We start from the raw sequence: 56981 nt of genomic DNA, 5'->3' as shown, positions 1-56981 counted from the left end.
TGCCACGTGCCGGTGGCGGCGTTCGCGCGCCGCGAGGGCGATGCGCTGGTGCTGTCCGGGCTGGTGGGTTCGGCGACGGACGGCCAGACCCTGCGCGCCGAAGGCCACGGTACGGTGGCCGATCCCGATGCGCTCGGGCGCCGGGTCGCCGCGCAGCTGCTGGAGCAGGGCGCGGGCGCGTTCCTCGCCTGAGCGGCGTGCGTGCCTACTTGAAGCGATAGACCACGTTCATGGTGGTCAGCGTATCGGTCTTCTTGATGTCGGGCGCCACGTCGCTGTTGTGGCGCGCCTGCCAGCCGGCTTTCAGGGCCAGGTGCGAGTTCATGGTCACCGACACGCCCAGGTCGTTCTGCGCGAACGTGTTGTATTCGCCCGATTCCACCAGCAGCTTGTTGACGATCTCGGTGTTCTCGCTCAACGCATAGCGCAGGTCGATCAGCCCGCGGCCGATCAGGCTGGCTTCGGTGCGGCCGTCGAGGGTGTCGTAGGCGCGGCGATAGCCGGGCCCCACCTGCAGGTCCAGGTGCGCGCGCTCGTTCTCGATCACCCGGTTGCCGTAGCTCAGGCTGAGCGACTGCTGGCGGCTGTAGGTGCCGAAATCGTCCTCCTCGTGGCGCAGGGAGGTGTTCAGCGTGCCGCGGTCGTCCATCAGGTAGGCGCTGTTGGCCGTGACGGTGTAGCGGTTGGCGGTGGTGCGCGTATCGCGCACCTGGCTGCCGTCCTCCTGGGTCCGCAGGTACTCCGAGCGCGAATGCAGGCCGAACAGGCTGGCGCTGTGCCGCCAGGCGCCGCCGTCGGTATAGGTCAGGTCCAGGCGTCCGTTGAAACTTTCGGTATTGCTGTTGCCGCTGGCCGCGGCGAAGCCCAGCTCGCCGCCGCCGGTGAACGTGGGGGCGGGCGGCGTGGGCTCGGGAACGGGGTCAGGCACCGGGCGCACGGCCATGGCCACCACCGGCAAGGCGGTACTGCCTTCCTTGCCGAAACCCTTGCCTGTGTGCGGCGCCTCCTCCTTGTCGTTGCGGGGCAGCAGCACTTCGGTTGCCTGGGCGGGGCCCAAGCCTGCCGCCAGCAAGGCGGACGCGAGCAGGGAAGCGGTGATCAGGCGGGGCATGGCAGGTCTCGGGCGGGATGTAAGCGGTTACATGGTAGACAGCGGCCGTGGGAGCGACAACCCAAGTGCTTGTTCCGATTCAGGTTTGCGCCATGCATTCTGCCACGGCCAGGCGCGTGGTCCAGGATCGTCGTCACGGTCGGCAGGCTCATGCGGCCCGCGGCAACGCCCCGGCAGGCGTGGTGGGCGTTGCGGTATCGCGGGATCGGGCTTTCCGGGCGGGGAACAAGGTCAGCGCCTGGGGTCCGTGCGTTGAGGGCGTCACGGCGGCGTGGACACGCCGTGGCGCCGGGCACCGCACGGGCCCCAGGCGCCGTCGGCGCAGCGCCCCCTGTATCGCTTCCAACGGCGGGCAGGCGATGAAAACGGCCATGCCTCGGCGATAATCCGGACACGCCCCCTGCCGTGCCCCCCATGGACAAGATCGAACGCATCACCGCGCTGCACCGCATCCTGAAGGCGGCCCGCTATCCGGTCACGGTGAAGCGGCTGCAGGAGGAACTGGGCTGTTCGCGGGCCACGGTCTACCGCGACCTGGCCTATCTGCGCGACGCGCTGATGGCGCCCATCGAGGGCGATGGCGAGGCCGGCTTCCGCTACCACGCCGCGGAAAGCGAGCGTTTCGAACTGCCCGGCCTGTGGTTGAGTTCGGAAGAGCTCTACGCGCTGCTGGCCGCGCAGCAGCTGCTGGTGCGCACGGGCGGCGGAGTGCTGTCCGGCGCGCTGGCGCCGCTGCAGAAGCGTATCGAGGGCCTGCTGGCGGACCATGCCGGCGTGTCGCAGTGGCCGGTCGAGCGGGTGCGCGTCATCCCGCACCGCGGCCGCAAGCTCGACGAAGCCAGCTTCCGCACGGTCGCGTCGGCCGTGCTGGAACGCAGGCAGTTGCAGTTCGAATACCGCGCGCGCTCCACCGACGAGCGCACGCGCCGCACGGTATCGCCGCAGCGCATCACCCACTATCGCGACAACTGGTACCTGGACGCGTGGGACCACGAGCGCAATGCCCTGCGCAGCTTCGCCGTGGACCGCATCGGAAACGCACGGCTGGGCGAGGAGCCTGCGCGCGACCTGCCCAACGAGGAGCTCAACCAGCACCTGGCGTCGAGTTACGGCATCTTCTCCGGCGAGCCCAAGGGCTGGGCGACGATCGTCTTCAGCGCCAAGGCCGCGCGCTGGGTCGCCGACGAACAGTGGCATTCCAAACAGCAGGGCCGCCACCTGCCCGATGGCCGCTACGAGCTGAAGATCCCCTACAGCGTCTCCCGCGAGCTGCTGATGGACATCCTGCACTACGGCGCCGACGCGGAGATCGTCGAGCCGGCGGTGCTGCGCGAACAGGCGAAGGCGCTGCTGGAACTGGCGCTGTCGAACTACGAGAAGAAGTAGCGTCGTCGGCGTTGCGGGCGCGAGGTGAGTCGCGAGGCCTCGCGGATCGCCTCGGCTGCCATCGCGACTGACGTCGCCCGCACAGGCTCCCCCCTGTGCCGACGGCCTGTCACGGCCCCTTCGGTTCCCCGAAGCCCGGCCTGCCCACCTGTTCCGGCACCTGCGGTACGCGCACCAGCTGGCGGGCATTGATCCCATGGTCGCGCGCCCGCTTCACCAGGGCCTCGTACCGGGCGTCGTCCATCAGCGGGTCGCGGGCCAGGATCCAGCCCATGTCGCGGCCCGGATAGTCCGCCAGCGCCCAGGAGTAATCCGGCGCCACATCGACGATGCGCCACTTGGCGGGCACCACGCCGACGAACCACAAGGTCCACTCGCGATTGCCCGACCCGTCCTTCACCGACGCGCGGGCTTCGCGCACCTGCTCGGGCTGGTCGAAGGCTTCGCGATAGTGGTAGGCCACGCCGACCTTGTCGCTGTCGCGGAAACGGTATTCGTAACGCGCGGCCACATGGCCGCGCTCGGCGAAGTAGGGGATGTGCGCCACCACGTGCCAGGTGCCCATGAAGCGGGGCAGGTCCAGGGCGTCGGCCTCGCGGCGCGCCTCGCCACGGCTGGCGCAGCCGGCGGCCAGGGCCAACACCAGGGCCATCAGGATGCAACGGGTCGCGCGGGGGAAAAACACCATGGACATGTGGGACTCCTTGCTCCCCGTCATACGGACACGCTAGTCATCAGGATGCGACGGCGATGTTAACCGGGGATGTCGCAATCCGTGAGATGCGCGTGCGCGAGTGTGACGCCGTACCGACATCAATCCACGGGAGTCCTCCGCCATGTCCGTCGCATCCTTCGATCTTTCGCTCTCCGCCTCCCAGGACCGTCCCGACGCCGGCCTCGACCGTGCGCTGCGCAGGGTCGTGCTGGCGGGCCTGGCGCTGGTGGTGCTGGTGCCGCTGGCCCGGGCCAGCACCGAGGTCCTCGGATGGCTGCCGCTGTGGCTGGTGGGCATGCCGCTGACGGCCTGGTGGGCGCTGCACAGGTTCCGCCTGCCGACGGCGTTGCGCCGGCTCCGCCCGGCCGCCCGCCGTCGGGCGCCTCAGGCCCGGCGGTTGCGCGCCCGCCACGGGCGCCTGGCCCGGGCTGCCTGACCTTCGGCAGGGGGTGGCCTCCGGGCCTTGTGCTAGCGTGGCATGTTCATGAACTGCACCTCCGGAGCCACCCTCGATGCCCAGACTGACCCACGCCTGCCTGGCCGCCGGCCTCGCCGTTGCGGGCGCCCTGTCCGCCCCTGTCCACGCGAAGGAGGCTGACGTGTCCAACGACCCGCATGCGTGGCTGGAAGAGGTCGAAGGCCAGAAACAGCTCGACTGGGTGAGGGGCGTGAACGCCAGGGCCGAGGCCGAGATCGCGGCCACGCCGGCGTTCAAGCAACTGGAAGCGGACATCCGCGCCATCCTGGATTCCGACGCCAAGATCCCCGGCGTGCAGAAGATCGGCGACTACTACTACAACTTCTGGAAGGACAAGCAGCATGAGCGCGGCGTCTGGCGCCGCACCACGCTGGCCGAGTACCGCAAGGCGCAGCCGCAGTGGGAGACCGTGCTGGACCTGGACGCGCTGAACAAGGCCGAGGGCAAGAACTGGGTCTGGCACGGTGCGGATTGCCGCAAACCGGACTACACCCGCTGCCTGATCGCGCTGTCGCGCGGCGGCGCCGACGCGGACGAGACCCGCGAGTTCGATCTGGTCAACAAGAAGTTCCTTCCCGATGGCTTCTACCGCCCGGAAGCCAAGGGCGGCCTGGGCTGGAAGGACGCCGACACCGTCTACGTCTACACCGACTTCGGCAACGGCACCATGACCAGCTCCGGCTATCCGCGCATCGCCAAGGAATGGAAGCGCGGCACGCCGCTGGACAGCGCCACCGTCGTCTACGAAGGCAAGCCGGACGACATGTACATCGCCGCGTTCCACGACGACACGCCGGGCTTCCAGCGCGATTTCGTCAGCCGCACGCTGGCCTTCTACAACGACGAACTGTACCTGCGCCGTGCCGACGGCACGCTGGCCAGGATCGACGCGCCCAACTCGGCCAACAAGGGCGTGCACAAGCAATGGCTGACCCTGGAACTGCGCGAGCCGTGGACGGTCGGCGGCAAGACCTATGCCGCCGGCAGCCTGCTGGCGGCCAGGTTCGACGACTTCATGGCCGGCAAGCGCGAGTTCGACGTGCTGTTCGCGCCGAGCGACAAGACCTCGCTGGCAGGCTTCACCTGGACGAAGAGCCATCTGGTGCTCAACGTGCTGGAGGACGTGAAGAACCGCCTCAGCGTGCTGACGCCGTCGGCCTCGGGCTGGACGACCAGCGCCTTCACCGGCGCGCCGTCCTTCGGCACCGTCGGGGTCAGCGACGTGGACAGCGACGACAGCGATGCGGTGTGGCTGACCGTCACCGATTACCTGACCCCGACCACGCTGTCGCTGGCCGAAATCGGCCAGCCGCCCGAGCAGCTGAAATCGATGCCCGCCTTCTTCGATGCCTCGGGCAAGAAGATCGAGCAGCACTTCGCCACGTCCCGGGACGGCACCAAGGTACCGTACTTCCTGGTCCGCCCCGAAGGCCTGAAGTACGACGGCAGCACGCCGACCCTGCTGTACGGCTACGGCGGCTTCGAGATCTCGCTGACCCCAGGCTACTCCGGCGGCGTCGGCAAGGGCTGGCTGGAGAAGGGTGGCGTCTATGCCGTCGCCAATATCCGCGGCGGCGGCGAGTACGGCCCGCGCTGGCACCAGGCCGCGCTGAAGGCCAACCGTCACAAGGCGTACGAAGACTTCGCCGCAGTGGCGCAGGACCTGATCGCCCGCAAGATCACCTCGCCCAAGCGCCTGGGCATCCAGGGCGGCAGCAACGGCGGCCTGCTGACCGGCAACATGCTGACCCAGTATCCGGAGCTGTTCGGTGCGGTGGTCGTGCAGGTCCCGCTGCTGGACATGAAGCGCTACAGCCACCTGCTGGCGGGCGCGTCGTGGATGGCCGAGTACGGCAATCCCGATACCGCCGACTGGGAATTCATCCAGACCTTCTCGCCGTACCACCTGTTCGATGCGAAGAAGGACTACCCGCCCACGCTGTTCATGACCTCCACCCGCGACGACCGCGTCCACCCGGGCCACGCCCGCAAGATGGCCGCCAAGATGCTGGAAGCGGGCAAGGACGTGCGCTATTACGAGAACATCGAAGGTGGCCACGGCGGCGCGGCCAACAACGCCCAGGCCGCGCACATGAGCGCGCTGGCCTACACCTTCCTCTGGCAGCAGCTGTCCAAGTGAACGTCCGGCGCCCCTCTCCGGAGGGGCGTCGCCATTGCATCCCGCGTCCCCGGACCCCATCCATGAAGCCGACCTCCCTCCTGCTTGCCGCCACCGTCCTGATGAGCACCCCGATCACCTCCGCCCTGGCCGCCAGCGCCACCCCGCCCGACGTGGCCAAGAAGCCGCACGTGGTGAAGGCGCCGCATGGCGCCGAACGCAACGACGAGTACTACTGGCTGCGCGACGACAAGCGCGAGAACAAGGAGATGCTGGCCTACCTCAACGCCGAGAACGCCTACACCGATGCGGTGATGGCGCCGCTGAAGCCGCTGGAGGACAAGCTGTACGACGAAGTGGTCGCCCGCATCAAGCAGGACGACGCCAGCGTGCCCTACCGCGAGCGCGGCTGGTGGTATTACGCCCGCTTCGTCACCGGCAAGGACTATCCGGTGCATGCGCGGCGCAAGGACGGCCCGGGCGTGGATGCCGTGTCGATCCAGGCCGCCAACGCCGCGGGCGACTTCGCCGGCGAGCAGGTGCTGCTGGACGTCAACGCATTGGGCGAAGGCAAGGACTACTACAACGTCGGCGACTACGAGGTCAGCCAGGACAACCGCCTGCTGGCCTATGCCGACGACACCAACGGCCGCCGCCAGTACACCATCCGCTTCAAGAATCTGGACACCGGCGAAATCCTGCCCGACACGGTCACCAACGCCGAGCCGAACCTGGTGTGGTCCGACGACGGCCGCACCCTGTTCTACGTGGACAAGGATCCGGAGACCCTGCTCAGCAAGCGGGTGAAGGCGCACGTGCTGGGCACGCCGTCCAGCCAGGACGCGCTGGTCTATGAAGAAGAAGACGACAGCTTCTACATGGGCATCGGCCGCAGCCGCGACGACAGGTTCATCTGCATCAGTGTCGAGAGCACCGTGTCCTCGGAGATGCGCTGCACGCCGGCCGCCAGCCCGGGCGTGTTCACCGTGCTGGCCCCGCGCGAGCGCGACGTGGAATACCAGGCCGACCACCTGGGCGATCGCTGGGTGATCCGCACCAACGCCGATGGCGCCACCAACTTCAAGATCGTCACCGCACCGACCGACTCGGTCTCGCGCAAGGACTGGAAGGACTGGGTGGCGCACCGCGACGACGTGTTCGTCGAGGGCTTCGAACTGTTCGACGGCTTCAGCGTGGTGGCCGAGCGCGCCAATGCGCTGGAAAGCCTGCGCGTGATCAAGGCCGACGGCAGCAGCGACTACGTCAAGGCCGACGAGCCGGCGTACTCGATGGGGCTGTCCGCCAACCCGGAGACCGGCACCGACTGGCTGCGCTACAGCTACACCTCGATGACCACGCCGGCCACCACCTACGAGCTCAACACCAAGACCGGCGAACGCCGCCTGCTGAAGCAGCAGCCGGTGCCCGGCTACGATGCGTCCAAGTACGTCACCGAGCGCGTGTGGGCGCCCGCCCGCGACGGCAAGACGAAGATCCCGGTGACGCTGGTGTACCGCAAGGACGTTGCCCGTGATGGCAAGGCGCCGATGCTGCAGTACGCCTACGGCAGCTACGGCGCGTCGATGGACCCCAACTTCAGCATCACCAACGTCAGCCTGCTGGACCGCGGCGTGGTGTACGCGCTGGCCCACATCCGCGGTGGCCAGGAAATGGGCCGCGCGTGGTACGACGACGGCAAGCTCTACAACAAGATCAACACCTTCACCGACTTCATCGACGTCACCGACTACCTGGTGAAGGAAGGCTACGCGGCCAGGGACCGCGTGGCGGCGATGGGCGGCAGCGCCGGCGGCCTGCTGATGGGCGCGGTGTCGAACATGGCGCCGGAGAAGTACAGGGTCATCCTGACCCTGGTGCCGTTCGTCGACGTGGCCACCACGATGCTGGACCCCAGCATCCCGCTGACCACCAACGAATACGACGAGTGGGGCAACCCGGAAGAGAAGGGCTACTACGACTACATCCTCAAGTATTCGCCCTACGACAACCTGCAGGCCAAGGCCTACCCGGCGATGTTCGTCGGCACCGGCCTGTGGGATTCGCAGGTGCAGTACTGGGAGCCGGCCAAGTACGTCGCCCGCCTGCGCGACCTCAACACCGGCACCGGTCCGGTGGTGTTCCGCACCAACATGGAAGCCGGCCACGGCGGCAAGTCGGGGCGTTTCCGCCAGTACCGCGAACGCGCCGAGATGTTCGCCTTCATGCTGGACCAGTTGGGCGTCGCTTCGAAGTAGGCGCAATGCGTTGCGGGACAGGAAGAAAGCCGGGGAAACCCGGCTTTCTCCGTTTCCGGTGCCGCGGCGGGGGAGCGGGCTCCCGTGACGCTGGCCCCTGCCGATGACCGTGGGGCGAGTTCTTCGACGGAGGTGGGCCATGGCGGGGTGCGGTGATCCGCGTCGGACATCGGGTATTCGCGCCATCGGCCGCCGATTTGCGGTACAAGGTCGCCGTGCACCCTACGCCGCCGCCGCGCGAACTTCCCGAGCCCAGGCCGGCCCGCTTCCGCTGGGCCTGGTGGCTGCTGGCCTACGCCAGCCTGGGGGTGGGCATCGTGGGCGTGTTCGTCCCGGGGCTGCCGACCACCGTGTTCATCCTGGTTGCCGCCTACGCCGCGTCGCGCGGTTCCGAGCGGCTGCACCGCCACCTGGTCACGCATCCGCGCTTCGGTCCGATGATCCACGACTGGCATCTGCACCGCGCCGTGTCGCGACACGCGAAATGGGCGGCCACGGGGACGATGCTGGTCAGCGCGCTGATCCTGGTGGCGGTGATGCTGTGGACCGGTTCGCACCGCTGGTGGATGTTCGCCTTGCCGATCGCCTGCATGGCCGCGGTGGGCGCCTGGCTGTGGATGCGTCCGGAGCCGCCGCGCAGCGGCTGAGCGGGCGCCGCGTTCATCGCGCTGTGGCTATACTCTGGCCATGAACCGGAACGCCCGTCTCTTCTTCGCCGCCGCCCTGATGGCGGCCCTGTCCGCCTGCGGTGCCAAGGGCCCGCTGTTCATGCCGGAGAAGCCGGTCGAAGAGGCGCCCGCGACGCCCGCCGACGCCGCGCCACCGGCGACCGACACCCTGCCCGCCGAGCCGCCGATCGATCCCGCCACGGTGCCCGCCACCGACGGGAATGGCTGAGTCCCCGGACGCGCGGACCGCGGCGATGCGTTTCACCAAGATGCATGGGGCCGGCAACGATTTCGTCGTGCTGGACCTGCGCGGCGGCCTGCCGCCACCGGATGCCGCACTGGCCGCGGCGCTGGCCGATCGCCACCGCGGCGTGGGCTGCGACCAGATCCTGACCATCGAAGCCCCGCGCAGCGTCGATGCGGTGGCGGCCTATCGCATCTGGAACTCGGACGGTTCGCCCTCGCAGCAATGCGGCAACGGCGCGCGCTGCGTGGCGGCGTGGCTGGTGAGGGACGGCGCGGCGAAGGCAAGCACGTTCCAGCTCGACAGTCCGCTGGCGACGCATGCGGTGGAACGCCTGGGTGAGGACCGCTATGCCATCGCCATGGGCGTACCGGAGTTCGTGCCCGCGCGCATCCCGCTGCAGGGCTTCGACACGCCGCGCGCGGAGTACGACGCCGACGTGGACGAGGGCGTCAGGTTGCGGTTCGGCGCCGTATCGATGGGCAACCCGCATGCCGTGATCGAAGTGCCGTCCGTGGACGCCGCGCCCGTGCAGCACTACGGTCCGCTGCTGCAGCGCTCGCCGCACTTCCCGGAATCGGTCAATGTCGGCTTCGCCGAGGTGGTCGCGCGCGGGCGCGTGCGCCTGCGCGTGTACGAACGGGGCGTGGGCGAGACGCTGGCCTGCGGCAGCGGCGCGTGCGCGGCGGCCGCCGTGCTGATGCGGCGCGGCCGGGTGGACCGCGATGTGGCCATCGCGCTGCCGGGCGGCGAACTGCGCATCCGCTGGCCGTCCGACGACGCGCCGGTCATCATGTGCGGGCCGGCGGCATTCGTATTCGAAGGGGAATGGACAGCATGAGCGATACGCAAGAGAAGCTGGGCGCGCACGAAGTGGCGGCCTGGCTGCGGCGACACCCGACGTTCCTGAAGCAGTTCCCCGACCTGGCCCTGAGCCTGGTGGTGCCGCGCGACGAAGGCCCCACGGCCTCGCTGGCCAGCTACCAGCTCGAGGTCCTGCGCGACAAGAACCGCGAACTGTCCAAGCGGCTGGGCGACCTGTTCGCCAATGCGCAGGAGAACGAACGCCTGGCGGTGCGCACGCACCAGCTGGCGCTCACCCTGATGAAGCAGGGCAGTGCCGCGGATACGGTGCGCGCGATGGCGGCCTCGCTGGCCGAGGATTTCAACGGCGACCGCGTCAGCATCGTCCTGCTGCAGCCGGTCCCCGGATTGGAGGAGAACGACTGGTTGCAGGTGGTGCCGGCCGACAACCCGCACATGGTTCCGTTCCGCGACTGCCTGCGCGATGGCGAGCCGATCTGCGGCCGCCTGCAGCCGGAGAAGCACGTGCTGCTGTATGGCGCGCGCGCGGACGAGGTCGCCTCGTCGGCGCTGCTGCCGTTGCCCGGCATCGGACTGGTGGCCGTGGGCAGCCGCGACGGCAACCGCTTCTATCCGGGCATGGGTACGCTGTTCCTGCGCATGATGGGCGAGACGCTGGCGACGGCGCTGAAACGTTTCGATGGCTGAGGCGGGGCGCCCGCCTCATGCCGTCGTTCCGGCGAAAGCCGGCATCGACTTCGCGCTTGCTTCTTCGATGCGGGCGCTGCAGCAAAGCGGATACCCGCTTTCGCGGGAATGACGGAGGAGGGAGGGAAGGGCCATGTCCGTCAGCGACTTCCTCGCTTACCTCGAAGTCGAGCGCCGCGTCTCCGCGCACACGCTGGACGCATATCGCCGCGATCTGGCCGCGCTGACGCAGTGGGCGCAGGCACAGGGCATCATCCAGCTTGCGGACGTGCAGTCCGGACAACTGCGCGGCTTCGTCGCCGCCGAGCATCGTCGCGGACTGTCGCCCAAGAGCCTGCAGCGCCGCCTGTCGGCCTGTCGCAGTTTCTACCAGTGGCTGCTCAAGCATGGCCGCATCGCAGCCAGTCCCGCGGCTGCGCTGCGTGCGCCCAAGGCCCCGCGCAAGCTGCCCCAGGTACTGGATGCCGACGAGGCCGTCCGGCTGGTGGAAGTACCCACGGACGCGCCGCTGGGCAAGCGCGATCGCGCGCTGCTGGAGCTGTTCTATTCCTCGGGCCTGCGCCTGAGCGAACTGTGCGCGCTGCGCTGGCGCGATCTGGACCTGGCCGGCGGCCTGGTCACGGTGCTGGGCAAGGGCAGCAAGGAGCGCAAGGTGCCGGTGGGCTCGCATGCGCGCAACGCCCTGTCCGAATGGCGGCAGGAGCGGCCGTCGGGCAATGACGGCTTCGTGTTTCCCGGGCGCGGCGACGGTGCGATCTCGCAGCGGGCGGTGCAAATCCGCATCAAACAGCTGGCGCAGCGGCAGGGACTGTTCAAGCACGTGCATCCGCACATGCTGCGGCACAGCTTCGCCAGCCACATCCTCGAGTCCTCGGGCGACCTGCGCGGCGTGCAGGAACTGCTGGGCCACGCGGACATCGCCACCACCCAGATCTACACGCACCTGGACTTCCAGCACCTGGCCAAGGTCTACGACGCGGCGCACCCGCGGGCCAAGCGAAAACAGGCACGCCGTAGGCTGGGATGAAGCCACGCGCAATCCCAGCATCGGGATGCCGGGGAAGGGAGGCGTGCTGGGATTCCGCTGCGCTGCATCCCAGCCTACGGACCCACGACGCGGCGCACCCGCGTGCCAAGCGAAAAAAATGGGCACGCCGTAGGCTGGGATGAAGCAACGCGTAATCCCAGCATCGGGATGCCGGGGAAGGGAAGCGTGCTGGGATTCCGCTGCGCTGCATCCCAGCCTACGGACCGACGACGCGGCACATACGCGAGCCAAGCGAAGAACAGGCAAGCCGTAGGCTGGGATGAAGCAACGCGTAATCCCAGCATGGGGACATCGGGGGAGAAGCGTGCTGGGATTCCGCTGCGCTGCATCCCAGCCTACGTCCCCACGACGCGGCGCACCCGCGGGCCAAGCGGAAAGGCAAGGAGTGAGTGGGGGAGGAGTGAGGAGTGAGTAAAAGCGGAGCAGGTTCACGCTTGCCGCTCGCTCCTCACTCCTCACTCCTCTCCACTCGTTTCCCGCTCTTGAACTCGCCTCCCCCATCCCCACCTCTGGGGGAACACCCCGGAGGCCTCCATGGACCCCAGCCAGAATCCCAACGTCTTCCACGCCACCACCATCCTGTCCGTGCGGCGCAACGGCCGCGTCGCCGTCGCTGGTGATGGCCAGGTGACGCTGGGCCACACCGTCATGAAGGGCAATGCGCGCAAGGTGCGACGGCTCGGCCGGGATGGCCAGGTGCTGGCCGGCTTCGCGGGGGCGGCCGCCGATGCGTTCACCCTGTTCGAACTGTTCGAAGCCAAGCTGGAGAAGCACGGCCAGCTGACCCGCGCCGCCGTGGAGCTGGCCAAGGACTGGCGCACCGAGCGCCGCTTGGGCAAGCTGGAGGCGCTGCTCGCCGTCGCCGACCGGGAGACCTCGCTGATCATCAGCGGCACCGGCGATGTGATCGAGCCTGAAGACGGCATCATCGCCATCGGCTCCGGCGGCTCCTATGCGCTGTCCGCCGCGCGCGCGCTGCTGGCGCACACCGGACTGGACGCGAAGTCCATCGCCGTCGAATCGCTGAACATCGCCGGCGACATCTGCATCTACACCAACCGCAACGTGGTCGTTGAAGAGCTCTAGGAACGAGTGGCGAGGAGTGGGGCGTGAGCGAAAGCGCGCGCTGCCCTCGTCTCGTTGCCGCACCGTACCTCACTTCTCACTTCTCTCCGCTCAATTCCCAGTCCGTTTCCCATGCCCACATCCCACGCCTCCGCCCCCACCATGACCCCGCGCGAGATCGTGCAGGAACTGGACCGCCACATCGTCGGCCAGCAGGCCGCCAAGCGTGCGGTCGCCATCGCGCTGCGCAACCGCTGGCGCCGCATGCAGCTCGACGACGGCCTGCGCAACGAAGTGATGCCGAAGAACATCCTGCTGATCGGCCCGACCGGCGTCGGCAAGACCGAGATCGCGCGCCGCCTGGCCACGCTGGCCAACGCGCCGTTCGTGAAGGTGGAGGCCACGCGCTTCACCGAGGTCGGCTACGTGGGCAAGGACGTCGAGCAGATCGTCCGTGATCTGGCCGACACCGCGGTGAAGATGTACCGCGAGCAGGCCAAGGCGCGCATGCGTACGCAGGCCGAGGAGCGTGCGGAAGACCGCATCCTCGACGCGCTGCTGCCGCGCCGCGACGGCGCGGGCGGCGGATTCGGGTTCGGCGCCAACACCACCACCGTCGACATCGGCGCGGAGCCGTCGTCGAGGGAATCCGAGACCCGCCAGAAGCTGCGCCGCCAGCTGCGCAGCGGGGAGCTGGACGAGCGCGAGATCGAACTGGAGCTGTCGGCCAACGTCGGCGTGGACATCATGACGCCTCCCGGCATGGAGGAGATGGGCCAGCAGCTGCGGCAGATGTTCTCCAGCCTGGGCGGGCAGAAGACGCACAAGCGCACGGCGACCATCAAGGCCGCGCGCCCGCAGCTGATCGAGGAGGAGGCCGCCAAGCTGGTCAACGAGGACGACATCCGCGCCGCCGCCATCGAGGCCTGCGAGCAGCATGGCATCGTCTTCATCGACGAGATCGACAAGGTCGCCAAGCGCAGCGGCAACATGAGCGGCGCCGACGTCAGCCGCGAAGGCGTGCAGCGCGACCTGCTGCCGCTGGTGGAGGGCAGCAACGTGTCGACCAAGTACGGCACGGTGAAGACCGACCACATCCTGTTCATCGCGTCCGGCGCGTTCCACCTGGCCAAGCCCAGCGACCTGATCCCCGAACTGCAGGGCCGCTTCCCGATCCGCGTGGAGCTGTCCGCGCTGAGCAAGGAGGACTTCATCCGCATCCTCACCGAGCCCAGGGCCGCACTGACCCGGCAGTACGTGGAGCTGATGAAGACCGAAGGCGTGACGCTGCGGTTCGCCGACGATGCCGTGGATCGCCTTGCCGAGATTGCCGCGCTGGTCAACGAGCGGCAGGAGAACATCGGTGCGCGCAGGCTTCATACGGTGCTGGAGCGCCTGCTGGACACGCTCAGCTACGAGGCGCCCGACCGCGACGGCCAGAGCGTCACCATCGACCGTGCCTATGTCGACGCGCACCTGGGCGAACTGGTGCAGGATCCGGATCTCAGCCGCTACATCCTGTGACCCGTGGAGCCCGCCGCCAGGCGGGTTCTTCCTTCATGGGGCATGGGGACGCCGGGGCGCCGGTTACAATGGCGGTCCGTTCCCGTTCTGCCCGAGCCATCGCCCATGAGCACGCTGCCGCCCTGCCCGCAATGCCAGTCCGAGTACACCTACGAGGACGGCGCGCTGCTGGTCTGCCCGGAATGCGGGCACGAGTGGTCGGCCCAGGCGCCTGTCGCCGCCGATGACGGCCCGCGCGTGGTCAAGGACGCCAACGGCAACGTGCTGCAGGATGGCGACAGCGTCACCGTCATCAAGGATCTGAAGATCAAGGGCTCGTCGCTGGTGGTCAAGGTGGGCACCAAGGTCCGCAACATCCGCCTGGTCGAAGGCGACCACGACATCGACTGCAAGATCGACGGCATCGGCGCGATGGGCCTGAAGTCGGAGTTCGTGCGCAAGGCCTGATCCGCGGGGCCGGGGCTCAGTCCTCGCCGATATCCTCGTTCCACACTTCGGGGTTGGCGCGGATGTAGTCGCCCAGCATCGTGATGCATTCCTGGCTCTGCAGGTCGATCACGTCGACGCCGGAGTCGCGCAGCCAGTCCAGCCCGCCCCGGAAGTTCACCGATTCGCCCACCACCACGGTCCCGATGTTGAACTGGCGCACCAGCCCGCTGCAGTACCAGCAGGGCGCCAGCGTGGTGACCATGATCGTGTCGCGGTAACGACGTTGCCGGCCGGCCTTGCGGAAGGCATCGGTTTCGCCGTGCACGGACGGATCGCCTTCCTGCACGCGGCGATTGTGGCCGCAGCCCAGCAGGCGTCCGTCCTGGTGGTAGAGCGCCGCGCCGATGGGGATGCCGCCTTCGGCCAGGCCCCGGCGCGCTTCGGCGATGGCGGTTTCAAGCAGGGCGCGATAGTCGGGATGGTCGCTCATGGGGCGGTCTTCCAGGGCTTGCAGCGTGACGCCGCTCAAGGAAACAAGCATCCCATAGGGTCGAGTGTGATGTCACTCACGGCGCGGCGGGCGCGGGCCCACTACAACGCACCAGGGGCGCGCTGCGCATCGGCGATGCGATGGAGTGGAACGTGGGCATGGAGATGAGAGCGAAGCGGCTTCGGGCGTTGGCGTTGTTCGCCTGCGCGATGCCGGGGTTGGCGGGCACCGGCGCCCTCCGGGCACAGACCATCGAGCAGGGCACGCTGCAGCTGGAATGGGGCGACTCCGCGCGACCGGCGCCGGGGCGCGTGCGGTTGGCGCCCCGCTTCAATGCGCACCTGGTGAAGGACGACGGTTCGCGCATTGCGCTGGATCCTGCCCAGGCGCGGCGCGCGGCCGGCGACCTGTATGTGCTCGCCAACCGGCGCGTGGCCGTGGCCTTCGCCGCAGCGGGCGCCGCCAAGTCGACCAGGCGGACGATCGAAGCCATCGTGCCGGCCGAGCGGACAACGCAGTCGGCGCCCGTGCATGCGGCCGGCGCGCGCGTGATGGCGGCCGCCCCGGTGGGCGGCACCACGCGCTGGGTCACGCTGATGTGCAAGTTCAGCGACATCGGGGCCGAGCAGAAGACCCAGACGTTCTTCCAGTCGCAGTATGGGGAGGGCGTGGGCCAGCTGGGCCACTACTGGCGCGAGGTGTCCTACAACAAGATCAACCTGGCCGGCAGCAGCGCCCATGGCTGGTTCACCCTGCCGCAGCCACGCAGCCATTACGTCACCCAGGAGAACGGGGAGGACAAGGCCGACCTGAAGCAGCTGTTCGCCGACTGCGGTGCCGCAGCCGATGCCACGGTCGACTTCAGCAGCGTGCAGGGCGTGAACATGATGTTCAATGGCGACCTGGACGGGTATGCATGGGGGGGCGGCATGTGCGCACCCCTCGAAGGGCAGAGCAACTTCTGCACGCGTGCCACCTGGAATCCACCCTGGTCGTTCAGCAACCTGGCCCCGCTCGCGCACGAGATGGGGCACGGCTACGGGTTGCCGCACTCGGACAATTCCGACGGCGACAGCGACACGTACGACAATCCCTGGGATGTGATGAGCGATGCCTGGTACAACGCCGTGTCCGACGGTACCTATGGCGCCCGGCCCAAGCACATCAACATCTTCCAGCGGCACCGGCTCAGCTGGGTGGACGGCGCGCGCCAGCGGGTCATCGTGCTGGGCGACCTGGCCACGCGCGAGATCGCACTGGACTACGCGCACCTGGCCGGATCCGGCAATGTGCAGATGCTGGTGCTGTCGCTCTCGCCGCAGGCCGACCCCTACGCCACCGTGGTGTACACGCTGGAAGCGCGCAAGCGGGAAGGCGCCTACGAGGGCGCGCTGGCCGGCGACGCGGTGATCATCCACAAGGTGCAGGCGTCGGGTGCGGCCTACAGCGTCGACGCCGACGTGCCGCCTGCGAATCGTGCGAACAACGAGGGCTCCATGTTCAAGGTCGGCGAGCGCTGGCTGACCCCCGAGGGCTCGTACGCGGTCACCGTGAAGGCGCAGACGGCGAGCGGATTCGTGGTGACGGTCGGGCCGCCGCGCACGATGAGCAGCCCGCTGCCGGCGCTGGTGCGGCCAGCGCCGGTGTCTGCGTCTTCGCCTTCGCCGACACGCCCGGTGCCGACCATTCCCGTGAGCGCGCGTCCGCCACGGCTGCGATGCGACGGCATGCGGGGCGCGGCATCGGCGCGGTGCGCCGTGCGCGAGCGCTGACGCGTAGGGATTTCCCCGATGGCGTGCGGGGCTGACCCTATCCCCTGCGCGGGACCTGCGCCTGCCGGGAGACGTGACGCAGTCCGCCACGAATCCTGACCTGCATCGCAGTTCGGAACATCCGCGCCGCGAATGCGGCATTGGACGCGCGAATCCACTCAAGACGCGTGCGTGCCGGCCGACACGAGGGGCATGGCGGCGTCATCTCGACCCGCCACCGTGAGTGGGGTCGTGCGTGGTCGAGCAACGAACGGTCGGTGCGTGGCGCATGGACGTCCGGATGTTCATCGCCGGGTGTCTGGCCGTGCTGGCGTGCACCGTCCCGGCCCCGCCGTCGAAGGCGGAGACCGTGGTCCAGGGCATCCTGCAACTGCAGTGGGCGGATCCTCCGCGCGCGCTGCCGGGGCGTGTGCAGAAGCCGGCGCAACTGGATGCCTGGCTGGAAACCGGACCGGGCCGGCGCATCGCGCTGGACGTGGACCAGGCCCGTCGCGCGGCCGGCGACCTGTATGCGCTGGCGAATCGGCGCGTGGCGGTGTCTTACGGTGCGCGGGCCAGCGTGGCCTCGTCTTCGAAGGTGATGGCCGCTTCGCAGCCCGTGCAGGTCATCCAGGCCATCGTGCCCACCGATCGGCTGCCCCAGCGCGCGCGGGCTGCCGGTGCGGACGGACGCGTGATGGCCTCCGCGCCGGTGCTGGGCGCCACGCGCTGGGTCACCCTGATGTGCAAGTTCGCTGACATCGTGACCGAACAGAAGCCGCGCGACTACTTCCAGGCGCAGTACGGCAATGCCCCTGGCCAGCTGGGTCACTATTGGTCTGAAGTGTCCTACGGCCAGGTCAGCCTGACCGGCAGTTCCGCGCACGGCTGGTACACCTTGCCGCAGCCGCGCGCCGCGTACATGACCACGGTCAACGGCAAGCAGAAGGCGCAGCTGTCGACGCTGTTTGCCGACTGCGCGGCCGCGGCCGATGCCGAGGTCGACTTCAGCAGCATCCAGGGCGTCAACCTGATGTTCAATGGCGAACTGGACGGCAATGCCTGGGGGGGCGGCGCCTGCGCCACGCTCGATGGTGCCTACGCCTGCACGCGGGCGACATGGAGCCCGCCGTGGTCGTTCATCAACCTGGCGCCGCTGGCGCACGAGATGGGGCATGGCTACGGGCTGCCGCACTCCGACAACAGCGATGGCGACGGCGACACCTACGACAATCCCTGGGACCTGATGAGCGACGCCTGGCGCAATGCCGCCAGCGACGCAGCGCTGGGCACGCTGCCCAAGCACCTCAACATGTACCAGCGCGAACGCCTGGGCTGGCTGCCTGCGGCGCGCAAGCGCGTGGTCGCGGCCGACAACGACCAGACGCAGGAGTTCGTTCTCGACGCCGGCAGCCTGGCGGGCAGCGCGCAGGTGCAGCTGGTGGTGCTGGCGATGCCGGCACAGGCCGATCCCTACAAGACCGTCATCTACACGCTGGAGGCGCGGCGACGCACCGGAACGTACGAGGCCAAGCTTGCCGGCGATGCGGTGATCATCCACAAGCTGGAGGACTACGGCATCGCCTACAGCATCGACCGGGATGTTCCGGCCGCCACCCTCTCCAACAACGAAGGTTCGATGCTGAAGGTGGGCGGACGCTGGAACACGCCCGACCAGCGGCACTGGGTGGAAGTGGTGTCCGCCACCGCCAATGGCTTCGTGGTGCGCGTGGGGCCGCGGCCGCGCTGGATGAGTTCGCCGGCCCCGGCCCTGGAGCGGCCGGCGACGGCCGTGGCATCCTCGCCTCCCGCGACGGCGCCGCGCGTGCCGGCGCCGCGGACGGCGGCAAGGCCCGGTGGCTGCCGCGTACTGCCCGAGATCCTGCGCGTGCACGCGCTGTGCACGCTGATGGAGCGCTGACCGCCGGCATGACGGCCTTGACGGCGGGCATGCGGCCGGGCCGCCGGGAGTGCGATAATCCGGCCATGAGCGAATCCCCCTACGACCGCGGCACCACCCACTTCGGTTTCCGCGACGTCGCCGCCAAGGACAAGCAGAAGCTGGTCGGCGAGGTCTTCACTTCGGTGGCCGGCAAGTACGACCTGATGAACGACCTGATGAGCCTGGGCATCCATCGGGTCTGGAAGCGCTACTTCGTGGGCACCTGCCAGGTCAAGCGCGGCGACCGCGTGCTCGACCTGGCCGGCGGCACCGGCGACATCGCCGCGCTGCTGAAGGACCGCGTGGGCGATGCCGGGCAGATCGTGCTGGGCGACATCAACGCCGGCATGCTGTCGGTGGGCCGCGACCGCATGACCGACCGCGGGCTGGTGCAGGGGCTGGAATACGTGCAGTGCAACGCCGAGGCGCTGCCCTTCCCGGATGCCAGCTTCGACCTGGTCACCATCGCCTTCGGTCTGCGCAACGTCACCGACAAGGACGCCGCGCTGCGCGAGATGCATCGCGTGCTGAAGGTGGGCGGACAGGCGCGCGTGCTGGAGTTCTCGGAAGTGACCGTGGACTGGTTCAAGCCGGTCTACGACTTCCACTCCTTCAAGGTGTTGCCCAAACTGGGCCAGTTGTTCGCGCAGGATGCCGGCAGCTACCAGTATCTGGCCGAGAGCATCCGCAAACACCCGCCGCAGGCCGAACTGCAGGGGATGATGGACGCCGCCGGCTTTGCCCGGACCAGCTTCCGCAACCTGTCCGCGGGCATCGTGGCCATCCATACCGGCTACAAGGTCTGAAGAGGGCGCCCAGACCCTTGTAGGAGCGCCCCATGGGCGCGATGCTTTTCACCACCATCGGCAACAGCATCGCGGGCATGGCCCGCTCCTACAGAAGCCTGGCCCGCGGGCATCATGGCCTTCCATGCGTGCTGCGAGGTCCGAAGAGGGCGCCCAGGCCGTTGTAGGAGCGCCCCATGGGCGCGATGCTTTTCACCACCATCGGCAACAGCATCGCGGGCATGGCCCGCTCCTACAGAAGCCTGGCCCGCGGGCATCATGGCCTTCCATGCGTGCTGCGAGGTCCGAAGAGGGCGCCCAGGCCGTTGTAGGAGCGCCCCATGGGCGCGATGCTTTTCACCACCATCGGCAACAGCATCGCGGGCATGGCCCACTCCTACAGAAGCCTGGCCCGCGGGCATCATGGCCCTCCATGCCGGCTGCGAGGTCCGAAGAGGGCGCCCAGACCGTTGTAGGAGCGCCCCATGGGCGCGATGCTTTTTCATCACCACCGGCAGGAGCATCGCGGGCATGGCCCGCTCCTACAGAAGCCTGTCCCGGGCATCGTGGTCTTCCATGCGTGCTGCGAGGTCCGAAGAGGGCGCCGAGACCGTTGTAGGAGCGCCCCATGGGCGCGATGCTTTTCACCACCATCGGCAAGCGCATCGCGGGCATGGCCCGCTCTTACGGGGGGAACACGGAACGGGCGCCCGGGGGGCGCGGGCAAGGCAGCGCTCGCGCGGCGCGGTAAACTTGGGACTTCCCCCGATCGCTGGAAGTCCCCTGATGCGTTCACTGGCTTTGCTTTTGTCCTGCGCCGCCGTGCTGGCGGCCGGGTGTTCCAAGGAACCCGAACCCACCCCGGTGGCCGCGCCCAAGCAACCCGCCGCCGCACAGGTCGTCGACCACGACGAGCATTCCTACGCCGAGCCGCAGAAGGTCGCCATCGCCGACCTGGCGCTGGACATCGCCGTCGACTTCGACGCCAGGACCATCGGCGGCACCGCCACCTACACGCTGGACTGGAAGGACAAGGCCGCCACCCAGCTGGTGCTGGACACGCGCGACCTGACCATCTCCAAGGTGGAAGGCGAGGCCAATGGCACCTGGTCGCCGCTGCAGTACGCGCTGGCCGCCAAGGACCCGGTGCTGGGCAGCAAGCTGACCATCGAAACGCCCGCGCGCAACGCCAGGGTGCGGGTCACCTACACCAGTTCGCCCGAGGCCTCGGGCCTGCAGTGGCTGACGCCGGAGATGACCGAAGGCAAGCAGCTGCCCTTCATGTTCAGCCAGTCGCAGCAGATCCACGCGCGCAGCTGGGTGCCGCTGCAGGACACGCCGCAGGTGCGCTACACCTACAGCGCGCACGTGACCTCGCGCCCGGACGTGATGGTGCTGATGAGCGCCGACAACGACCCGGCCGCCGCGCGCGACGGCGAATACAGCTTCAAGATGCCGCAGAAGATCCCGTCGTACCTGATGGCGATCGCCGCCGGCGACCTGGTGTTCAAGCCGATCTCCGCGCGCAGCGGCGTGTGGGCCGAGCCGGCGATGGTCGACAAGGCCACCCAGGAGTTCGAAGACACCGAGAAGATGATCGCCACCACCGAGCAGCTGTACGGCCCCTACCGCTGGGACCGTTACGACATGCTGGTGCTGCCGCCGTCGTTCCCGTATGGCGGCATGGAGAACCCGCGCCTGAGCTTCATCACGCCCACCGTGATCGTCGGCGACAAGACGCTGGTCTCGCTGATCGCGCACGAGCTGGCGCACAGCTGGTCGGGCAACCTGGTGACGTTCTCCAGCGCCAAGCATGGCTGGCTCAATGAGGGCTTCACCAGCTACGTGGAGAACCGCATCGTCGAATCCCTGTATGGCAAGGAACAGTCCAGCATGGAGTACGCGATCGCGCGCAACGCGTTGAAGAAGGAAATCGCCACCATGCCGGAGGCCACCCAGGCCCTGGCGGTGAAGCCGGGCACCCGGCTGGATGCCGACGACGCGCTGAGCGCGGTGTCCTACGACAAGGGCGCGTGGTTCCTGCAGATGCTGGAGGAACGCTTCGGCCGGCAGGAGTTCGACGCCTTCCTGCGCGGTTACTTCGACCACTTCGCCTTCCAGAGCATCACCACCGAGCAGTTCCTGGCGTACGCGAAGAAGAACCTGTTCGACAAGCATCCCAACCTGGTCAGCGATGCCGAGCTGCAGGAATGGATCTACGCGCCGGGCATCCCGGCGGGTGCGCCGCAGGTGCAGTCGCGCGGCTTCTCCAACACCGACACCGCGCGCATCGCCTGGCAGGGCAGCGGGCAGCTGCCCAATCCGCAGCTGACCGATGCCTGGATCACCCAGCAGTGGGTGCATTTCATCGAAGGCATGGGCGACAAGCTGACCGTCGAACAGATCAAGCAGTTGGATGACGCCTACCACTTCACCGGCACCGCCAATGGCGAGATCGCCATGCGCTGGTATCCGCTGACGATCCGCAGCGGCTACGTGGACGCGCGGCCGGAGATCGCGAAGTTCATCGAGCGCGTCGGCCGCCGCAAGCTGATCATGCCGATCTACGAGGAACTGGTGAAGACGCCGGACGGCCTGGCCTTCGCGCAGGAAACCTTCGCCCGCGCCAGGCCCGGCTACCACCCCATCACGACCGGCTCGGTCGAGGCCGTGCTGGCCAAGGCCTCGGCGGGCCAGTAAGGCGTGGCGGTCCGCCCGGTCCGCGCAAGGACGGTCGCCCTGGTGGCGGCCGTGCTTGTCTGCGCGATGGCCGCGTGGATCTGGCGCCAGCCGATGGCGCCGGTGCGCGCCGGCATGGCGCTGCATGGATGGTGGATCGGCCTGTCGGAGCAACGCGTGGTGGTGGGCGACCATCGCTGGGCCTACGACCAGCGCGAGGCCGCCGATCCGGCGGCGCCCACCGTGGTGATGGTGCACGGCTTCACCGGCAGCAAGGAGAACTGGTACCCGCTGGCCGAGCGGCTGGGCGGCCACTACCGGCTGGTGATACCCGACCTGCCGGGCTGGGGCGAAAGCCAGCGCATCGAGGGCGCCGACTATGGCTTCGGCGCGCAGGCCGACCGCCTGGCGCAGTTCCTGCAGCGCATCCGGCGCGAGGGCAGCCCCATCGTCCTGCTGGGCCATTCGATGGGGGGCGGCATCGCTGCGGTCGCGGCGGCCCGGCATCCGCAGCGGGTCGCCCGCGTGGGCCTGATCGATGCCGCCGGCGTACGCTTTCGCGACAACCGTTTCGGCAGGGAAGTGCTGGCGGGGAAGAATCCTTTCGCGGTGGACGACGCGGCCTCGCTGCAGCGCTACCTGGATACCGTCTTCCACGACCGCAGCGTGCAGCCCGCCATCCCCTGGCCCGCTTCGCGGGCGGTGATCGACTGGCGCATCGCGCAGGCGCCGTTCGAGCAGCAGGTGCTGGACCGTATCGGTCGCGGCGGGGAGCGCTTCCTGCCCGGCGAGATGGCCGCCTCGATCCGGCAGCCGGCGCTGCTGCTGTGGTGCCGGCAGGACCGCGTGATCGATCCCAGCGCGATGGCGCTGTATGCCCGGCAGATGCCGCAGGCGATCCAGGTTTCACTGGATGGATGCGGCCATATGTCCATCATGGAAAAACCCGACGACGTGGCGGCTGCAGTCGCCCTGTTGATCCAGAGAGGCACATCCCGATGAAGCACACGATCAAGCCCCTTCTGCTGGCCGTCGCCTGCGCCCTGGCCGTCGCCGCCTGTGGCGACCGCGAGGCCGAACGCGCGGCGCAGGCCGCCGCCCAGGCCGCCGCCATGGAGCAGCAGGCCGACGAAGTGGCGAAGAAGTACGACAGCGCGCTGGCCTCCAACGACTGGGACATGGCGCGCATCCACGGCGTCGCACTGCTCGACCAGTACCCGGACAGCGCCGCCGCCAGGCGCATCGGGCCCGGGCTGCAGGAGGTCAAGGCCAAGGCCGAGGCCGCGCGCGAGCAGCGCCGGATGGAATCGCTGTGGGACTACTCGCAGGTATCCGCCGATGGCGGCACCCAGCGCTCGGCGGCGATCCTCAGCAAGGATCCGGTGGACGTGGACGGCAGTGGCGCCAAGCCGGTGCAGCTGGTGTTCCGCGACCATCCCAAGTGGAAGCGCAGCAGCTACCTGGTGCTGCAGGCCAGCGATTTCGCCAGGGCGTGCTACAGCCGCTGCAGCGTCAGCGTGGTCGCCGACGGCGGTACGGCCAGGAAGATGTCGGCCAACCGGCCCGACACGGACGAGGCCACCGCGATGTTCATCGACGACCACAAGGCGCTCTGGCGCCTGGCGCGCAAGACCCGGGTGCTGGAGATCGAATTCCCGGTGAAGGACGGCAGCACGCGCAAGGCCGTGTTCGAGACGGGCGGACTGGATGGCAGCCAGATGCCGGGGTGGGACTGATCCAGGCGACAGGCCGGTTCACGCCGAGGCGATGACCCGGTTCCGCCCCATCGCCTTGGCGCGATAGAGCGCGTTGTCGGCCTGCTGCAGCAGGTCCTCGATACGGCCCGGGTCGCCGCGGGACGACACCGCGACGCCGACGCTGACGGTCACCTCCAGCGTGCGGCCGTCGTCGAGCGGCACGGGTTCGCTGGCGACCAGGCGTAGCCGCTCGCCGACGGCGAGTGCGGCTTCGGCATCCACGCCCGGCAGCAGCACCGCGAATTCCTCTCCGCCGAACCGGCCGAACAGGCCGTCCTCGCGCAGGTGCGTGCGCATGCGCTGCGCGAACGCCGCCAGCACGGCATCGCCGGCCGCGTGGCCGTGGCGGTCGTTGACCGACTTGAAGTGGTCCAGGTCCAGCATCATCGCCGCGACCGGGGCGTCGTCCCGGCGGCTCGGGTCGATCCGCTGCCGGCCGCGGCGCAGGAACGCGCTGCGGTTGAGCACGCCGGTCAATGCGTCGTGGTCGGCGGCATGGTTGAGCGTGGCCAGCAGGTGGTTGCGCGCGGCGTTCACGCTGGCCACCGTCAGCGGCGCCACCGCCAGCAACGCCATGCCGATGCGCAGTGAAATCACCGGATGCGCGCTCTGGTCCGGCAGCTGCAGGTCGATGATGCCGTGGGCGATGGCGATCAGCGTCCACATGCACAGCAGTGCCGTGACCACCGCGGTGGTGAACAGCCGGTAGGCCAGTGCGCACCACAGCAGCGCCGGTACCGGGAACGCGATGGCGCCCGGCCCGCCGATGGCCACGCCCAGCAGTGCCGCCAGCACCAGCGCCAGCAGCGGCGCCGGCAGCAGGGGGCGCTGGCGGATGCGCCCCGGCCAGTGCCGCAGTTCGCGCAAGGCCCGGGCGGGCGACGGCGCCAGCAGCACCACGGGTAGCAGGGTCACGTAACTGACCAGCTCGGCGGAGAACCAGAAGCCGCTGGCGGCCAGGAACCCCATCCGCATCAACGCATGCGAGGTCAGGCTGCCGACCAGGCTGGCGCAGACCGCCGCGGCGGCCGATGCCGCCAGGACCCACAGCATCGACAGCGGGTGCAGCAGGCGGCGGTCTTCCTCGCGCAGGTGCCGGAACACCAGGTGGCCTGCCAGCACGCCGGCCAGATTGGCGGCCGTCAGCCGCAGCGTGGTGGGGAGCGAGGTGCCCGTCAGCAGGTCCGCCGCGACATAACCCAGCGCAGCCGCGGCCCAGCCGACCGGCGAGGCCAGGGCGGGGCGGCGTGCGAACAGGCCCAGCAGCAGGGCATTGCTGGGCCAGAACGTGGCCAGTTGGGCTTCGGGACGGGTCAGGATGCCCAGTCCGCTGGCCAGGAACACCACGCCGGCCACCAGCATGGCCTGCAGGACGAGCCGGCGGGCGGTCGCAGCGGCAGGCACGCGCACGTCCTGCGGAGTGGATTGCCGATGCTGCACGACCATGCTGCCCCTGCCCGTTGCAACTGCTCGGGGCGGCGCCTCCCGGCCCGGTCCCCGGGGGCTACCTTACGTCACGACGAGGACCGGGGTACGCCCGTCCAACAGCGGCCGGCGAGGATGTCGCCGTCGATTCTCACCACCCGCTCAAAGCGCGTAGCCGAACTGCTGCTTGAACTGCTCGTTGAACTCGTCGAAATCGAAGCGCTGGTTCTGCGTGCCCGGATGTTCGACCTTCAGCGCGCCCATCAGGTTGCCCATGCGGCCGATGGTCAGCCAGTCGTAGCCCTTCTCGATGCCGTAGATCAGGCCGGCGCGGAAGGCGTCGCCGCAACCGGTGGGATCGGTCACGCGGCGCTCGTGCGCCGGCGGGATGTCGAAGGTCTTCTCCGGCGTGTGGATCTGCGAGCCGTGCGGGCCGCGCGTGGTGATGTAGGCCTTCACCCGCTTGACGATGTCGGCCTCGCTCCAGCCGGTGCGCTCCTGCAGCAGGTTCGACTCGTAGTCGTTGACCGTCACGTAGTCGGTCAGTTCGATGAAGTGGCGCAGCTCCTCGCCGTTGAACAGCGGCATGGCCTGGCCCGGGTCGAAGATGAAGGGGATGCCCGCCTCGGCGAACTCGGCCGCGTTCTGCAACATGCCCTCGCGCCCGTCGGGGCTGACGATGCCGAAGGTGACGCCGGGCACGTCCTTCACGTGGTTCTCGTAGCTGCGCATCATCGCGCCCGGGTGGAAGGCGGTGATCTGGTTGTTGTCGTGGTCGGTGGTGATGAAGGCCTGCGGGGTGAACAGTTCGTCGATCACCTTCACCTGGGACAGGTTGATGCCCTGCTCGACGAAGTGCTCGCGGTAGGGGCCGAAATCCTGGCCCACCGTGGCCATCGGCACCGGGTCGCCGCCCAGCAGCTTGAGGTTGTAGGCGATGTTGCCGGCGCAGCCGCCGAACTCGCGGCGCATGCGCGGCACCAGGAACGACACGTTCAGGATGTGCACCTTGTCCGGCAGGATGTGGTTCTTGAACTGGTCCGGGAACACCATGATGGTGTCGTAGGCAAGGGAACCACAGATCAGTGCGGACATCGGCAGACTCGGCTGGAGGCGGGCGCGGCCGCCCCGGGCCGCAGGAAAATCGGGACGTGCGCCCCATTCCCGGCGCGCCGGTGCGAAGGTTACCGGCTGGGACCGGTGCCGACCAGCCTTGTTCCGGCGATGCCGGCCGCGGGGCCGCCGGGGCCATGCGCGCGGACGGGCGGCGCGGACAGCGGTTTTCCCCGGGGATTCACGAGATTTTTCCTTGCCCGCACCATGCCGGATTGTTAGGCTACCTGACTTCGTTTTTTGCCCAAAAAATCGCCATTTCAAGGCGATCCGCCCCCAGCAGGAACCCGTTCCCCGATGTTCAAGAAGCTCCGCGGCATGTTCTCCAACGACCTGTCCATCGACCTGGGCACGGCCAATACCCTGATCTACGTGCGCGGGCAGGGGATCGTGCTGAACGAGCCCTCGGTGGTGGCGGTGCGCCAGGACCGCGCCATCGGCGGTTCGCGTTCGGTCGCGGCGGTGGGCGCGGAGGCCAAGCAGATGCTGGGCCGCACCCCGGGCCACATCACCACCATCCGGCCGATGAAGGACGGCGTGATCGCCGACTTCACCTACACCGAGGCGATGCTGAAGTACTTCATTAAGAAGGTGCACAAGTCGCGCTTCCTGCGCCCCAGCCCGCGCGTGCTGGTGTGCGTGCCGGCCGGTTCCACCCAGGTCGAGCGCCGCGCGATCAAGGAATCGGCCGAGGAGGCCGGCGCGCGCGACGTCTACCTGATCGAGGAGCCCATGGCGGCCGCGATCGGCGCCGGCATGCCGGTGACCGAGGCGCGCGGTTCGATGGTCATCGACATCGGCGGCGGCACCACCGAGGTGGCGGTGATCTCGCTGAACGGCATCGTCTACTCGCAGTCCGTCCGCATCGGCGGCGACCGCTTCGACGAGTTCATCACCAACTACGTGCGCCGCAACCACGGCATGCTGATCGGCGAGGCCACCGCCGAGCGCATCAAGCTGGAGATCGGCTGCGCCTACCCGCAGGCCGAGGTGCAGGAGATGGAGATCTCCGGCCGCAACCTGGCCGAGGGCGTGCCGAAGATGATCAAGATCAACTCCAACGAAGTGCTGGAAGCCCTGCACGAGCCGCTGTCCGGCATCGTCAGCGCGGTCAAGCTGGCCCTGGAACAGACCCCGCCCGAGCTGTGCGCGGACGTCGCCGAGCGCGGCATCGTGCTGACCGGCGGCGGCGCCCTGCTGCGCGACCTGGACCGCCTGATCAGCGAGGAGACCGGTCTGCACGTGCAGGTGGCGGACGACCCGCTGACCTGCGTGGCCCGCGGGGGCGGCCGCGCGCTCGAGCTGGTCGACATGCACGGCAACGAGTTCTTCGCGCCGGAATGATCAAGCAAGGAACGAGTGCATAGGAACGAGAAACGAGAAGAAGCGGTGGCCCGGACACATCCGGCCGGCCGGCATTCCTCGCATCCGTGCCCGCCACTCGTTTCTCCGTTCCTCTCCACTCGTTCCTAGCACGTGCCCTCCTACGCCGGCCCTCCCGTTGCCTCCCGTCCCGGCGAAGTCGCCAGCACCCTGCGGCTGCTGGCCTATCTGGCGCTGACCATCGCCCTGGTGATCCTGGATCATCGCGGCGGCTGGCTCTCGCAGGTGCGCGCGCAGGCCAGCGTGGTGACGCAGCCGCTGTGGTGGCTGGCCGGCCTGCCCGGACGGCTGACCACGCGCGTGCAGGATGATGCGGCCACCCGTGCCGGCCTGATCGAGGAGAACCGGCGCCTGCGCAACGAAATGCTGGTGGCCAATGCGCGGCTGGCGCGCCTGCAGACCGCGGCCGCGGACAATGCCCAGCTCCGCGCCCTGCTGGGGGTGAAGACCGCGCGCGGCCTGGACGTGCAGCTTGCGCCCATCCTGGATATCGATCTGGCGCCGGGCCGCCAGCGGCTGGTGCTGGAGGCGGGCAGTCGCGCCGGTGCCACGGTCGGGCAGGCGGTGATCGATGCCGGGGGCCTGATGGGCCAGATCATCGAAACCACCCCTGCCCATGCCACCGTCCTGCTGCTCACCGATCCCGACCACGCCGTGCCCGTGGTGGTGGCGCGCAACGGCGTGCGCCTGATCGTCTATGGGCGCGGGCGCAGCGACCTGCTGGAACTGGCCGACGTACCGCTCAACAGCGGCGTGCAGGTCGGCGATGTCCTGGTGACCTCGGGCCTGGGCGGGCGCTTCCCGGCGGGGTTCCCGGTGGGCACGATCTCCGCGCTGCGGCCGGACGACAGCCACGCCTTCCTGGTCGGCGACGTCGCCCCCGCTGCACGCCTGGACCGCGGTCGCGACGTGCTGCTGCTGAAGTCCGCGCCGGCGCAGCCGCTGCCGCCGGCGGATCCGGCGCGCTTCCTGCCCCAGCCGGCTGCCGCCGCGGAGGGGACGGGAGCGGCGCCGCCGCCCACGCCCGCGACGCAAAGCCCTTCTCCCCGCCCGGACGCCCTTCGGTCGCCTGAGGCAGAGGGGCCCGACGCGGCTGCGCCACGCCCCGACACCCCGCCGCAGGAGTCCCGGCAATGAGCCGTGCGCGCACCGGCTGGCTGATGCCGCTCAGCTTCATCGTCGCGCTGCTGCTGGGCCTGTTCCCGTTGCCCGACCTGCTGCAGCCGCTGCGCCCGTACTGGCTGGCGCTGGTGCTGGCGTACTGGGTGATCGAGGCGCCGGACAACGCCGGGCTGGGCCTGGCGGTGATCGTGGGGCTGATGGCGGACCTGATGTTCGGGACGCTGCTGGGCGAACAGGCCCTGCGGCTGCTGATCATGGCCTTCATCGTGCAGCGCTTCCGGGCGCGCCTGCGTTTCTTTCCGGTCTCGCAGCAGGCGCTGGCCATCGGCGGCCTGCTGCTCAACGACCGCATCGTGACCACGGTGGTGCATCTGGCGCTGGGCGAGCCGACGCTGCCCTGGCCGTACTGGTGGGCGCCGGTGCTGGGCATGCTGTTCTGGCCGCCGCTGTTCGTGCTGATGGATGCGCTGCGGCTCGGCCGCCGCAAGCGGGGCTGAGCGATGGCGGGCCTGCGCCGGCGCGGCAAGAATCCGCATGCCGAGGCGGACCAGTTCCGTCGCCGCGCGGTGATCGGTTTCGCCGTGGTCGGCGCCTGCCTGGTCGCGCTGGCGGCCTGGTACTTCAAGCTGCAGGTGATCGACCACGACGATTACGCCACGCGCTCGGAAGCCAACCGCATCCGGCCACGCCCGGTGGTGCCCGGCCGCGGCACCATCTACGACCGCAACGGCAGGCTGCTGGCGGAGAACGTGCCCGCGTTCCGGCTGGACGTCACGCCCGACAAGGTGAAGGACCCGGCGAAGCTGGTCGCCGACCTGGGCCGGATCATCGCGCTCTCGCCCGAGGACATCGAACGCTTCGAGGCCACGCGCAAGACCTCGCGCGGCTTCCGCCCGATCACGCTGAAGCTGCGCGTGTCCGAGGAGGAGATGGCGCGCTTCGCGGTGGACCGCTGGCGCTACCCGGGCGTGGAGCTGGTGCCCTACCTGACCCGGCGCTATCCCTATGGCGATCTGTTCGCGCACATCGTCGGCTACGTGGGCCGCGTGGACGAAAAGGACCTGGAGCAGCTGGGCGAGATCAACAGCGCGCTGACCCACATCGGCAAGACCGGGCTGGAGCGCTACTACGACGAACAGCTGCGCGGGAAGATCGGTTACGAGAAGGTCGAGACCAACGTGGAAGGGCGCGCGCTGCGCGTGGTCGGCCGGGTGCCCGCCCAGGCCGGCACCGACCTGCGGCTGAGCGTGGACGCCACCCTGCAGCAGGCCATCGTCGACGCCTTCGGCGAGCTGGAGGGCTCGGCGATCGCGGTGGATCCGCGCACCGGCGAAATCCTGGCCATGGTCAGCCTGCCCAGCTACGACCCCAACCTGTTCGTCAACGGCATCTCCAGCAAGGATTTCCGGATCCTCAACGAGAACCCCTCGCGGCCGCAGTTCAACCGGCTGGTGCTGGGCGGCGTGGCGCCGGGGTCGACGCTGAAGCCGCTGATCGCGCTGGCCGGCCTGGACAGCGGCAAGCGCAGGCCCGAGGACACGGTGGTGTCCACCGGCATGTTCTACCTGCCCGGCACCAGCCGCGGCTGGGGCGATGCCAGCCGGCGCGGCCACGGCGTGACCGACCTGCGCAAGTCGATCTCGCAGTCGGTGAACACCTATTACTACCGCTTGGCGCTGGACCTGGGCATCGCCCAGTTCGACGAATACATGGAGCACTACGGTTTCGGCCAGCCCACGGGGATCGACCTGCGCGGGGAGATCGGCGGCATCCTGCCCTCGCCGCAGGCCAAGCTGAAGGCGCGCAGGGAACGCTGGTACCCCGGCGACACCGTCAACGTCGCCATCGGCCAGGGCGACTGGAAGGTCACGCCGCTGCAGCTGGTACGCGCCACGGCCGGCCTGGCCGACGGGCAGTTGCGCCGGCCGCACCTGGTGGCGCAGACGCGCGTGGGCTTCGATCGCCCGTGGGAGCCGGTGCCGCAGCCGCCTCCGGTTCCCATCAGCCCCAATCCGGCCAATGTCGAGGTGGTGCGTCAGGGCATGCAGGACACCATGCGGCCGGGCGGCACCGGCTGGCGCGTGGCGCTGGGGGCGCCTTACCCGATGGCGGGCAAGACCGGCACCGCGCAGGTGATCAGCCGGCGCGGCACGGCCGCGGTCGATCCGCGCAGCCTGCCCATGCATCTGCGCCACCGTTCGCTGTTCGTCGGCTTCGCCCCGGCGGACAACCCGACCATCGCCATCGCCATCGCGGTGGAAGGCGGCGGCTACGGTGGCAGCACCGCCGGGCCGATGGCGCGCAAGATCTTCGATGCGTACCTGCTGGGGAAGATGCCGGAGAAGGAAGAGGAGCAAGGGGCCCCCGCCGCCGCACCGCCGGCGACGACAGCGGCCCCGGCCGTGGCGCCGCCCACGCATCCGGGCCGTTCTCTGCCGGCAGGTGAAGGACCTGCGCGCGCACCCGCATTGCAGGAGGCGCGTCGATGACCGACCTGCTGCGCTGGGCCATCGACCTGCTGCGCCATCTGCTGCGCACGCTGGACTGGCCGTTGCTGGGTGCGCTGGTGGCCCTGATGGCGATCGGGCTGGCCGTGCTGTACAGCGCCGGCGGCGAAGCGCTGGGTACGCGCCTGGTGCTGGCGCAGGGCGTGCGCTTCGGCGTGGGGCTGGTGGCGATGTGGGCGCTGTCGCGGGTCACCCCGGTGCGCCTGCGGGCCTGGACGCCGGGCGTGTTCGCGGTGGCGCTGGTTCCGCTGGTGCTGGTGCTGTTCATCGGCACCGGCAAGCACGGCGCGCACTGGATCGACCTGAAGTTCTTCTACCTGCAGCCCTCGGAGCTGCTGAAGATCGCGCTGCCGATGATGCTGGCCTGGTACCTGCACCGCGAGCCGCTGCCACCGGGCTGGCGCACGACCTTCGTGTCGGCGCTGCTGATCGGCCTGCCGACCGGGCTGATCCTGCTGCAGCCGGATTTCGGTACCGCCATGCTGGTGGCGGCCAGCGGCGTGTTCGGCCTGTACCTGGCGGGCCTGTCGTGGTGGTGGTTCATCACCGCCGGCGTGCTCGGCGGCACCGCGGTGGGGCTGGTGATGTTCGCGCCGATCTCGTGGTTCTCGTTCCTGCGCGAATACCAGCAGAACCGCATCCTGACCTTCCGCGACCCGGAGAACGATCCGCTCGGCGCGGGATGGAACATCCTGCAGTCGAAGATCGCCATCGGCGGCGGTGGCTGGACCGGCAAGGGCTGGGGGCAGGGCTCGCAGTCGCACCTGGATTACCTGCCCGAACACACCACCGACTTCATCTTCTCGGTGCTGTCGGAGGAATTCGGCTGGGTGGGCGTGGCCCTGGTGCTGCTGCTGTACCTGTTCGTGGTGGGCCGCTGCCTGTGGATCGCGATGGATGCGCGCGATACCTACTCGCGCCTGCTCGCCGGCACGCTGGGCATGGCGCTGTTCGTCTACGTGATCGTCAACGGCGGCATGGTGTCCGGCCTGCTGCCCGTGGTGGGCGTGCCCATGCCGCTGCTCAGCTACGGCGGCACTTCCGCGGTGTCGCTGCTGGCGGGCCTGGGCCTGGTGATGGCGGTGCGCGCGCATCGGCCGGTGCACGGGTATTGAGTGGCAGGAACGAGTAGGTAGTGCGAGCAACGAGAAACGAGTGCGGGCCGCTTCGACTCGTTGCTCGTTCCCCTCCACTCGTTCCTCGTTCCTCGCCACTCGTTCCTCGCTCCTCGCCACCACCGGCCGTTCACGATTTCCCGCACCCTGCGTGCTACCCTCGCGCCGATGATGCGACGCGTACTTCCCTGTCTGCTGGCGCTGGCCCTTGCGTCCTGCGCCACTCCGCAACCGCCGCCGCCGGCTTCCTCGGCGACTCCTCCCGCCGCTGCAACCACGACGCCCGCCGAGACCTCGGTGGAGCGTGTCGCCGACGTGCCGCCCGAGGCGCTGGCGCCGGTCGACTTCCCCACGGCGCGCGCGCAGTTCGTGCGCGACACCGCGGCCAAATACGGCATCGCCCCGGCCGAGATCGAGGCGACGCTGGCCAAGGCGCAGTTCCTGGACAGCGTGGTGGCGGCGATGTCGCGCCCCGCCGAGCGGGTGAAGCCGTGGAGCGAGTACCGCGTGGGCTTCCTCACCCAGGCGCGCATCGACGGCGGCCGCAGGTTCATCGCCGAGCACCGCGATGAACTCGCCCGCGTCGAGCAGCAGTACGGCGTGCCCGCCGAAGTGATCGTCTCGATCATCGGCGTGGAGACCAACTACGGCGGCTTCACCGGCCGGCACAAGGTGCTGGATGCGCTGTATACGCTGGCCTTCCGCTATCCGCGCAGCGGCAATCCCGAGCGCGCCGCCTACGAATACCGCCGCGAGCAGTTCTTCCGCGACGAGCTGGCGCAGTTGTTCGCGCTGGGTCGCGAGGAACGGCTCGACATCACCACCCTGACCGGCAGCTACGCCGGCGCGATGGGGCTGGGCCAGTTCATGCCGTCGAGTTACCGCGAGTTCGCGGTCGACGGCAACGGCGATGGCCGCCGCGACCTGTTCGCCACCTACCCGGACATCTTCGCCTCGATCGCCAACTACTTCCGCAAGAAGGGCGGCGAGCGTGGCGGCTGGGTGCCGGGCGGCCCGGTGGTGGCGCGCGCGCAGCTGCAGGACGGGTTCGCCGAGTTCAATCCGGAAACGTGGACGCCCGACTACACGCTGGCGCAGCTGGCCGAGAAGGGCTATCGCCCGCTCGAGCCGGTGGCGCCCGACGCCACCGCCACCCTGGTGCAGCTGGATGGCGCCGACGGCACGCAGTACTGGCTGGGCTTCCAGAACTACTACGCCATCACCCGCTACAACAATTCGAAGATGTACGCGATGGCGGTGCATCAACTGTCGCAGGCCATCGCCGGCCGCGAGATCCCGCCGGCATGAGGTGGCTGGCGCTGCCGATGCTGGCCCTTGCCCTGGCCGGGTGCAGCACGGCGCCTAAGAAGTCCCCGCCGTCATCGGCCGGCGGCTCCGTCTCTGCACCGGCCGCATCCTCCGGCGTCGCAGCCGGCAAGGACTGCTCGCGCTACGCGCCGGCACAGGAAGATCCGGCCACGCGCGGCCATTACACCGCCGGCGGCCTGTACAAGCCCGGCGTGTCGGACAGCACGCCCGACCACCTGCCGGACCTGGACTGCATCCGCGAGCCCCTGGTCACCGCCGAGCCGCGCTCGCGCGTGGGCAACAAGTCGCCGTATTCGGTGCTGGGCAAGCAGTACCGCGTGCTCGACCGCGTCGACGGCTTTGTCGAGCAGGGCACCGCGTCGTACTACGGCAACAAGTTCCATGGCCGCCGCACGTCCAACCAGGAGGTGTACGACATGTACGCCTACAGCGCGGCGCACAAGTCGCTCCCGCTGCCCAGCTTCGCGCGGGTCACCAACCTGGACAACGGCAAGTCGGTGGTGGTGCGGGTGAACGACCGCGGTCCCTTCCACGAGGGGCGCGTGATCGACCTCAGCTACGCCGCCGCGGTGAAGCTGGGCATCACCCAGCGCGGCACCGGCCGGGTGGAAGTGCGTGCGCTGACCCCCGATGGCACGTCCCTGGCGGCGGCGCCGGCCCCCGCGCCCGCACCCGCCGCCCCGTCGGCGATGGACCAGCTGGTCGGCGCGTTGCCGAAGGACGCGGCGCGCTACCACGTGCCGGCCAAGGCGGGCGATGCACCCAGCGCGGAGGGGTTCGAGGCCTGGATGAAGGCCAACGGCGTGCGCGTGGCATCGGGCCGGCCGGCAACGCCCGCGGCGACGGCCACCGCCAGTGCGGTGCTGCCGGTAGTGGCCACGCCGGTGCCGGAGGCCGCGCCGCGCGCGGCATCCATGCCTCTGTCCCCGGCCTTGCAACTGCAGGTCGCCAGCTTCTCCAGCCGCGACAATGCCGATCGCGCACTCGCGCGGCTGCTCGCCGCGGGCATCGCCGATGCACGCCTCAGCGACGTGCCCGGCGCGGCGCGCCCGCTGTGGCGCCTGCGGGTGGGCGCGACCGATGCGGCCTCGGCGGAAGCGTTGGCCGGCAGGATCGCCAGCCTGGGCTTCGGCCGCCCGCAGATCGTCCGGGATTGAGCCGATCGCGGCATATTCCGGGCTTTTTTACGACTTTCCGACCCCAGCCACGGCCGGCCTCCCTACAATATCCGCCTTGAACCGTCAGGCCCACGGCCTCGCCAGGAGTTTTCCGCCGATGAAGTTCCGTTTCGTCCTTGCCGCGCTCGCGACCACCGCCATGGGGCTGGCCATTGCCCAGACCCCCGTGCCGGCACCCGCGCCCGCCGCGCCGGCCACCCCCGCCGTCGAGATCCCGCCGCCGCCCAAGCCCACCGCCACCGCCTGGGTGCTTATGGACTACATCACCGGGCAGGTGCTGGCGGGCGAAAACTACAACGAGCGCGTCGAGCCGGCCAGCATCACCAAGGTCATGACCTCGTACGTGCTGGCGGCCGAGCAGAAGAACGGCAAGATCAAGCCCGACGACCAGGTGATGATGAGCGAGCGCGCCTGGCGCGAGGGCGGCGCCGGCACCGACGGCAGCTACAGCGGCTTCGCCGTCAACAAGACCGCGCCGCTGATCGACATGGAAAAGGGCATGGCCGTGCAGTCGGGCAACGACGCGGCCATCGCGCTGGCCGAACATGCCGCCGGCAGCCAGGAAGCCTTCGCGTCGCTGATGAACAACTATGCCGCGCAGATCGGCATGAAGGGCTCGCACTTCGTCAACGCGCACGGCCTGTCCGCGCCGGAGCACTATTCCACGGCGTACGACCTGGCGCTGCTGGGCCGGGCCTTCATCCGCGACTATCCCGAGCAGTACGCGTACAACAAGATCAAGGAATTCACGGTCGGCACCATCACCCAGCCCAACCGCAACCTGCTGTTGTGGCGCGATGCCAGCGTGGACGGCATCAAGACCGGCCACCATTCCGCCGCGGGCTACTGCCTGATGAGCTCGGCCAAGCGCGGCGACCAGCGCCTGATCGCGGTGGTCATGGGGTCCACCTCCGAGAAGCAGCGGGCCGACGACAGCCTGGCGTTGCTCAACTGGGGCTTCCGCTTCTACGAGACGCACCGCCTGTACGAGCCGGGCAAGGCCGTTGCCACCCAGCGCGTGTGGAAGGGCAAGGCCAAGGAAGTCCAGCTGGGCGTCGCGCAGCCGATGCTGGTCAGCGTGCCGCGCGGGCGTTACGACGACCTGAAGCCGACGATGGACGTGCCGAAGACGCTGGTGGCACCCATCGCCGCCGGCCAGGCCATCGGCACGGTGAAGGTTTCGCTGGACGGCAAGGTCGTCGCCGAGTCGCCCCTGGTGGCGATCACGCCGGTGGAAGAGGCGGGCTTCTTCAAGCGCCTGTGGGATGCGTTCTGGATGTGGTGGGAATCGGAGTGATCCGTTCCACCCCGCGATGATGAAGAAGCCGGCGCATGCCGGCTTCTTCGCTTCGCGCGTCAGCCGATGCCGGCGGCGATCAGGCCGATGGCGATGACCGCCAAAGGGATGGCCAGCAGGTTGAGACGGCTGAGCCGTTCGCCGAAACCGGACACGCCCACCAGCGTGCCCAGCACCACCACGCCGATGTTCATCATGGAAAACACCACGGCCGGATGATCCGGCAGCGCGCGGTGGGCCTTCACGTAGAACAGGATGTTGGCGAAGTTCAATGCGCCCAGCAGCAGGCCGCCAGCGAATGCGGCGCGGGTCGGCGGCCTCCGCGAGCGCCACAGGCGCAACCCCTGCGTGAGCAGCATGACGGCGAAGGCGGCCACGAACGCCACCTGCAGCGAGGCGGCGAATGGCGCGCCTGCTGCGGCAAGCCTCTTGAGCAGCACGTCCACGCTGGCGTAGCCCACCAGCACCAGCAGCGGCAGGGCCCAGGCCTGCCAGCCGTCGCCACGCCGGCCGCGCTCCGGCCGCGCCACCAGGCAGGCGATCGCGATGATGCCAAGCACCAGACCGGCGATGCGCAGCGCGTTCGCCTGTTCGCCGAACCACAGGAACGCCGCCAGCAGCGACAGCACCAGCGACATGCGCTGCGCGATGTCGGTGCGCACGATGCCGGCGGCGCGCACCGAGGCCGACAGCGCCAGGAAGATGCCGGGCAGCAGCAGCGCCAGCAGCGTCAGTTCGGCCCAGGGCGTGCCTGCGTGGCCGAGCGCCGCCAGCGGCGGGTCCAGCAGGCCCAAGCACAGCAGCGAGGCGGCCAGATAGTTCCAGGTGATGCCCTGCGCGGTGTCGATGCCGCGCCGCTGCATCAGCTTGAGCAGCACGGAGACCAGCACGCTGCAGGCGACGCTGATGAGCAGGTAGGCCACGGGTGGACTCGAAGGGCAGGGGCGGGATTATCACCTGAACGCTCGCCGGTGCGGCCTGGCCGCGCATGGCCGTCGCATCTCACTCTTTGCGTGCCTAGCGGGAGGGACGGCGATCATCGCCTATCATCGGTGGCGGGGACACGACGCGGGTGGCGTCGGTCGCCCACACCACGGAATGCCCGCCCATGCGGATCACCACTATCCAAGGAGATGCACGAGTGAACAGGGGAACACGACACACGGTACTGGCGACGGCCTGCTTGCTGATGGCCACCGCCACGGCGCCTGCCTTCGCCCAGCGCCAGAGCGCGCAGGACCAGCGCAAGCAGCAGATGGCCGAAATCCCGACCTGCGCCAAGCCGCTGGGCACGATCTCGGTGATCGAGCCGGAGGACGGCGTGAACTGGTGGAGCGGCCAGCAGTTGCCGGCACCGTCCAAGCTGATCAAGGTCTTCGTCAACAAGTCGCGCTGCTTCACCCTCGTCGACCGCGGCGTGGGCATGGGGGCGGCGATGGCCGAGCGCGACCTGGCGGCCAGCGGCGAGCTGCGCAACCGTTCCAACATCGGCAAGGGCCAGATCCGCGCGGCCGATTACGTGCTGGTGCCCGATCTGATCTCGCACAACAGCAACGCCGGCGGCAACGCCATCAGCGGCCTGTTGGGCGGGCTGGTGGGCGGCAACGTCGGTCGCGTGGTCGGCGGCCTGGATTTCAAGAAGAAGACCGCCGACGTCGTGCTGACCGTCACCGACGTGCGCTCGTCCGAACAGGTCGCCATGGCCGAAGGCAGCGCCAAGAAGACCGATATCGGCTGGGGCGCGGGCGGCAGCCTGTTCACCGGCAGCCACTGGGGCGGCGGCGGTGCCAGCGGCTACGCCAACACCGAGATCGGCCAGGTGATCACGCTGGCCTACCTGCAGGCCTACACCGACCTGGTCGGCCAGCTGGGCGGCGTGTCCGCCAATGCCTCGGCCTCCAACGCCCAGCAGGCGGTGGAAATGACCCGGCCGGGCCGCCTGTTCGCCAACGCCAAGGGCACCGGCAAGGCGGTGCGCGACCTCGACCCGGGCATGTTGCTGTATCCCACCGGCAACAAGGAAGGCGTCATGTGGGAGGTCGAGGACGAACTGGGCAACAAGGGCTGGGTCTCGTCCAGCCTGGTGCAGCTGGCGCGCTGAGCCGCGCCCGCGTCCGCCGGAGGGCCGCCCCAGGGCGGCCCTTCGCGTTTCCGGACCACGGCTTGGCTTTCGCCCCCCGCGTCCCAATAATTCCCGCATGGAAATCAAATCCGACAACCCCGAACACGGCTTCCAGTTCCCCGGCACCTTCGAGCTCAGCGCGATGGGCACCGCCGGCACCGGGCTGGAAACCGAACTGCCGCGCCTGCTGGAATCGGCCGGCGTCGAGGTCCTGCACGAGGACATCACCTGGAAGCACTCGGCCAACGGCAAGTACGTGTCGGTGCGCATCCGCTTCCGCGCGGAAGACCGTGCCCAGTACGACGCCGCCCACCAGTCGCTGCGCGATCACCCGGAAGTGAAGTGGACGCTGTGAGCGCGCCCTGCATCGTCCGCGAGCTGGGCCGCCAGCCGTACGAGCCGGTGTGGCGCGCGATGCAGCGCTTCACCGACGCGCGCACCGACGCCACCGTGGACGAGCTGTGGCTGGTCGAGCACGATCCGGTGTTCACCCTCGGCCAGGCCGGCAAGGACGAGCACGTGCTCGCGCCGGGCGATATTCCGGTGGTGCACGTCGACCGCGGCGGCCAGGTGACCTACCACGGCCCGGGCCAGATCGTGGCGTACCCGCTGTTCGACCTGAAGCGCCTGAAGGTGGGCGTGCGCGACTACGTGTGCAGGATCGAACAGGCGATGATCGACACGCTGGCCGAATGGAACATCCACGCCGAACGCAAGGACGGCGCGCCCGGCGTCTACGTGGCCGGCGCGAAGATCGGCGCGCTCGGCATCCGCGTGCGCCGTGGCTGCACCTTCCACGGTCTGGCCTTCAACATCGCCATGGACCTGGAGCCGTTCCACCGCATCAATCCCTGCGGCTACCAGGGCCTGCAGGTGGTTTCGCTGGCCGACCTCGGCGGCCCCACCGGCATGGACCCGGTGAAGCCGGTATTGCTGAAGCACATGGCCGAGCAGTTCGGATTGTCGCTGCAGCACCAGGCCGCATTGCCGGATTTGTCGCAGGCGGCCTGATTCCGCGTGCCGTCGGGGCGAGGTGAGTCGCGACCGCACGGCCCACTGCTCGAAAGAGCCCATCGTTCGCCCGTCGGACGCGCTGTTCGCCATGAACAGAGAAGATGTGTCGGGGCGCGGTCGCGACTGTCGTCGTTTCTACCGCCCGTTTGGCGGCATGCCACAATCGGTCGCCATGAACGATGTGACCCTGTCCCTGGACGCCGAACACGCGGCACTGATCGAACGCGGCCTTGTCCGTCTGCGCGCATCCTCGTCCGACGGCGATGCGCTGCTTGCCGATGCGCGCAACGCCGAACGCGTATCGCGCGTGATCGCCGCCAGCGATTTCGCCCTGGAAACCCTGCGCCGCCAGCCCGGCCTGCTGACCGCCTTGCTGCACGACGACGGCGCCGAGCCCTGGCCCGTGCCCGCGCTCGTGCTGGACAACGCCGCGCAATGGCCCGAACTGCTCCGCCGTTACCGTGCCGCCGAGTCCACCCGGCTGGTCTGGCGCGACGTGCTGGGCCTGGACACGGTGGACGACACGCTGGCCGGCACCACGCGCCTGGCCGAGGTCTGCCTGCAGACTGCGCTGGAAGCGCTCGAGACCGAATTCGCGCAGCGCCACGGCGTGGTGCGTGCGCCCGACGGCAGTGCGCAGCGCCTGGTGGTGTTCGGCCTGGGCAAGCTGGGCGGTGGCGAGCTGAACTTCTCCTCCGACATCGACCTGGTCTACGCGTATCCGCAGGGCGGCGAGTCGGACGGCGCGCGTTCGCTGGCGGCCGAGGACTACTTCATGCGGCTGGGCCAGCGGCTGGCGAAGCTGCTGGACGAGCCGACCGTCGATGGCTTCTGCCACCGTGTCGACCTGCGCCTGCGGCCGTTCGGCAATGCCGGACGGGTGGCGTTGTCGTTCGCGGGCATGGACCAGTACTTCCAGCGCGAAGGGCGCGACTGGGAGCGCTATGCCTGGCTGAAGGCGCGCGCCGTGGCCGGCGACATCGACGCGGGCGAACAGTGGCTGGAGTCGCTGCGGCCGTTCGTCTACCGGCGCTATCTGGATTACACCGCACTGGACGGCCTGCGCGAGATGAAGGCGGCCATCGCCGCCGAGGTCGCGCGCCGCGAGCTGGCCGACGACATCAAGCGTGGCCCGGGCGGCATCCGCGAGATCGAATTCCTGGTGCAGGCCCTGCAGCTGATCCGCGGTGGCCGCGAACCCGCGCTGCGCGAACGCCGGCTGCGCGTGGCGCTGCCGGCGCTGGTCGCCGCACGCCAGGTGTCGGCGGAAGAGGGTGAGGCCCTGGCGCAGGCCTACCGCTTCCTGCGGCGCCTGGAGAACCGCCTGCAGATGTTGCGCGACGCGCAGACGCATGCCTTGCCGGACGATCCGCTGGATCGCCACCGCATCGCGCGCGGCCTCGGCCAACCGGACTGGGACAGCCTGCGTGCGATGCTGGACGTGCAGCGGGCGCGCGTGTCGGCCGAGTTCGCCGAGCTGCTGGCGCCGCGCCAGCGCAATGCGGCGCCGGATGCGCTGGCGCTCTACTGGCGCGCGCTGCCGGAAGGGGGCGATGCGCAGACGCTGGCCGCGTCGGGTTTCGCCGACGCGGCCGGGGCCGACGGCGCGTTGCGCGAGTTCGCGCATTTCAGCGGCGTGCGCGCCTTGTCCGATGCCTCGCGCGCACGGCTGGACCGCGTGGTGCCGGCGCTGCTCCAGGCGTGCGCAGGGTCCACCCGGCCCGATGCCGCGCTGCGGCGCGTGCTGTCGCTGCTGCAGGCGATCCTGCGCCGCGCCAGCTATCTGGCACTGCTGGACGAGCAACCCAGTGCGCTGGGCCGGCTGGTCGACGTGCTGGCGCGCAGTGCGCTGCTGTCCGAGCGGCTGGCGCACTATCCGCTGCTGCTGGACGAACTGCTGGACACGCGCGTGTCCGGTCCGATGCCCGACCGCGACGAACTGCGCAGCGAATGCGAAGCGGCGTTGCTCGAAGACGATCCGGAGAGCTGCCTGCGGGTACTGAACGAGCGCAGGCTGGCGTTGAGCTTCCGCGTGGCCCTGGCCGCGCTCGACGGTCGCCAGGCCGCGCGCGACAGCGTGCGCCAGCTGGCCTGGCTGGCCGACGAAGTGGTCCGCGTCGTGCTGCGGATCGCCCTGCGCGACGTGGCCGCCGCGCATGGCGTCGTGGCGGCGGGCCGCTTTGCCGTGGTCGGCTACGGCAGCCTGGGCGGCGAGGAGCTGGGGTTCGGTTCGGACCTGGACCTGGTGTTCCTGTTCGACGCGCCGGCCGGGTCGGAGTCCGACGGCGCGCGCCCGATGGAGGCCGGTCGCTGGTATGCGCGGCTGGCGCAGAAGATCGTCGCATTGCTCGGCGCGGTGACCGCGGCGGGCCGGCTGTACGACGTGGACGTGCGCCTGCGCCCGGATGGCGCCAAGGGGCTGTTGGTCTCGTCGCTGACCAGCTTCAACGAATACCAGCGCGAGCGCGCGTGGACGTGGGAACACCAGGCGCTGGTGCGCGCGCGCGGCGTGGCCGGCGACGCCACGCTGCTGCAGGCGTTCGAGGACATCCGCACGGCGACGCTGGCGCGTCCGCGCCAGGGCGGCGTGTTGCGCGACGAGGTGGTGACGATGCGGGCCCGCATGCGCACCGAGCTCGATCGCAGCGATGTCGCACGCTTCGACCTGAAGCAGGGCGCGGGTGGCCTGGTCGACCTGGAGTTCCTGTTGCAGTACCTGGTGCTGCGCGACGCGCTGGCGCAGCCGGCGCTGCTGCAGCCGCGCGCCACGCCGGGCCTGATCGCCGCGCTGGCGGCCGAAGGCGCACTGACCGCGGAGGAAGCGGACGCGCTGGATGCGGTCCACGCGACCTTCGTCGCCGAAGGACTGGCCTGCACGCTGGACCGGCGTCCGCGGCTGGTGGTGGAGAACGCGACGCTGGCGACGGCGCGCGCCGTGGTGATGCGGGCGACCGCCGCGCACGGGCTTGCGTTCGATCCACCCTAGGCGCGGGTGGGTGCGGCTCGCTGTCATCCCCCGTGTGTAGGAGCGGGCCATGCCCGCGATGCTCTTGATTCGGCATCCAGAGCAAAAGCATCGCGGGCATGGCCCGCTCCTACACACGAGCGTTTCGAGGCGTTGCGAGCGTTTCGCAGCCTTGCGGGGGCGCCCGTTGCTAGTGGTCAGGAAGGTCCAGGCGCGCGCGTACTTCGGCGGCGATGCGCGCGGTCTCGCGCAGGGGTTCGCCATCGAACGCCGTCGGCGCGTCGGCGAAGTCGCGGATGCGACCGCGCCGCAGCAGCGCATCGATGAAGCGGCGGGGGCGCCCGCCGACACGGTGGGGTTCGAACACCTGCACGGGTACGCGGGTGGCACAGGCCTCCGACAGCATGTTGACCGATTCCGGCGTGCAGACGATGCGGTCCGCCCAGGCCAACAGGCCTGCATACGGATTCGGGCCATCGGCGGTGCCGCACCAGAGCACGGTGTCCGCGCGTGCCGACCATCGCCGGCGCACCGCATCGACCACGCCGGGCGGCGTGCGCCGCGACGTGGTGAGCATCAGGCTGTGTGTGCTCGCTGCGGCATCCAGCCGGCTCGCCAGTCGCCCCAAGGCCGCGGTGTCGAAACGGTAGTGCGCGCTGTCGCCGCCCAGCAGTACCGCCATGCGCGGCGAGGGCAGGGCGGCGAAGGAGGGAAACGCGGCGCGCGCGTCCGCCAGCCAGGCGTCGTCGACCGGGTTCAGGCTGCCCAGCAGGGTCAGGACGTTCGGCCCGGTGAGGCCGTCGTGCTCCGGTGCAACGACCAGGTCCCAGTGCGAGGGATCGATGCGCGGATCGAGGATCTGGATGGCGCGGCTGCCGCGCGCGCGCAGCAGGCGGGTGGCCAGCGCCGCCTGCCGGCCGCAGCCGATCGCCAGCCTTGGCGGCCGCATCTGCAACGTATGGAACGCCGTACCGAACGCATGCGCTGCGCCCGGCAGCAGGCGGGGCGCGACCCAGCGCCATGGCGCACGGGGTGCCAGTACCAGCTCGCGCGCCCCGCCGCCCAGCGCACGCGCCAACGCCTGCGCCTGGCGGACGTTGCCGGCGTGGCCGTCGGTCAACGTGCACAGGCCCGGGGAGTCGGTTTGGACGGGGGCTGCCTGTTCCACTGGTTAAAACAATCCGTTCCGGGGCGATTGGATGTTGCCATAGTCAGGACACTCTACACTGCCGTTTCGCGCCGCCGGCCCGGCCGCCGCGGCTGTTTCCCTCCTTGCGACAGGTAACCCATGTCCCAGCCTCTCGACGCCGCTTCGCTCGACCAGTTGTTCCGCACCGCCCGCACCTACAACGCCTTCACCGGCGAGGTCAGCGACGACACGCTGCGCCAGCTGTACGACCTGCTGAAGTTCGGCCCCACCCAGGCCAACACCACGCCGGCGCGCTTCGTGTTCGTGAAGTCGGCCGAGGCCAAGGCCAAGCTGGGTCCGGCGCTGGACGAAGGCAACTACGCCAAGACCATGGCGGCGCCGGTGACCGTGATCATCGGCCGCGACGAGGACTTCCACGAGAAGCTGCCGTTCCTGTTCCCGCATACCGACGCCAAGGCCTGGTTCGAGGGTCCGCGAGAGAACCGGTCCAAGCCGGCCCTGCGCAACGCCAGCCTGCAGGCGGCCTATCTGATCATCGCCGCGCGCGCGCTGGGCCTGGATGCCGGCCCGATGACGGGCTTCAACGCCGCCAAGGTCGACGAGGCCTTCTTCGCCGGCACGGCCATCAAGTCGGACATCCTGGTCAACCTGGGCCATGGCGACCCGGCCAGCATTTTCCCGCGTTCCCCGCGCCTGGGCTTCGACGAAGCCGCGCGCATCCTCTGATACCCCACCACCCGGAGACTCCCCATGCGCAAGACCCTGCTCGTTGCCGCCCTGTTCGCCTTCGCCGGCTCCGCCTTCGCCGCGCCGGTGACCTACAAGCTCGACCCCGGCCACACCAACTTGCTGGCCAGCTGGAACCATTTCGGCTACTCCAACCCGAGCATCAACTTCGGCCAGGTCGATGGCACGCTGGTCTATGACGCCGACAAGGTGTCCGCGTCCAGCGTGCAGGTCACCCTGCCGCTGACCGGCTTGAGCGCGCTGGCCGACCAGTTCTACGACCACCTGACCAGCGACAAGTGGTTCGACGCCGCCAAGTATCCCGCCGCCACCTTCAAGAGCACCCAGGTCGAAGCCGCGGGCGAAGGCAAGCTGAAAGTCACCGGCGACCTGACCATCAAGGGCGTCACCCAGCCGGTGGTGCTGGACGTGACCCTGAACAAGGCGGGCGAGCACCCGATGAAGAAGGTGCCGGCGATCGGCTTCGACGCCACCGCCACCGTCAAGCGCAGCGATTTCGGCCTGGGTGCGTACGCGCCGATGGTCAGCGACGAGGTCAGCCTGAAGATCACCACCGAAGCGACCGCCGACGCCGGCAAGTGATGCCTTGGCGGTCCGGCGCCCCTCCCTCCGCCGGCATCGCCTGAAAGGACGCGCCGCCCCGCTCATGCCGGGCGGCGTTTTTTTCGCGGGCGCCTCCGTTGGGCGCCGGTGGCGCCGGCTGGTAGACTGGCGGTCTTGTTCCATCACCGCCTGCACCGCCATGAGCCAGACCGCCACCGCGCCTGCCAACGCCGAGAAGCGCTACACCGTGAGCCGCGCGGACCTGCCGCTGAGCTGCCCGCTGCCGTCGATGGCCCTGTGGAATTCGCACCCGCGCGTGTACCTGCCCATCGAGTCCGCCCCGGGCGGCGAGGTGCAGTGCCCTTACTGCGGTTCGCACTTCGTCCTGGCCGACTGACCGGCGGATGCGGTCGCGCCGCATCGACGATCGACCATGCGCCGGCTGACCGTCGTCCAGCTGCTGCCGGCACTGGAATCCGGCGGCGTCGAGCGCTCCACCCTCGAGATCGCCCAGGCGCTGGTGCGCGCCGGCCATCGCGCCGTCGTGGTGTCGGCCGGTGGCCGCCTGGTGCCGGCGCTGCTGGCATCCGGCGCGGAACACATCACGCTGGACATCGGCCGCAAGTCGCTGCTGACCCTGCGTCATGCGGGGACCCTGCGCCGACTGTTCGCCGGGCTGCAGGCCGACATCGTGCATGCGCGGTCGCGGTTGCCGGCGTGGCTGGCGCTGTGGGCGTTGCGCGGCATGCCGGCGCCATCGCGCCCACGTTTCGTCACCACCATGCACGGGTTGAACTCGCCCGGGCGCTACAGCGCGGTGATGACGCGCGGCGAGCGGGTGATCTGTGTGTCGGACAGCGTGCGCCGCTACCTGCTGCAGCACTATCCGCGGACCGATCCGGACAGGCTGGTCGTGATCCCGCGCGGTATCGATCCGGCGCAGTTCCCGCGTGCGCCCTCGCCCCATCCCGCCGCACGGGCGTGGGCGGCCGCGCAGCATCCCGCGCTCGCCGGTGCGGGTCCGCTGTTGCTGTTGCCGGGGCGAGGCACGCGCCTGAAGGGCCATCACGATGCCATCGCCCTGCTCGGGCGCCTGCAAGGCGCCGGCATCCAGGCGCGCCTGTGGATGCCGGGTGCGCGCGAAGCGGGACGCGAGCCGTATGTCCTGGAGCTGGAGGCGGAAGCGCGCCGTGCGGGCTGTGCGCAGGCGCTCGTCATCACGCCCCCGACCACCGACATCGCACGCGCCTATGCGGCCAGCGACGTGGTGCTGCAGTTGTCCCGCAAGCCGGAAGCGTTCGGTCGCACGGTGATCGAAAGCCTGTCGGTGGGGCGCCCCGTGATCGGCTGGGCACACGGCGGCGTGGGCGAGTTGCTGGCCGAGCTGCAACCGCAGGGCGCCGTGCCGGCGTTCGACCACACCCGGCTGTTCGACACCACGCGGGCGGTGCTCGCCCATCCGCCGCCGCCATTGGCTACGATGGATGCCTACACCCTGCGCGCCATGCAGGACGCCACGCTCGCCCTCTACCACGATCTCGCCGATGACCGCCGACACGCCATCGCTCACTGACACGCAAGGCCAGCGACGCGCTCACGGGTGGCGCTGGGCGCCCGCGTGGGTGCTGACGTTCGTCGCGCTGTGGCCGGCACCGGGCTATGCCGAAGCCGTGATGGTGCTGGGTGCGCTGGCGGCCATCGTGCGCCTGCTGCTGGACCGGTTCCGCGGCGGCACGCGGCTGCTGAGCGGACCGGCCTGGGCACTGACCAGCGCGCTGTTCGCCGCCTACTGGCTGCCGCAAGCCATCTCGGCCATCGATGCCGTCGATGTGGGCCGCGCGCTGCGCGAGGCGGCGGTGGATCTTCGCTACCTGCCGTTCCTGTGGCTGGTCGCGGCATCGGTCGCCAATGCGCAGGCGCGCCGCATCACGTTCAACGGCCTGGCCGTGATCGTGGGCCTGTGGACCCTGGACGCGCTGGCGCAGGTCGTGTCCGGGACCAGCCCGCTGTTCTGGGGCCTGGACCAGCTGAAGCAGCTCATCAGCGGGCGGCCGATGTGCACGGTCGAGCAGATTGCCGGGATCGACCGGTTGAGCGGCTTTCTGGGCCCGTGCAACCGCAAGCTGGGCGTGGTGATGGCCAGCCTGTCGCCGTTCCTGCTGTTTGCCGCGGCCGCGCGCCTGAGGGTGGCCGGATGGCTGTTGGCGTCTGCGGCGATCGGTGTGGTGGTCCTGTTGGCCGGTGCGCGCGCCGCGTGGATCACCTATGCGCTGGTGCTGGTGTTCTCCGGCTGGAAGCTGCTGGGCTGGAAGCGACTGCTGGGCGTGTTCGGCTTCGGCCTGGTGGTGCTGGGCGCGCTCACCGTCGCCTCGACGCAGGTGCGCGAGCGCATCCTGTTGACCACGCATGTGCTCGCCGCCGACGAAGCGGGCGTGGACACCGCGTTGTCCGGCCGCGCGCAGATCTGGTCCGCCGCCGGCTGCATGATCGCCGAGCATCCGGTCAACGGTGTCGGCGCGCGTGGGTTCCGCCAGGCGTACCCGGACTGCGATGCCAGCCCCGGCTCGCGCCCGGCCTGGGGCCAGGGACCGGCATTCCACGCACACCAGCTGGTGCTGGAGGTGCTCAGCGAGACCGGCATCATCGGGCTGCTGCTGTGGCTGGCCGGTGCCGCGCTGGCATGGCGCGCATGGCGCTATGCCACGCCGCTGGCGAAGGAACGTGCGCGGCCGGCGATGCTGGCGCTGGCGGTGACCGTCTTCCCGTTCAACACCCACCTGGCGTTCTACTCCACGTTCTGGGGCGGGCTGACGCTGATGCTGGCCGCGCTGTACGCAGGCAGCCTGCTGGCGCGCGATGACGACTGAACCGCGGCGTGCGCCACGCTGCGCGTTCGTCGCACCCGCGAACCTGGCGGGTATGCTGATCGCGGCCTTGCCGCAACGCATGCTGCTGGCGCTGGGCGCGATGGCGGCCTGGCTGCTGTGGCCGGCACTGGGCAAGCGGCGTCGCTACGCGGCCACCAACATCGCCCTGTGCTTTCCCGAACTGGATGCCGCGGCCCGGGCGCGGCTGCTGCGCGCCAACCTGCGGGCGACGGTGACGGGCCTGCTGGAACTCGTGCGCGGCTGGTTCGCCTCGCCGCACCGGCTGCAGGGACTGGCCGATGTGGAAGGCCTGGAACACCTGCGCGCCGCGCGCGCGCGCGGGCAGGGCGTATTGCTGTTCGGCGGCCACTTCCCGCACTCGGAACTGTGCGCGCGCCTGCTGGGCGAAGCGCTGGGCGAGCGCCTGGCCATCGTGGCGCGCCACAACAACGACCCCTGCATCGAGCGCTGGCTGGATGGCGCGCGCCGGCGCGCGTTCGCCGACGTGATCGGCAAGAAGGACGTGCGCGGATTGCTGCGCACGCTCTCGCGCGGCGGCATAGTGGCGTATTCCGCCGACCAGGATTTCAACTACCAGAATGCGTTCGTGCCGTTCTTCGGCGTCCCCGCCGCCACCCTGACGGCCACGCCCGACCTGGCGCGGCGCGGCAACGCCGTGGTGCTGCCGTTCTGGTTCCACCGCGATGCGGATGGGCGCTACAAGCTGCGGGTGGAGCCCACCTGGGACGGCTGGCCCAGCGGCGATCCCGCGCAGGATGCCGCGCGCTACATGGCCGAGCTCGAGGCGGTGGTGCGCCAGCATCCCGAGCAGTATCTGTGGGTGCACCGGCGCTTCAAGACGCGCCCGCCGGGCGAGCCGGACCTCTACCGGTAGAGCTCGCCGCGCCCGTCCGGCTGGCGCTTGAAGCGGCGATGGATCCACAGGTACTGGGCGGGCGCTTCGCGCACCATGCCCTCGATCGCGGCGATCACGCGCGCGGTGTCGGCGGTGGCGTCGTTGGAGGGGAAGTCCTCGAAGGCGGGCGACAGCTTCAGCGTGTAGCCGCCATCGGCGCGCCGCACGTGCGAAAACGCGATCACCGCCGCGCCCGACAGGCGCGCCAGCTGGTGGGTGGAGGTCAGGCTGTAGGCGGGATGGCCGAAGAACGGCACGAACACGCTTTCGCCGCGGCGCGTGTCCTGGTCGGGCGCGAACCACAGCAGCCCGCCCTGCTTGAGGTGCTTCAGCGCGGGGCGCAGTTCGTCGCGGGTGAACATGGCGCTGGCGTAGCGCAGGCGGCCGCGCTTCACCGCCCACTCCATCGCGCCCTGGTCGTGCGGGCGGTACATGCCGGCCAGCGGCGCGTAGTCGCACATCAGGCGCGCCGAGATCTCCAGCGTGGTGAAGTGGCCCGACACGACGATCACGCCGCGCCCGCCCGCCTGGGCCGCCTTCAGGTGCTCCAGTCCCTCGACCCGGACGCGGCCGCGCATCGGCGCCACGCTGCCCCACCAGGCGCGTGCGAACTCGAACAGGCCGATGCCCAGTTCGCCGAAGTTGGCGCGCGCCAGCGCCTCCTGGCGCGACGCGTCCAGCTCCGGGAAGCACAGGGCGATGTTGCGCCGGGCCACGTGCCGGCGGTCGCGCAGCAGCCGGTACAGCAGGGCGCCGATGGCGCGGCCAAGCGGGCGCTGCAGGCGCCACGGGATGCGCGCGGCCAGCCATGCCAGCCCGATGCCCAGCCACGCGGGCCACTGCCGCGGCGCCAGGAGCGGACGCTCGCCGGCGTCGGAGGATCGCTTCTCAGGTTCGGCCATGGCCCATTGTAGCGGCGCCCCCGGTTATCCTTGTGGCCCATGTCCGACCGCACCGCCGAACGCCTGCTGCGCGCCCTGTATTCGGCGGTGCTTTACCTGCTGACGCCGGTCACCGTCTACCACCTGATCTGGCGCGGCTTCCGCTATCCGGAATACTTCCAGCGCTGGAACGAGCGCTACGGCAGCTACGGCACCGCGGGCGGTCCGGTCGATGTCTGGCTGCACGCGGTGTCGGTGGGCGAAGTCAATGCCGCCGCACCGGTGGTCGATGCGCTGTTGAAGCGGCATCGTGGCCTGCGCGTGCTCGTCACCACCATCACGCCGACGGGATCGCAGCGGGTGCAGGCGCTGTGGGGCGAACGCGTGCTGCACGTGTACTCGCCCTACGACCTGCCCGGTGCGGTGGCGCGCTTCCTCACCCACTATCCGCCGCGCCTGGCGCTGATCATGGAGACCGAGTTGTGGCCCAGCCTGCTGTTCGGCTGCCACGACCGCAAGGTGCCGGTCTACATCCTCAATGCGCGGTTGTCGGCGCGCTCGCTGCGGGGCTACAGCGTGCTGCGCCCGTTGATCGCCCGCACCCTGCGCACCGTGCGCCGGGTCGCGGCGCAGTCCGCCGACGACGCCGCCCGCTTCGTGCAGCTGGGTGCCGCGCCCGGACAGGTGCGCGATGTCGGCAACCTCAAGTTCGACATCCCGGTGCCGGACAACGTGCGCGAGGTGGTGCACGGGTTCCGCCAGCATCTGAGCGGGGGCCGGCGCGTCTGGATCGCCGCCAGCACGCACGAGGACGAAGAAGCGCCGGTGCTGGCCCTGCACGCGCGCCTGCGCCGCCGCTGGCCCGACCTGCTGCTGCTGTGGGCGCCGCGCCACCCCGAGCGGTTCCCGCGCGCGGCGGGCGCCGCGCGCGAGGCGGGCTGGACGGTGGGCACGCGCCGCGGCGATCGCTGGCCTTCGGCGGGCGACGACGTGTTCGTGCTCGATACGCTGGGCGAACTGATGGCGTTCTACGCCTGCGCGGACGTGGCCTTCGTCGGTGGCAGCCTGCAGGCGATCGGCGGCCACAACATGCTGGAACCGGCGGCCGTGGGGACGCCTGCGGTCACCGGTCCGCACCTGCACAACTTCAGCGAGATCTCCCGCCGCCTGAAGGAGGCCGATGCGCTGGTGATCGCCGCCGACGCCGGCGGCGTGGGCGATGCGGTCGAGGCCCTGCTGGCCGACGATGCGCGCCGCCAGCAGATGGCCGACCGCGGCCGTGCGCTGGTCGAGCATGGGCGCGGTGCGCTGGCCCGCACGCTGGCGATGATCGCGCCGCACCTGCCGGCGCCGGTGGCATGAGCGCGGCGATGCCGCAGTCGCTGGCCGGCGTGCGCGTGCTGGACCTGACGCGCGTGCTGGCCGGCCCGTGGTGCACGCAGGTGCTGGCCGACCTGGGCGCGGACGTGATCAAGGTGGAACGGCCGGGCAGCGGCGACGATACGCGCGGCTGGGGGCCGCCGTTCCTGAAGGATGCCCAGGGCAACGAAACCCCCGAATCCGCGTATTTCCTGTGCGCCAACCGCAACAAGCGTTCGCTGACGGTGGATCTGTCCACTGCGCAGGGCCAGGCCGTCATCCGGCGGCTGGCGATGCGGAGCGACGTGCTGGTGGAGAACTTCAAGGTCGGCGACATGGCCCGTTACGGCCTGGACGCCGCCACACTGCGTGCCGCCCATCCTGGGCTGGTGTACTGCTCGATCACCGGTTTCGGCCAGGACGGGCCCTACGCGCAGCGCGCCGGCTACGACTTCGCGGTGCAGGGGCTGGGCGGACTGATGAGCGTCACCGGGGCCGCCGACGGCGAGCCGCAGAAAGTCGGCGTGGCGGTGGCGGACCTGTTCACCGGCATGTACGCCACCGTTGCGATACTCGCAGCGCTGCGCCACCGCGACGCGACCGGCGAAGGACAGGTGATCGACATGGCGCTGCTGGACGCGCAGGTCGCGATGCTGGCCAATCTGGGCAGCCATTACCTGACAGGTGGCCAGGTCCCCGCGCGCCAGGGCAACGCGCACGCCAACATCGTGCCGTACCAGGTCTTCGCTGTCGCCGACGGCCACATCATCGTCGCGGTCGGCAACGACCGGCAGTTCGCCCGGCTGTGCGAGCTGCTCGGTCTCGCATCCCTCGGGCAGGACGCGCGCTTCGCAGCCAACGCGGGGCGCGTGCGTCATCGCGATGCGTTGATCCCGGTGCTGCAACAGGCGTTCGGCGCGCGCGGCCGGCACGCGTGCCTGGCTTCGCTGGAGGCGGTGGGCATTCCGTGCGGGCCGGTCAACGACCTGGCCCAGGTGTTCGCCGATCCGCAGGTGCGTGCGCGCGGCATGGTCGTCGACGCTTCCCATCCGCATGCCGGCGCGTTGCCGCTGGTGGGTAGTCCGATCAAGCTGTCGGTCACACCGGTACAACCGCCATGCGCGCCGCCGATGCTGGGCGAGCACACCGATGAGGTACTGCGTGAAGCGGGATACGGGGATGACGAAATCGCGGTGCTGCGTGCGCGCGGCGCGATCTGAGTCCTGACTGTAGGAGCGACGTAAGTCGCGACCGGAAACCTTCTGTCTCCAGCCAGATATCCGATATCGTTCGGGCGTGCGGTCGCGACTTGCGTCGCTCCTACAGGACACCCGAGTCCAGACACGACAACGGCGGGCCGAAGCCCGCCGTCGTGATCGCACGGAGTGCGCGAGGGTTTACTGCGAAACCGGCTGCGACGACAGGCGTGCTTCGGCGTCGGCGGTCAGCAGGCGGTTGATGTCCTGCACGTCGGTGCCGTCCAGCGTGCCCGCGGCCTGTTCCAGCAGCAGGCGGTTCTGCAGGAAGCGATACTTGGCATCCGAATAGTCGACCTGCGCCTGGAACAGCGTGCGCTGGTTCTGCAACACGTCCAGCACGGTGCGGGTACCTACTTCCAGGCCGACCTGCGAGGCATCCAGCGCGCTCTGCGCGGAGACCACCGCTAGGCGCCGGGCTTCCACTTCGCTGACGCCGGCCACCAGGGCCTGGTAGGCGTTGCTGGTGTTGCGGATCAGCGCGCGGCGCGTCTGTTCCAGGCCGTCCGAAGCGAGGTCGCGCTGGGCCAGTGCCTGGCGCACGCCCGACTGGGTGGCGCCGCCGGAGAAGATCGGTACGGTCAGCGTCACGCCCCAGGTGTAGCCCTCGCCGTCGCGCGACAGCGTGCCGGGCACGCTGTCCCAGCTGGTGCCGTTGGAGTAGCCGCCGCTGAAGTTGAGCGTGGGGTAGTGGCCGGCGCGCGCGCTGGATACGCCATGCTGCGCCGATTCCAGCGTGTACTGGGCGGCCTTCAGGTCCGGGTTCTGCTCCAGCGCGTGGTCGACCCACGTCTGCGCGTTCTGCTCCGGCGGCAGTTCGGGGCGGAAGTCGTCCGGCAGGCCCTTCAGGCCGCTGATGGGCTGGCCGGTGATCTCGGCCAGGGCGCGGTAGCTGTCGTCCAGCGAGTTGCGGGCCAGGATGGTGTTGGCGCGCGCGCTGTCGTACTGCGCACGGGCTTCGTGCACATCGGTGATGGGGGCCAGGCCCACGTCCAGGCGCTTCTGCGCGTAGTCGAACTGCTTCTTGGACGCCGCCTCGTTGGTCTCGGCCGCGGCCAGCGACTCGATGCCGATCAGCACGTTGAAGTAGGCGGCCGAGGTGCGGGTGATCAGGTCGTTGTTCGCCGAGGCCAGGTCGTAGTCGGCCGCCTGGCTGAGCGCCTTCTGGCCGCGCAGGTTGGCGATGCGGCTCCAGTCGAAGATCGTCTGGCTGACCGAGGCGCCATAGCTGCGGCTCTTGCCGTCGCCCAGCGGGTCGCCCGGCCGGCTGTTGTGTTCCAGGTCGTAACCGGCGCTGCCGGTGATCTGCGGCAGCAGCGCGGCGCGGGCCTGCACGGCGCCTTCCTTGTCGATCAGCCGGGTGGATTCGGCGATGGACAAGGTGGTGTCGCCGGCGCGCGCCAGCTCATAGGTCTGCATCAGGTCGGTGGCATTGGCCGCGGACGGCAGGGCCAGGGCGAGCGCAAGGGCGAGGGGGCGACGGCTCATGCGGGTTCCTTTGTTGAATCTTCAGAAGACGAACTGGGGCGCCGGCGCGGCGCCGACCAGGTAGGGGAGGTCGGTCTCGAACAACGATTCGATGCGCGGACCGTTGACATCGTTGACGTGCAGGATGGCTTCCATCACGGGGGAAACGCCCCGCACCACGAACAGGCGGCCGCCGGGACGCAGCCACTGCAGGAAGCGGGCCGGCACGGTGGCGACGGCGCCGGTCACGCACACCACGTCGAAGCGGCGGTCGGTGTCCCACGCCAGCGCGTCGGCGGTGTCGATGCGGACATTGCTGCCCAGGCCGGTCGCGTCCAGGCGCGCGCGCGCCCGGCGGCAAGTTCGGGATGGATCTCCAGGCTGACCACTTCGCGCGCCAGGTTGCCCAGGCAGGCGGTCAGGTAACCGCTGCCGGTGCCGATCTCCAGCACGTCCTCGCCCGCCTGCGGTTTCAGCGCCTGCAGGGTGCGACCCTCGACGACGGGCTTCATCATCGACTGGCCATAGCCCAGCGGCAGCTCCAGGTCCGCGTACGCCAGCGCGCGGTGCGTTTCGGCCACGAAGGCCTCGCGCGGCAGCGTGGCCAGCGTTTCCAGCACGCGCGCATCCAGCACGTCCCAGGGACGTACCTGCTGCTCGACCATGTTTTCGCGGGCCTGGGTGTAGTTGATCGTCATGGGGGTGGTCATCCGACGCGGGGGGCTGGGCCGGGCATTTTACCGGGCCGGCTGCCTCCGCGCTGGGCAAGGATCGGCGCAGCCCCGCCGGCGGGCGCAGTGCCGGAAGTCACCGCGACCTCCGTCGCCGGGGGACACGCTTCAGTTTCAGCGGCGGCCATACGCCCTCAGGAACATGTCCACCGTGGCGTCGATGTGGCGGCGCCGGTCGAGCGGCCCCGGCTGGCTGCACAGGCCGCAGGTCATGCGCGCATGGACTTCGCCCTTGATCAGGGTGAAGAACTGCACCGAGGCGGTGACCACGTCGGGAATGTCCAGTTCGCCCTTGGCCACCAGGGCCTGCAGCAGCACCGCGAATGCGTCCTGGGTGCGCTGCGGGCCGGCTTCCCAGAAGGTCCGCTTCAGCCGGTCGTCGATGTTGCCCGGGACCATCATCATGCGGTGCGTGCTGATGGCCTCCTCGCTGGTGATCAGCGCGAAGAAGGCCTCGCCGATCGCCTTGAGCTGGTCGCGCACGCTGCCGGTCAGTTCGATCTCGAACAGGGCATCGGGCAGCATTTCAGCGCACTTGGCCTGCACGGCCGCCGCGAACAGCGCGTCCTTGTCGCCGAAATGGCTGTAGACCGTCAGCTTGGACACCCCCGCCTCCGCGGCGATCTGGTCCATGCTGACGCCGTTGAAGCCCTCGCGGGCGAACAGATGCTTGGCGGCCTCCAGGATGGCGGCGCGCTTTCCCAGGTCCTTGGGCCGGCCCGGGCCGCTGGCGGCGGGCTTGGCGGGGGACTTGCGACGGGTCGGAGAAGGAGGCGGACTGGCCATGGCGTAATACTAGACTACCCGGTTCGATATTTATACTATACCGCCAAGTCCATTAATTGATGCCGCAACGGGAGCAGTCATGCGCCATACGCGCTGGAACGGAGTGTTCGTCGTCCTGATGGCCGGGCTGGCCGCGTGCAGCGCGGACACGCCTGCCGAATCGCCGCGGCCGGCCCTGGTGGTGCAGCCCGGCGGTGGCGCGGACGCAGCGCTGTCGGCGTACGCGGGCGAGGTGCGCGCCCGCGAGGAGAGCCCGCTGTCCTTCCGCGTGGGCGGCAACCTGATCCGCCGCAATGTGGACGCCGGTGCCCGCGTGCAGAAGGGCGAGGTGCTGGCGCTGCTGGACCCGGGCGACTTCGCGCTGCAGGCGCAGGCCGCGCAGGCCCAGCTGGCCGCGGCCGAAGCCGACCTGGCCCGCGCGCGCGGCGACCGTGACCGCTACGCCAAGCTGGTCGGCGACCAACTGATCAGCCGGTCCGCCTACGACGCGCAGGTCGCCGCCTACAAGGCGGCCGAGGGCCAGGCACGCGCCGCGCGCGCGCAGATGGACGTCATGCGCAACCAGGAAGGCTATTCGCAACTGCGCGCGCCACGCGACGGCGTCATCGCCAGTCGCCAGGCCGAAGCGGGCCAGGTGGTCGCCGCCGGCCAGACCATCTTCACCCTGGCCGCCGATGGCGGCCGCGAAGTGGCCATCGGCCTGCCGGAGAACCGCATCCGCGAGTTCAGCGTGGGCCAGGCGGTGATGATCGAGCTGTGGAACGCCCCGGGGCAGCGCCTGCCCGGCACCATCCGGGAAATCGCTCCGGCGGCCGACGCGCAGACGCGTACCTACGCCACCCGGGTCAGCCTGGTCGGCGATGCCGTCCAGCAGGTCGAGCTGGGCCAGAGCGCACGCGTCTACGTGCAGGAAAACGGGGCAAAGGCGGCCCTGAAACTGCCGTTGTCCGCCGTGCAGCGCGGCGAAGACGGCAAGACATCCGTCTGGATCGTCGACCCGGCCACCGGCGAGGTGAGGGCCCGGTCCGTGCAGCTGGGCCGCTACGGCGAATCCTCGGTGCCCGTGCTCGCGGGCCTCAAGGCCAGCGAATGGGTGGTCGCGGCCGGCGGCCACCTGCTGCGCGAGGGCCAGACCGTGGCGCCGGTGGACCGCAACAACCGGCCGCTGAAGCCTGCGGCCGGCGGTGGCGCGGCCAACATCGCCTCGCGGCCGGAGTGATGCCATGCGCCGCTTCAACCTCTCCGAGTGGGCACTGACCAATCGCAGCCTGGTGCTGTTCGCGATGATCCTGCTGGGCATCATCGGCGCGTGGTCCTACCGCCATCTGGGCCAGTCCGAGGATCCGCCCTTCACCTTCAAGGCGATGGTGGTGCGCACGGTGTGGCCGGGCGCCACGGCCGACGAGGTCGCGCAGCAGGTCACCGAGCGCATCGAGAAGGCGGTGATGACCACCGGCAACTACGAGTACATCCGCTCGTACTCGCGGCCGGGCGAGTCGCAGGTGATCTTCGCGGCGCGCGACAGCCTGCGCTCGCGGGACATGCCGCAGCTCTGGTACCAGGTGCGCAAGAAGGTCGGCGACATCCGGGCGACCCTGCCGGCCGGCGTGGTGGGCCCGTTCTTCAACGACGAGTTCGGCGACACCTTCGGCAACATCTACGCGCTGACCGGAGAAGGCTTCGACTACGCGGTGATGAAGGACTACGCCGACCGCATCCAGCTGGAACTGCAGCGGGTGGACGATGTCGG

50 protein-coding genes and 2 pseudogenes (2 of these 52 running past the window's edge) are annotated in these 56981 nt (G+C 69.7%); 41 read left to right on the top strand and 11 right to left on the bottom strand.

Annotated elements, in window-relative coordinates:
• A protein-coding gene (gene hemC / locus MUU77_RS16505; protein WP_245089101.1) for a hydroxymethylbilane synthase crosses the window boundary here: on the top strand, positions 1–192 show its 3' end. 717 nt of this gene lie to the left of the window's left edge; the window shows 192 of its 909 coding nt (coding positions 718–909); its start codon lies beyond the left edge, outside the window; its stop codon occupies positions 190–192.
• Positions 193–205: 13 nt separating this feature from the next.
• Here the strand turns inward: hemC and MUU77_RS16500 are convergent, their stop codons facing one another.
• Positions 206–1111 (bottom strand): DUF481 domain-containing protein, encoded by a 906-nt coding sequence (locus tag MUU77_RS16500; protein WP_245089099.1) that lies wholly within the window; start codon positions 1109–1111, stop codon positions 206–208.
• 414 nt (positions 1112–1525) lie between these two features.
• On the opposite strand from MUU77_RS16500, the gene MUU77_RS16495 reads away from it, so the two are divergent.
• Entirely contained in the window at positions 1526–2497 is a 972-nt protein-coding gene (locus MUU77_RS16495) for a YafY family protein (protein ID WP_245089094.1), read from the top strand.
• Between the two features lie 109 nt (positions 2498–2606).
• Here the strand turns inward: MUU77_RS16495 and MUU77_RS16490 are convergent, their stop codons facing one another.
• Entirely contained in the window at positions 2607–3191 is a 585-nt protein-coding gene (locus tag MUU77_RS16490; RefSeq protein ID WP_245089091.1) for a lipocalin family protein, read from the bottom strand.
• Positions 3192–3333: 142 nt separating this feature from the next.
• Between MUU77_RS16490 and MUU77_RS16485 the strand changes: the two genes are divergently transcribed.
• The 11 genes from MUU77_RS16485 (at position 3334) to MUU77_RS16435 (ending at position 14572) form a co-directional block, all read left to right on the top strand.
• Complete coding sequence (locus MUU77_RS16485; protein ID WP_245089088.1) at positions 3334–3648, top strand: hypothetical protein; 315 nt, start codon at positions 3334–3336, stop codon at positions 3646–3648.
• Positions 3649–3724: 76 nt separating this feature from the next.
• The gene (locus tag MUU77_RS16480; protein WP_245089085.1) at positions 3725–5830 is read left to right on the top strand and encodes a prolyl oligopeptidase family serine peptidase; all 2106 of its coding nucleotides are present in this window, start codon (positions 3725–3727) and stop codon (positions 5828–5830) included.
• Positions 5831–5892: 62 nt separating this feature from the next.
• Positions 5893–8064, top strand: a complete 2172-nt coding sequence (locus tag MUU77_RS16475) for a S9 family peptidase (protein ID WP_245089082.1) — start codon at positions 5893–5895, stop codon at positions 8062–8064.
• A gap of 215 nt (positions 8065–8279) precedes the next feature.
• The gene (locus MUU77_RS16470; RefSeq protein ID WP_245089079.1) at positions 8280–8711 is read left to right on the top strand and encodes a YbaN family protein; all 432 of its coding nucleotides are present in this window, start codon (positions 8280–8282) and stop codon (positions 8709–8711) included.
• A gap of 40 nt (positions 8712–8751) precedes the next feature.
• Positions 8752–8961 (top strand): lipoprotein, encoded by a 210-nt coding sequence (locus MUU77_RS16465; RefSeq protein WP_245089076.1) that lies wholly within the window; start codon positions 8752–8754, stop codon positions 8959–8961.
• Between the two features lie 25 nt (positions 8962–8986).
• Positions 8987–9817 (top strand): diaminopimelate epimerase, encoded by an 831-nt coding sequence (gene dapF / locus MUU77_RS16460; RefSeq protein WP_245089073.1) that lies wholly within the window; start codon positions 8987–8989, stop codon positions 9815–9817.
• Positions 9814–10488 carry a DUF484 family protein gene (locus tag MUU77_RS16455; RefSeq protein WP_245089069.1) on the top strand — a complete coding sequence of 225 codons (675 nt, stop codon included), beginning with the start codon at positions 9814–9816 and terminating at the stop codon, positions 10486–10488. The genes dapF and MUU77_RS16455 overlap by 4 nt, the downstream gene beginning before the upstream one ends.
• A 133-nt stretch (positions 10489–10621) precedes the next feature.
• A complete protein-coding gene (xerC, locus tag MUU77_RS16450; protein WP_245089066.1) occupies positions 10622–11515 on the top strand; it encodes a tyrosine recombinase XerC in 894 nt (297 codons plus the stop codon).
• A 555-nt stretch (positions 11516–12070) separates the two neighbouring features.
• Positions 12071–12622, top strand: coding sequence for an ATP-dependent protease subunit HslV (gene hslV, locus MUU77_RS16445; RefSeq protein ID WP_245089063.1), 552 nt, complete (start codon positions 12071–12073; stop codon positions 12620–12622).
• 111 nt (positions 12623–12733) lie between these two features.
• A complete protein-coding gene (hslU, locus tag MUU77_RS16440) occupies positions 12734–14125 on the top strand; it encodes an ATP-dependent protease ATPase subunit HslU (RefSeq protein ID WP_245089060.1) in 1392 nt (463 codons plus the stop codon).
• A 105-nt stretch (positions 14126–14230) separates the two neighbouring features.
• On the top strand, positions 14231–14572 hold the full coding sequence (locus tag MUU77_RS16435) for a zinc ribbon domain-containing protein YjdM (protein WP_245089057.1): 342 nt from the start codon (positions 14231–14233) through the stop codon (positions 14570–14572).
• Between the two features lie 16 nt (positions 14573–14588).
• Here MUU77_RS16435 and MUU77_RS16430 read toward each other — a convergent pair whose 3' ends face one another.
• Entirely contained in the window at positions 14589–15044 is a 456-nt protein-coding gene (locus MUU77_RS16430; protein WP_245089054.1) for a nucleoside deaminase, read from the bottom strand.
• 158 nt (positions 15045–15202) lie between these two features.
• Here MUU77_RS16430 and MUU77_RS16425 point away from each other — a divergent pair, with 158 nt between their 5' ends.
• The 6 genes from MUU77_RS16425 (at position 15203) to MUU77_RS16400 (ending at position 23937) form a co-directional block, all read left to right on the top strand.
• A complete protein-coding gene (locus tag MUU77_RS16425) occupies positions 15203–16816 on the top strand; it encodes a hypothetical protein (RefSeq protein WP_245089051.1) in 1614 nt (537 codons plus the stop codon).
• A gap of 268 nt (positions 16817–17084) precedes the next feature.
• Complete coding sequence (locus tag MUU77_RS16420) at positions 17085–18716, top strand: hypothetical protein (RefSeq protein WP_245089049.1); 1632 nt, start codon at positions 17085–17087, stop codon at positions 18714–18716.
• 65 nt (positions 18717–18781) lie between these two features.
• The gene (gene ubiE, locus MUU77_RS16415) at positions 18782–19543 is read left to right on the top strand and encodes a bifunctional demethylmenaquinone methyltransferase/2-methoxy-6-polyprenyl-1,4-benzoquinol methylase UbiE (RefSeq protein WP_245089047.1); all 762 of its coding nucleotides are present in this window, start codon (positions 18782–18784) and stop codon (positions 19541–19543) included.
• A gap of 765 nt (positions 19544–20308) precedes the next feature.
• Complete coding sequence (locus MUU77_RS16410) at positions 20309–22222, top strand: M1 family metallopeptidase (protein ID WP_245089045.1); 1914 nt, start codon at positions 20309–20311, stop codon at positions 22220–22222.
• Between the two features lie 42 nt (positions 22223–22264).
• A complete protein-coding gene (locus MUU77_RS16405) occupies positions 22265–23203 on the top strand; it encodes an alpha/beta hydrolase (RefSeq protein WP_245089042.1) in 939 nt (312 codons plus the stop codon).
• Positions 23200–23937, top strand: coding sequence for a hypothetical protein (locus tag MUU77_RS16400; RefSeq protein ID WP_245089039.1), 738 nt, complete (start codon positions 23200–23202; stop codon positions 23935–23937). The genes MUU77_RS16405 and MUU77_RS16400 overlap by 4 nt, the downstream gene beginning before the upstream one ends.
• 18 nt (positions 23938–23955) lie before the next feature.
• Here the strand turns inward: MUU77_RS16400 and MUU77_RS16395 are convergent, their stop codons facing one another.
• On the bottom strand, positions 23956–25362 hold the full coding sequence (locus MUU77_RS16395) for a GGDEF domain-containing protein (protein ID WP_245089036.1): 1407 nt from the start codon (positions 25360–25362) through the stop codon (positions 23956–23958).
• A gap of 183 nt (positions 25363–25545) precedes the next feature.
• Positions 25546–26478, bottom strand: a complete 933-nt coding sequence (locus MUU77_RS16390; RefSeq protein WP_245089033.1) for a carbohydrate kinase family protein — start codon at positions 26476–26478, stop codon at positions 25546–25548.
• A 315-nt stretch (positions 26479–26793) separates the two neighbouring features.
• Between MUU77_RS16390 and MUU77_RS16385 the strand changes: the two genes are divergently transcribed.
• The 8 genes and pseudogenes from MUU77_RS16385 to MUU77_RS16350 all read left to right on the top strand — a co-directional run bounded on the left by MUU77_RS16385 (position 26794) and on the right by MUU77_RS16350 (position 36427).
• Complete coding sequence (locus tag MUU77_RS16385) at positions 26794–27840, top strand: rod shape-determining protein (RefSeq protein WP_055937350.1); 1047 nt, start codon at positions 26794–26796, stop codon at positions 27838–27840.
• Between the two features lie 132 nt (positions 27841–27972).
• Positions 27973–29016: a rod shape-determining protein MreC gene (gene mreC, locus MUU77_RS16380; RefSeq protein ID WP_245089030.1), complete on the top strand. Its 1044-nt coding sequence runs from the start codon at positions 27973–27975 to the stop codon at positions 29014–29016.
• Positions 29013–29498 (top strand): rod shape-determining protein MreD, encoded by a 486-nt coding sequence (mreD, locus tag MUU77_RS16375; RefSeq protein WP_245089027.1) that lies wholly within the window; start codon positions 29013–29015, stop codon positions 29496–29498. Before mreC ends, mreD begins: the two co-directional genes overlap by 4 nt.
• A gap of 3 nt (positions 29499–29501) precedes the next feature.
• Positions 29502–31340 (top strand): annotated as a pseudogene (gene mrdA / locus MUU77_RS16370) (penicillin-binding protein 2); the annotation flags it as partial.
• A gap of 146 nt (positions 31341–31486) precedes the next feature.
• Positions 31487–32623 carry a rod shape-determining protein RodA gene (gene rodA, locus MUU77_RS16365; protein ID WP_245089024.1) on the top strand — a complete coding sequence of 379 codons (1137 nt, stop codon included), beginning with the start codon at positions 31487–31489 and terminating at the stop codon, positions 32621–32623.
• Between the two features lie 168 nt (positions 32624–32791).
• Positions 32792–33931 carry a lytic murein transglycosylase B gene (mltB, locus tag MUU77_RS16360; RefSeq protein ID WP_245089022.1) on the top strand — a complete coding sequence of 380 codons (1140 nt, stop codon included), beginning with the start codon at positions 32792–32794 and terminating at the stop codon, positions 33929–33931.
• The gene (locus MUU77_RS16355) at positions 33928–35109 is read left to right on the top strand and encodes a septal ring lytic transglycosylase RlpA family protein (protein ID WP_245089019.1); all 1182 of its coding nucleotides are present in this window, start codon (positions 33928–33930) and stop codon (positions 35107–35109) included. Before mltB ends, MUU77_RS16355 begins: the two co-directional genes overlap by 4 nt.
• 118 nt (positions 35110–35227) lie before the next feature.
• Positions 35228–36427 (top strand): D-alanyl-D-alanine carboxypeptidase family protein, encoded by a 1200-nt coding sequence (locus MUU77_RS16350; RefSeq protein ID WP_245089016.1) that lies wholly within the window; start codon positions 35228–35230, stop codon positions 36425–36427.
• A 59-nt stretch (positions 36428–36486) separates the two neighbouring features.
• Here MUU77_RS16350 and MUU77_RS16345 read toward each other — a convergent pair whose 3' ends face one another.
• Positions 36487–37350 carry an EamA/RhaT family transporter gene (locus MUU77_RS16345; protein WP_245089013.1) on the bottom strand — a complete coding sequence of 288 codons (864 nt, stop codon included), beginning with the start codon at positions 37348–37350 and terminating at the stop codon, positions 36487–36489.
• Positions 37351–37616: 266 nt separating this feature from the next.
• On the opposite strand from MUU77_RS16345, the gene MUU77_RS16340 reads away from it, so the two are divergent.
• The 4 genes from MUU77_RS16340 (at position 37617) to glnE (ending at position 42549) form a co-directional block, all read left to right on the top strand.
• Positions 37617–38528 carry a CsgG/HfaB family protein gene (locus MUU77_RS16340; protein ID WP_245094594.1) on the top strand — a complete coding sequence of 304 codons (912 nt, stop codon included), beginning with the start codon at positions 37617–37619 and terminating at the stop codon, positions 38526–38528.
• Between the two features lie 97 nt (positions 38529–38625).
• The gene (locus MUU77_RS16335; RefSeq protein WP_162108047.1) at positions 38626–38904 is read left to right on the top strand and encodes a DUF493 family protein; all 279 of its coding nucleotides are present in this window, start codon (positions 38626–38628) and stop codon (positions 38902–38904) included.
• On the top strand, positions 38892–39560 hold the full coding sequence (gene lipB, locus MUU77_RS16330) for a lipoyl(octanoyl) transferase LipB (RefSeq protein ID WP_245089010.1): 669 nt from the start codon (positions 38892–38894) through the stop codon (positions 39558–39560). The genes MUU77_RS16335 and lipB overlap by 13 nt, the downstream gene beginning before the upstream one ends.
• Before the next feature lie 175 nt (positions 39561–39735).
• The gene (glnE, locus tag MUU77_RS16325; RefSeq protein WP_245089007.1) at positions 39736–42549 is read left to right on the top strand and encodes a bifunctional [glutamate--ammonia ligase]-adenylyl-L-tyrosine phosphorylase/[glutamate--ammonia-ligase] adenylyltransferase; all 2814 of its coding nucleotides are present in this window, start codon (positions 39736–39738) and stop codon (positions 42547–42549) included.
• 169 nt (positions 42550–42718) lie between these two features.
• Here glnE and MUU77_RS16320 read toward each other — a convergent pair whose 3' ends face one another.
• The gene (locus MUU77_RS16320; protein WP_245089005.1) at positions 42719–43648 is read right to left on the bottom strand and encodes a mitochondrial fission ELM1 family protein; all 930 of its coding nucleotides are present in this window, start codon (positions 43646–43648) and stop codon (positions 42719–42721) included.
• 168 nt (positions 43649–43816) lie between these two features.
• Between MUU77_RS16320 and MUU77_RS16315 the strand changes: the two genes are divergently transcribed.
• The 6 genes from MUU77_RS16315 to MUU77_RS16290 all read left to right on the top strand — a co-directional run bounded on the left by MUU77_RS16315 (position 43817) and on the right by MUU77_RS16290 (position 48730).
• Positions 43817–44404, top strand: coding sequence for a malonic semialdehyde reductase (locus tag MUU77_RS16315; protein WP_245089003.1), 588 nt, complete (start codon positions 43817–43819; stop codon positions 44402–44404).
• A gap of 24 nt (positions 44405–44428) precedes the next feature.
• Complete coding sequence (locus MUU77_RS16310; RefSeq protein WP_245089001.1) at positions 44429–45007, top strand: YceI family protein; 579 nt, start codon at positions 44429–44431, stop codon at positions 45005–45007.
• A gap of 160 nt (positions 45008–45167) precedes the next feature.
• Positions 45168–45365, top strand: coding sequence for a zinc-finger domain-containing protein (locus MUU77_RS16305; protein WP_245088999.1), 198 nt, complete (start codon positions 45168–45170; stop codon positions 45363–45365).
• Between the two features lie 36 nt (positions 45366–45401).
• On the top strand, positions 45402–46541 hold the full coding sequence (locus MUU77_RS16300; RefSeq protein WP_245088997.1) for a glycosyltransferase: 1140 nt from the start codon (positions 45402–45404) through the stop codon (positions 46539–46541).
• Positions 46513–47835, top strand: coding sequence for an O-antigen ligase family protein (locus MUU77_RS16295; protein WP_245088994.1), 1323 nt, complete (start codon positions 46513–46515; stop codon positions 47833–47835). The genes MUU77_RS16300 and MUU77_RS16295 overlap by 29 nt, the downstream gene beginning before the upstream one ends.
• Positions 47825–48730, top strand: a complete 906-nt coding sequence (locus tag MUU77_RS16290) for a lysophospholipid acyltransferase family protein (protein WP_245088991.1) — start codon at positions 47825–47827, stop codon at positions 48728–48730. Before MUU77_RS16295 ends, MUU77_RS16290 begins: the two co-directional genes overlap by 11 nt.
• Here MUU77_RS16290 and lpxL read toward each other — a convergent pair.
• Positions 48721–49653, bottom strand: a complete 933-nt coding sequence (lpxL, locus tag MUU77_RS16285; RefSeq protein WP_245088989.1) for an LpxL/LpxP family Kdo(2)-lipid IV(A) lauroyl/palmitoleoyl acyltransferase — start codon at positions 49651–49653, stop codon at positions 48721–48723. The two genes, MUU77_RS16290 and lpxL, sit on opposite strands and share 10 nt — an antisense overlap.
• 39 nt (positions 49654–49692) lie before the next feature.
• Between lpxL and waaA the strand changes: the two genes are divergently transcribed.
• A complete protein-coding gene (waaA, locus tag MUU77_RS16280) occupies positions 49693–50994 on the top strand; it encodes a lipid IV(A) 3-deoxy-D-manno-octulosonic acid transferase (RefSeq protein WP_245088986.1) in 1302 nt (433 codons plus the stop codon).
• Entirely contained in the window at positions 50991–52211 is a 1221-nt protein-coding gene (locus tag MUU77_RS16275) for a CaiB/BaiF CoA-transferase family protein (protein ID WP_245088983.1), read from the top strand. The genes waaA and MUU77_RS16275 overlap by 4 nt, the downstream gene beginning before the upstream one ends.
• Before the next feature lie 177 nt (positions 52212–52388).
• Here the strand turns inward: MUU77_RS16275 and MUU77_RS16270 are convergent, their stop codons facing one another.
• The 3 genes and pseudogenes from MUU77_RS16270 to MUU77_RS16260 form a co-directional block, all read right to left on the bottom strand.
• Positions 52389–53735, bottom strand: a complete 1347-nt coding sequence (locus MUU77_RS16270; protein WP_245088980.1) for a TolC family outer membrane protein — start codon at positions 53733–53735, stop codon at positions 52389–52391.
• 21 nt (positions 53736–53756) lie between these two features.
• Positions 53757–54412 (bottom strand): annotated as a pseudogene (locus MUU77_RS16265) (protein-L-isoaspartate O-methyltransferase).
• 147 nt (positions 54413–54559) lie between these two features.
• Positions 54560–55231 (bottom strand): TetR/AcrR family transcriptional regulator, encoded by a 672-nt coding sequence (locus tag MUU77_RS16260; RefSeq protein ID WP_245088977.1) that lies wholly within the window; start codon positions 55229–55231, stop codon positions 54560–54562.
• A 79-nt stretch (positions 55232–55310) separates the two neighbouring features.
• Between MUU77_RS16260 and MUU77_RS16255 the strand changes: the two genes are divergently transcribed.
• The gene (locus MUU77_RS16255; RefSeq protein ID WP_245088974.1) at positions 55311–56450 is read left to right on the top strand and encodes an efflux RND transporter periplasmic adaptor subunit; all 1140 of its coding nucleotides are present in this window, start codon (positions 55311–55313) and stop codon (positions 56448–56450) included.
• Between the two features lie 4 nt (positions 56451–56454).
• On the top strand, positions 56455–56981 hold the start of the coding sequence (locus MUU77_RS16250) for an efflux RND transporter permease subunit (RefSeq protein ID WP_245088971.1). It continues 2650 nt past the right edge of the window; only the first 527 of its 3177 coding nucleotides appear in the window; its start codon is at positions 56455–56457; its stop codon lies beyond the right edge, outside the window.

Origin of the sequence: Pseudoxanthomonas sp. F37 (assembly GCF_022965755.1) — a bacterium.
Classification (GTDB): domain Bacteria; phylum Pseudomonadota; class Gammaproteobacteria; order Xanthomonadales; family Xanthomonadaceae; genus Pseudoxanthomonas_A.
Note: the sequence above shows the minus strand (reverse complement) of the source record. Positions and strands in the feature narration are given on the sequence as shown.

Bases quoted from the DNA above. Each gene is read 5' to 3' on its own strand.
- MUU77_RS16475 (WP_245089082.1), top strand. From the start codon at position 5,893: ATGAAGCCGACCTCCCTCCTGCTTGCCGCCACCGTCCTGATGAGCACC.
- MUU77_RS16355 (WP_245089019.1), top strand. From the start codon at position 33,928: ATGAGGTGGCTGGCGCTGCCGATGCTGGCCCTTGCCCTGGCCGGGTGC.
- xerC (WP_245089066.1), top strand. From the start codon at position 10,622: ATGTCCGTCAGCGACTTCCTCGCTTACCTCGAAGTCGAGCGCCGCGTC.
- rodA (WP_245089024.1), top strand. From the start codon at position 31,487: ATGACCGACCTGCTGCGCTGGGCCATCGACCTGCTGCGCCATCTGCTG.
- MUU77_RS16435 (WP_245089057.1), top strand. From the start codon at position 14,231: ATGAGCACGCTGCCGCCCTGCCCGCAATGCCAGTCCGAGTACACCTAC.
- MUU77_RS16295 (WP_245088994.1), top strand. From the start codon at position 46,513: ATGACCGCCGACACGCCATCGCTCACTGACACGCAAGGCCAGCGACGC.
- MUU77_RS16500 (WP_245089099.1), bottom strand. From the start codon at position 1,111: ATGCCCCGCCTGATCACCGCTTCCCTGCTCGCGTCCGCCTTGCTGGCG.
- MUU77_RS16275 (WP_245088983.1), top strand. From the start codon at position 50,991: ATGAGCGCGGCGATGCCGCAGTCGCTGGCCGGCGTGCGCGTGCTGGAC.
- MUU77_RS16270 (WP_245088980.1), bottom strand. From the start codon at position 53,735: ATGAGCCGTCGCCCCCTCGCCCTTGCGCTCGCCCTGGCCCTGCCGTCC.
- MUU77_RS16260 (WP_245088977.1), bottom strand. From the start codon at position 55,231: ATGGCCAGTCCGCCTCCTTCTCCGACCCGTCGCAAGTCCCCCGCCAAG.
- MUU77_RS16385 (WP_055937350.1), top strand. From the start codon at position 26,794: ATGTTCAAGAAGCTCCGCGGCATGTTCTCCAACGACCTGTCCATCGAC.
- MUU77_RS16490 (WP_245089091.1), bottom strand. From the start codon at position 3,191: ATGTCCATGGTGTTTTTCCCCCGCGCGACCCGTTGCATCCTGATGGCC.
- MUU77_RS16290 (WP_245088991.1), top strand. From the start codon at position 47,825: ATGACGACTGAACCGCGGCGTGCGCCACGCTGCGCGTTCGTCGCACCC.
- MUU77_RS16480 (WP_245089085.1), top strand. From the start codon at position 3,725: ATGCCCAGACTGACCCACGCCTGCCTGGCCGCCGGCCTCGCCGTTGCG.
- MUU77_RS16495 (WP_245089094.1), top strand. From the start codon at position 1,526: ATGGACAAGATCGAACGCATCACCGCGCTGCACCGCATCCTGAAGGCG.
- MUU77_RS16335 (WP_162108047.1), top strand. From the start codon at position 38,626: ATGGAAATCAAATCCGACAACCCCGAACACGGCTTCCAGTTCCCCGGC.
- MUU77_RS16300 (WP_245088997.1), top strand. From the start codon at position 45,402: ATGCGCCGGCTGACCGTCGTCCAGCTGCTGCCGGCACTGGAATCCGGC.
- waaA (WP_245088986.1), top strand. From the start codon at position 49,693: ATGTCCGACCGCACCGCCGAACGCCTGCTGCGCGCCCTGTATTCGGCG.
- hslV (WP_245089063.1), top strand. From the start codon at position 12,071: ATGGACCCCAGCCAGAATCCCAACGTCTTCCACGCCACCACCATCCTG.
- MUU77_RS16390 (WP_245089033.1), bottom strand. From the start codon at position 26,478: ATGTCCGCACTGATCTGTGGTTCCCTTGCCTACGACACCATCATGGTG.
- MUU77_RS16485 (WP_245089088.1), top strand. From the start codon at position 3,334: ATGTCCGTCGCATCCTTCGATCTTTCGCTCTCCGCCTCCCAGGACCGT.
- MUU77_RS16255 (WP_245088974.1), top strand. From the start codon at position 55,311: ATGCGCCATACGCGCTGGAACGGAGTGTTCGTCGTCCTGATGGCCGGG.
- MUU77_RS16305 (WP_245088999.1), top strand. From the start codon at position 45,168: ATGAGCCAGACCGCCACCGCGCCTGCCAACGCCGAGAAGCGCTACACC.
- hslU (WP_245089060.1), top strand. From the start codon at position 12,734: ATGCCCACATCCCACGCCTCCGCCCCCACCATGACCCCGCGCGAGATC.
- MUU77_RS16425 (WP_245089051.1), top strand. From the start codon at position 15,203: ATGGAGATGAGAGCGAAGCGGCTTCGGGCGTTGGCGTTGTTCGCCTGC.
- lpxL (WP_245088989.1), bottom strand. From the start codon at position 49,653: ATGGCCGAACCTGAGAAGCGATCCTCCGACGCCGGCGAGCGTCCGCTC.
- MUU77_RS16465 (WP_245089076.1), top strand. From the start codon at position 8,752: ATGAACCGGAACGCCCGTCTCTTCTTCGCCGCCGCCCTGATGGCGGCC.
- ubiE (WP_245089047.1), top strand. From the start codon at position 18,782: ATGAGCGAATCCCCCTACGACCGCGGCACCACCCACTTCGGTTTCCGC.
- mreD (WP_245089027.1), top strand. From the start codon at position 29,013: ATGAGCCGTGCGCGCACCGGCTGGCTGATGCCGCTCAGCTTCATCGTC.
- MUU77_RS16430 (WP_245089054.1), bottom strand. From the start codon at position 15,044: ATGAGCGACCATCCCGACTATCGCGCCCTGCTTGAAACCGCCATCGCC.
- MUU77_RS16420 (WP_245089049.1), top strand. From the start codon at position 17,085: ATGGACGTCCGGATGTTCATCGCCGGGTGTCTGGCCGTGCTGGCGTGC.
- glnE (WP_245089007.1), top strand. From the start codon at position 39,736: ATGAACGATGTGACCCTGTCCCTGGACGCCGAACACGCGGCACTGATC.
- MUU77_RS16410 (WP_245089045.1), top strand. From the start codon at position 20,309: ATGCGTTCACTGGCTTTGCTTTTGTCCTGCGCCGCCGTGCTGGCGGCC.
- MUU77_RS16315 (WP_245089003.1), top strand. From the start codon at position 43,817: ATGTCCCAGCCTCTCGACGCCGCTTCGCTCGACCAGTTGTTCCGCACC.
- dapF (WP_245089073.1), top strand. From the start codon at position 8,987: ATGCGTTTCACCAAGATGCATGGGGCCGGCAACGATTTCGTCGTGCTG.
- MUU77_RS16455 (WP_245089069.1), top strand. From the start codon at position 9,814: ATGAGCGATACGCAAGAGAAGCTGGGCGCGCACGAAGTGGCGGCCTGG.
- MUU77_RS16350 (WP_245089016.1), top strand. From the start codon at position 35,228: ATGAAGTTCCGTTTCGTCCTTGCCGCGCTCGCGACCACCGCCATGGGG.
- mltB (WP_245089022.1), top strand. From the start codon at position 32,792: ATGATGCGACGCGTACTTCCCTGTCTGCTGGCGCTGGCCCTTGCGTCC.
- MUU77_RS16400 (WP_245089039.1), top strand. From the start codon at position 23,200: ATGAAGCACACGATCAAGCCCCTTCTGCTGGCCGTCGCCTGCGCCCTG.
- MUU77_RS16310 (WP_245089001.1), top strand. From the start codon at position 44,429: ATGCGCAAGACCCTGCTCGTTGCCGCCCTGTTCGCCTTCGCCGGCTCC.
- MUU77_RS16340 (WP_245094594.1), top strand. From the start codon at position 37,617: ATGGCCACCGCCACGGCGCCTGCCTTCGCCCAGCGCCAGAGCGCGCAG.